Origin of the sequence: Bacillus infantis (genome assembly GCF_020171945.1) — a bacterium.
Lineage (GTDB): Bacteria > Bacillota > Bacilli > Bacillales > Cytobacillaceae > Bacillus_AB > Bacillus_AB infantis_A.
On the sequence record NZ_JAIVAP010000005.1, the window covers coordinates 1 to 57,008 of the forward strand.

Annotated in this window: 63 protein-coding genes and 1 riboswitch (1 of these 64 running past the window's edge); of the genes, 58 read left to right on the forward strand and 5 right to left on the reverse strand. The window is 46.2% G+C overall.

All coding sequences use genetic code 11. The annotated features are described in order from the left end of the window. Positions 1-606: 606 nt before the first annotated feature. Positions 607-1,116 (reverse strand): MerR family transcriptional regulator, encoded by a 510-nt coding sequence (locus tag LCM00_RS09660; RefSeq protein ID WP_224900798.1) that lies wholly within the window; start codon positions 1,114-1,116, stop codon positions 607-609. Positions 1,117-1,308: 192 nt separating this feature from the next. On the opposite strand from LCM00_RS09660, the gene LCM00_RS09665 reads away from it, so the two are divergent. Next, positions 1,309-1,833 carry a type 1 glutamine amidotransferase domain-containing protein gene (locus tag LCM00_RS09665; protein ID WP_224900802.1) on the forward strand — a complete coding sequence of 175 codons (525 nt, stop codon included), beginning with the start codon at positions 1,309-1,311 and terminating at the stop codon, positions 1,831-1,833. Between the two features lie 135 nt (positions 1,834-1,968). Next, positions 1,969-2,107, forward strand: a riboswitch (FMN riboswitch). Positions 2,108-2,277: 170 nt separating this feature from the next. Beyond that, complete coding sequence (locus LCM00_RS09670) at positions 2,278-2,862, forward strand: ECF transporter S component (RefSeq protein WP_022544148.1); 585 nt, start codon at positions 2,278-2,280, stop codon at positions 2,860-2,862. A 228-nt stretch (positions 2,863-3,090) separates the two neighbouring features. Here LCM00_RS09670 and LCM00_RS09675 read toward each other — a convergent pair whose 3' ends face one another. After that, complete coding sequence (locus LCM00_RS09675; RefSeq protein WP_009794805.1) at positions 3,091-3,339, reverse strand: ferredoxin; 249 nt, start codon at positions 3,337-3,339, stop codon at positions 3,091-3,093. A gap of 309 nt (positions 3,340-3,648) precedes the next feature. On the opposite strand from LCM00_RS09675, the gene LCM00_RS09680 reads away from it, so the two are divergent. The 12 genes from LCM00_RS09680 (at position 3,649) to LCM00_RS09735 (ending at position 14,707) form a co-directional block, all read left to right on the forward strand. After that, positions 3,649-4,713, forward strand: a complete 1,065-nt coding sequence (locus LCM00_RS09680; protein WP_224900805.1) for a helix-turn-helix domain-containing protein — start codon at positions 3,649-3,651, stop codon at positions 4,711-4,713. Further along, complete coding sequence (locus LCM00_RS09685) at positions 4,691-6,190, forward strand: RecQ family ATP-dependent DNA helicase (RefSeq protein WP_224900808.1); 1,500 nt, start codon at positions 4,691-4,693, stop codon at positions 6,188-6,190. The genes LCM00_RS09680 and LCM00_RS09685 overlap by 23 nt, the downstream gene beginning before the upstream one ends. A gap of 9 nt (positions 6,191-6,199) precedes the next feature. Next, entirely contained in the window at positions 6,200-6,826 is a 627-nt protein-coding gene (locus tag LCM00_RS09690) for a CPBP family intramembrane glutamic endopeptidase (protein WP_224900811.1), read from the forward strand. Continuing rightward, complete coding sequence (locus LCM00_RS09695) at positions 6,804-7,529, forward strand: LysM peptidoglycan-binding domain-containing protein (RefSeq protein ID WP_224900814.1); 726 nt, start codon at positions 6,804-6,806, stop codon at positions 7,527-7,529. The genes LCM00_RS09690 and LCM00_RS09695 overlap by 23 nt, the downstream gene beginning before the upstream one ends. 217 nt (positions 7,530-7,746) lie before the next feature. Then, positions 7,747-8,205: a YpbF family protein gene (locus tag LCM00_RS09700; RefSeq protein WP_224900818.1), complete on the forward strand. Its 459-nt coding sequence runs from the start codon at positions 7,747-7,749 to the stop codon at positions 8,203-8,205. Positions 8,206-8,327: 122 nt separating this feature from the next. Beyond that, positions 8,328-8,960, forward strand: coding sequence for a CBS domain-containing protein (locus tag LCM00_RS09705; protein ID WP_224900821.1), 633 nt, complete (start codon positions 8,328-8,330; stop codon positions 8,958-8,960). Between the two features lie 69 nt (positions 8,961-9,029). Further along, positions 9,030-9,395 carry a hypothetical protein gene (locus LCM00_RS09710; RefSeq protein ID WP_224900824.1) on the forward strand — a complete coding sequence of 122 codons (366 nt, stop codon included), beginning with the start codon at positions 9,030-9,032 and terminating at the stop codon, positions 9,393-9,395. 27 nt (positions 9,396-9,422) lie between these two features. Beyond that, entirely contained in the window at positions 9,423-10,205 is a 783-nt protein-coding gene (locus LCM00_RS09715; RefSeq protein WP_224900827.1) for a metallophosphoesterase, read from the forward strand. 100 nt (positions 10,206-10,305) lie between these two features. Further along, a complete protein-coding gene (locus LCM00_RS09720; protein ID WP_224900830.1) occupies positions 10,306-11,211 on the forward strand; it encodes a MerR family transcriptional regulator in 906 nt (301 codons plus the stop codon). 138 nt (positions 11,212-11,349) lie between these two features. After that, positions 11,350-11,937 (forward strand): genetic competence negative regulator, encoded by a 588-nt coding sequence (locus LCM00_RS09725; RefSeq protein WP_224900835.1) that lies wholly within the window; start codon positions 11,350-11,352, stop codon positions 11,935-11,937. A gap of 368 nt (positions 11,938-12,305) precedes the next feature. Beyond that, a complete protein-coding gene (locus LCM00_RS09730; protein ID WP_224900838.1) occupies positions 12,306-13,583 on the forward strand; it encodes a Glu/Leu/Phe/Val family dehydrogenase in 1,278 nt (425 codons plus the stop codon). 152 nt (positions 13,584-13,735) lie between these two features. Continuing rightward, the gene (locus LCM00_RS09735; protein ID WP_224900841.1) at positions 13,736-14,707 is read left to right on the forward strand and encodes a YpdA family putative bacillithiol disulfide reductase; all 972 of its coding nucleotides are present in this window, start codon (positions 13,736-13,738) and stop codon (positions 14,705-14,707) included. A gap of 36 nt (positions 14,708-14,743) precedes the next feature. Here the strand turns inward: LCM00_RS09735 and LCM00_RS09740 are convergent, their stop codons facing one another. Further along, positions 14,744-15,721: an asparaginase gene (locus tag LCM00_RS09740; RefSeq protein WP_224900845.1), complete on the reverse strand. Its 978-nt coding sequence runs from the start codon at positions 15,719-15,721 to the stop codon at positions 14,744-14,746. Between the two features lie 162 nt (positions 15,722-15,883). Between LCM00_RS09740 and prsW the strand changes: the two genes are divergently transcribed. The 9 genes from prsW to fni all read left to right on the forward strand — a co-directional run bounded on the left by prsW (position 15,884) and on the right by fni (position 23,820). Next, complete coding sequence (prsW, locus tag LCM00_RS09745; RefSeq protein WP_224900848.1) at positions 15,884-16,573, forward strand: glutamic-type intramembrane protease PrsW; 690 nt, start codon at positions 15,884-15,886, stop codon at positions 16,571-16,573. 141 nt (positions 16,574-16,714) lie between these two features. Continuing rightward, on the forward strand, positions 16,715-17,572 hold the full coding sequence (sleB, locus tag LCM00_RS09750; protein WP_224900851.1) for a spore cortex-lytic enzyme: 858 nt from the start codon (positions 16,715-16,717) through the stop codon (positions 17,570-17,572). 14 nt (positions 17,573-17,586) lie between these two features. Continuing rightward, a complete protein-coding gene (gene ypeB, locus LCM00_RS09755) occupies positions 17,587-18,936 on the forward strand; it encodes a germination protein YpeB (RefSeq protein ID WP_224900854.1) in 1,350 nt (449 codons plus the stop codon). A 185-nt stretch (positions 18,937-19,121) separates the two neighbouring features. After that, entirely contained in the window at positions 19,122-19,781 is a 660-nt protein-coding gene (locus tag LCM00_RS09760) for a flagellar brake protein (RefSeq protein WP_224900856.1), read from the forward strand. Positions 19,782-19,843: 62 nt separating this feature from the next. Next, entirely contained in the window at positions 19,844-20,023 is a 180-nt protein-coding gene (locus LCM00_RS09765; RefSeq protein ID WP_224900858.1) for a YpfB family protein, read from the forward strand. Positions 20,024-20,175: 152 nt separating this feature from the next. Then, positions 20,176-20,856, forward strand: coding sequence for a (d)CMP kinase (gene cmk / locus LCM00_RS09770; RefSeq protein WP_224900860.1), 681 nt, complete (start codon positions 20,176-20,178; stop codon positions 20,854-20,856). Next, entirely contained in the window at positions 20,853-21,434 is a 582-nt protein-coding gene (locus LCM00_RS09775) for a lysophospholipid acyltransferase family protein (protein ID WP_224900862.1), read from the forward strand. The genes cmk and LCM00_RS09775 overlap by 4 nt, the downstream gene beginning before the upstream one ends. 160 nt (positions 21,435-21,594) lie before the next feature. After that, on the forward strand, positions 21,595-22,752 hold the full coding sequence (rpsA, locus tag LCM00_RS09780) for a 30S ribosomal protein S1 (protein ID WP_224900864.1): 1,158 nt from the start codon (positions 21,595-21,597) through the stop codon (positions 22,750-22,752). Between the two features lie 12 nt (positions 22,753-22,764). After that, on the forward strand, positions 22,765-23,820 hold the full coding sequence (gene fni, locus LCM00_RS09785; protein WP_224900866.1) for a type 2 isopentenyl-diphosphate Delta-isomerase: 1,056 nt from the start codon (positions 22,765-22,767) through the stop codon (positions 23,818-23,820). A 1,072-nt stretch (positions 23,821-24,892) separates the two neighbouring features. Here fni and LCM00_RS09790 read toward each other — a convergent pair. Then, entirely contained in the window at positions 24,893-25,036 is a 144-nt protein-coding gene (locus LCM00_RS09790) for a YpzI family protein (RefSeq protein WP_224900868.1), read from the reverse strand. Between the two features lie 107 nt (positions 25,037-25,143). On the opposite strand from LCM00_RS09790, the gene LCM00_RS09795 reads away from it, so the two are divergent. The 32 genes from LCM00_RS09795 to LCM00_RS09950 all read left to right on the forward strand — a co-directional run bounded on the left by LCM00_RS09795 (position 25,144) and on the right by LCM00_RS09950 (position 54,349). Then, positions 25,144-25,752, forward strand: a complete 609-nt coding sequence (locus tag LCM00_RS09795; protein WP_224900870.1) for a YphA family membrane protein — start codon at positions 25,144-25,146, stop codon at positions 25,750-25,752. Then, positions 25,749-26,639: a YIEGIA family protein gene (locus tag LCM00_RS09800; protein ID WP_224900873.1), complete on the forward strand. Its 891-nt coding sequence runs from the start codon at positions 25,749-25,751 to the stop codon at positions 26,637-26,639. The genes LCM00_RS09795 and LCM00_RS09800 overlap by 4 nt, the downstream gene beginning before the upstream one ends. Then, the gene (locus LCM00_RS09805; protein ID WP_009794832.1) at positions 26,629-26,814 is read left to right on the forward strand and encodes a capping complex subunit for YIEGIA; all 186 of its coding nucleotides are present in this window, start codon (positions 26,629-26,631) and stop codon (positions 26,812-26,814) included. Before LCM00_RS09800 ends, LCM00_RS09805 begins: the two co-directional genes overlap by 11 nt. A gap of 191 nt (positions 26,815-27,005) precedes the next feature. Then, entirely contained in the window at positions 27,006-28,316 is a 1,311-nt protein-coding gene (gene der / locus LCM00_RS09810) for a ribosome biogenesis GTPase Der (RefSeq protein WP_009794834.1), read from the forward strand. A 15-nt stretch (positions 28,317-28,331) separates the two neighbouring features. Then, positions 28,332-29,384 (forward strand): NAD(P)H-dependent glycerol-3-phosphate dehydrogenase, encoded by a 1,053-nt coding sequence (locus tag LCM00_RS09815; protein WP_224900877.1) that lies wholly within the window; start codon positions 28,332-28,334, stop codon positions 29,382-29,384. 303 nt (positions 29,385-29,687) lie between these two features. Beyond that, complete coding sequence (locus tag LCM00_RS09820; RefSeq protein ID WP_224900880.1) at positions 29,688-29,891, forward strand: DUF2768 domain-containing protein; 204 nt, start codon at positions 29,688-29,690, stop codon at positions 29,889-29,891. A gap of 30 nt (positions 29,892-29,921) precedes the next feature. Continuing rightward, on the forward strand, positions 29,922-30,635 hold the full coding sequence (locus tag LCM00_RS09825) for a hypothetical protein (RefSeq protein ID WP_224900883.1): 714 nt from the start codon (positions 29,922-29,924) through the stop codon (positions 30,633-30,635). A 229-nt stretch (positions 30,636-30,864) separates the two neighbouring features. Beyond that, on the forward strand, positions 30,865-32,343 hold the full coding sequence (spoIVA, locus tag LCM00_RS09830; RefSeq protein WP_009794839.1) for a stage IV sporulation protein A: 1,479 nt from the start codon (positions 30,865-30,867) through the stop codon (positions 32,341-32,343). 1,010 nt (positions 32,344-33,353) lie between these two features. Further along, entirely contained in the window at positions 33,354-33,626 is a 273-nt protein-coding gene (locus LCM00_RS09835; RefSeq protein ID WP_009794840.1) for an HU family DNA-binding protein, read from the forward strand. A 239-nt stretch (positions 33,627-33,865) separates the two neighbouring features. After that, a complete protein-coding gene (gene folE, locus LCM00_RS09840) occupies positions 33,866-34,432 on the forward strand; it encodes a GTP cyclohydrolase I FolE (RefSeq protein ID WP_224900886.1) in 567 nt (188 codons plus the stop codon). A 75-nt stretch (positions 34,433-34,507) separates the two neighbouring features. Next, the gene (gene mtrB, locus LCM00_RS09845; RefSeq protein WP_022544139.1) at positions 34,508-34,744 is read left to right on the forward strand and encodes a trp RNA-binding attenuation protein MtrB; all 237 of its coding nucleotides are present in this window, start codon (positions 34,508-34,510) and stop codon (positions 34,742-34,744) included. A 250-nt stretch (positions 34,745-34,994) separates the two neighbouring features. After that, positions 34,995-35,825, forward strand: a complete 831-nt coding sequence (locus LCM00_RS09850) for a heptaprenyl diphosphate synthase component 1 (RefSeq protein ID WP_224900890.1) — start codon at positions 34,995-34,997, stop codon at positions 35,823-35,825. A 5-nt stretch (positions 35,826-35,830) separates the two neighbouring features. After that, positions 35,831-36,535, forward strand: a complete 705-nt coding sequence (locus LCM00_RS09855) for a demethylmenaquinone methyltransferase (protein WP_224900893.1) — start codon at positions 35,831-35,833, stop codon at positions 36,533-36,535. A gap of 127 nt (positions 36,536-36,662) precedes the next feature. Next, positions 36,663-37,625, forward strand: a complete 963-nt coding sequence (gene hepT, locus LCM00_RS09860) for a heptaprenyl diphosphate synthase component II (RefSeq protein ID WP_224900896.1) — start codon at positions 36,663-36,665, stop codon at positions 37,623-37,625. 92 nt (positions 37,626-37,717) lie between these two features. Then, a complete protein-coding gene (gene ndk, locus LCM00_RS09865; RefSeq protein ID WP_094767149.1) occupies positions 37,718-38,164 on the forward strand; it encodes a nucleoside-diphosphate kinase in 447 nt (148 codons plus the stop codon). A 139-nt stretch (positions 38,165-38,303) separates the two neighbouring features. Then, positions 38,304-39,077, forward strand: a complete 774-nt coding sequence (locus LCM00_RS09870; RefSeq protein ID WP_224900900.1) for a CheR family methyltransferase — start codon at positions 38,304-38,306, stop codon at positions 39,075-39,077. 259 nt (positions 39,078-39,336) lie between these two features. Beyond that, the gene (gene aroC / locus LCM00_RS09875) at positions 39,337-40,509 is read left to right on the forward strand and encodes a chorismate synthase (RefSeq protein ID WP_224900903.1); all 1,173 of its coding nucleotides are present in this window, start codon (positions 39,337-39,339) and stop codon (positions 40,507-40,509) included. Continuing rightward, positions 40,509-41,600 carry a 3-dehydroquinate synthase gene (gene aroB / locus LCM00_RS09880; protein ID WP_224900906.1) on the forward strand — a complete coding sequence of 364 codons (1,092 nt, stop codon included), beginning with the start codon at positions 40,509-40,511 and terminating at the stop codon, positions 41,598-41,600. Before aroC ends, aroB begins: the two co-directional genes overlap by 1 nt. Next, positions 41,597-41,962 carry a chorismate mutase gene (aroH, locus tag LCM00_RS09885; RefSeq protein ID WP_224900909.1) on the forward strand — a complete coding sequence of 122 codons (366 nt, stop codon included), beginning with the start codon at positions 41,597-41,599 and terminating at the stop codon, positions 41,960-41,962. The genes aroB and aroH overlap by 4 nt, the downstream gene beginning before the upstream one ends. A 102-nt stretch (positions 41,963-42,064) precedes the next feature. Next, positions 42,065-43,165, forward strand: coding sequence for a histidinol-phosphate transaminase (gene hisC, locus LCM00_RS09890; protein WP_224900910.1), 1,101 nt, complete (start codon positions 42,065-42,067; stop codon positions 43,163-43,165). Positions 43,166-43,220: 55 nt separating this feature from the next. Continuing rightward, entirely contained in the window at positions 43,221-44,327 is a 1,107-nt protein-coding gene (locus tag LCM00_RS09895; RefSeq protein WP_224900913.1) for a prephenate dehydrogenase, read from the forward strand. Positions 44,328-44,354: 27 nt separating this feature from the next. Beyond that, positions 44,355-45,644 carry a 3-phosphoshikimate 1-carboxyvinyltransferase gene (gene aroA, locus LCM00_RS09900; RefSeq protein ID WP_224900914.1) on the forward strand — a complete coding sequence of 430 codons (1,290 nt, stop codon included), beginning with the start codon at positions 44,355-44,357 and terminating at the stop codon, positions 45,642-45,644. A 445-nt stretch (positions 45,645-46,089) separates the two neighbouring features. Beyond that, a complete protein-coding gene (locus LCM00_RS09905) occupies positions 46,090-46,989 on the forward strand; it encodes a hypothetical protein (RefSeq protein ID WP_224900916.1) in 900 nt (299 codons plus the stop codon). 123 nt (positions 46,990-47,112) lie between these two features. After that, positions 47,113-48,378, forward strand: a complete 1,266-nt coding sequence (locus LCM00_RS09910) for a tetratricopeptide repeat protein (protein WP_224900919.1) — start codon at positions 47,113-47,115, stop codon at positions 48,376-48,378. Positions 48,379-48,426: 48 nt separating this feature from the next. Then, complete coding sequence (locus tag LCM00_RS09915) at positions 48,427-48,975, forward strand: ReoY family proteolytic degradation factor (RefSeq protein WP_224901498.1); 549 nt, start codon at positions 48,427-48,429, stop codon at positions 48,973-48,975. 120 nt (positions 48,976-49,095) lie between these two features. Beyond that, on the forward strand, positions 49,096-49,563 hold the full coding sequence (locus LCM00_RS09920; protein ID WP_224900922.1) for a YpiF family protein: 468 nt from the start codon (positions 49,096-49,098) through the stop codon (positions 49,561-49,563). A 147-nt stretch (positions 49,564-49,710) separates the two neighbouring features. Next, complete coding sequence (locus tag LCM00_RS09925) at positions 49,711-50,217, forward strand: ubiquinol-cytochrome c reductase iron-sulfur subunit (protein ID WP_224900925.1); 507 nt, start codon at positions 49,711-49,713, stop codon at positions 50,215-50,217. A gap of 3 nt (positions 50,218-50,220) precedes the next feature. Beyond that, positions 50,221-50,895, forward strand: a complete 675-nt coding sequence (gene qcrB, locus LCM00_RS09930; protein WP_224900928.1) for a menaquinol-cytochrome c reductase cytochrome b subunit — start codon at positions 50,221-50,223, stop codon at positions 50,893-50,895. Between the two features lie 45 nt (positions 50,896-50,940). After that, complete coding sequence (locus LCM00_RS09935; protein WP_224900931.1) at positions 50,941-51,708, forward strand: menaquinol-cytochrome c reductase cytochrome b/c subunit; 768 nt, start codon at positions 50,941-50,943, stop codon at positions 51,706-51,708. A gap of 257 nt (positions 51,709-51,965) precedes the next feature. Beyond that, positions 51,966-52,559, forward strand: a complete 594-nt coding sequence (locus tag LCM00_RS09940; protein WP_224900934.1) for a lipoprotein heptaprenylglyceryl N-acetyltransferase LhaT — start codon at positions 51,966-51,968, stop codon at positions 52,557-52,559. Positions 52,560-52,803: 244 nt separating this feature from the next. Then, a complete protein-coding gene (gene ypjB / locus LCM00_RS09945; protein ID WP_224900937.1) occupies positions 52,804-53,607 on the forward strand; it encodes a sporulation protein YpjB in 804 nt (267 codons plus the stop codon). A gap of 64 nt (positions 53,608-53,671) precedes the next feature. Beyond that, entirely contained in the window at positions 53,672-54,349 is a 678-nt protein-coding gene (locus LCM00_RS09950) for a zinc metallopeptidase (protein ID WP_224900939.1), read from the forward strand. 65 nt (positions 54,350-54,414) lie between these two features. Here LCM00_RS09950 and LCM00_RS09955 read toward each other — a convergent pair whose 3' ends face one another. Then, positions 54,415-55,287 carry a YitT family protein gene (locus LCM00_RS09955; protein ID WP_224900941.1) on the reverse strand — a complete coding sequence of 291 codons (873 nt, stop codon included), beginning with the start codon at positions 55,285-55,287 and terminating at the stop codon, positions 54,415-54,417. Positions 55,288-55,520: 233 nt separating this feature from the next. On the opposite strand from LCM00_RS09955, the gene LCM00_RS09960 reads away from it, so the two are divergent. The 3 genes in view from LCM00_RS09960 to mgsA are tightly spaced (at most 14 nt apart) and all read left to right on the forward strand, a layout consistent with a single transcriptional unit that may run on beyond the window. Next, a complete protein-coding gene (locus LCM00_RS09960) occupies positions 55,521-55,856 on the forward strand; it encodes a nucleotide pyrophosphohydrolase (protein ID WP_224900943.1) in 336 nt (111 codons plus the stop codon). Positions 55,857-55,867: 11 nt separating this feature from the next. Continuing rightward, positions 55,868-56,668, forward strand: coding sequence for a 4-hydroxy-tetrahydrodipicolinate reductase (dapB, locus tag LCM00_RS09965; protein ID WP_224900945.1), 801 nt, complete (start codon positions 55,868-55,870; stop codon positions 56,666-56,668). Between the two features lie 14 nt (positions 56,669-56,682). Beyond that, positions 56,683-57,008, forward strand: partial view of a methylglyoxal synthase gene (mgsA, locus tag LCM00_RS09970; RefSeq protein WP_224900949.1) — the 5' portion only. The gene runs 91 nt beyond the window's last position; only the first 326 of its 417 coding nucleotides appear in the window; its start codon is at positions 56,683-56,685; its stop codon lies beyond the right edge, outside the window.

The following is a 57,008-nucleotide window of genomic DNA, read 5'->3' on the forward strand; positions in this document are numbered from 1 at the left end:
CAGGAGCCCGATGGAGTACATGACTGCTCAATTTTGGTGGCGGTCATGTATCCCGGGAGTCCGATGGAGTACATGACTGCTCATTTTGTGGAGCGGTCATGTATCCCAGGAGCCCGATGGAGTACATGACTGCTCAATTTTGGTGGTGGTCATGTATCCCGGGAGTCCGATGGAGTACATGACTGCTCAATACTGGTGGCAGTCATGTTTCCCAGGAGCCCGATGGAGTACATGACTGCTCAATTTTGGTGGCGGTCATGTATCCCGGGAGTCCGATGGAGTACATGACTGCTCATTTTGTGGAGCGGTCATGTATCCCAGGAGCCCGATGGAGTGCATGACTGCCCAATTTTTAGAGTAGTCATGTATCCCAGGAGTCAAATGGAGTACAAGACTGTCACTTTGCTGGGGAGTCATGCATCCCAAGATCCGGCAGAGTACCTGATTCCTTACTTCAAGCACAAAAAGGGGCGCCTTGTTCTCTGGCATTAGCGGCAAGATCCGAGTCCTGGACTTCAAGATTTTTTCCTAAAGACTTCAGCAGCCGCAGCTTGACGGGAAAGGTCTGCCACTTTGAAAATAAAAAAGCACTGCCCCATGGCGTGCTTAAAAACCGAAAAGCAGGCTGATTATATTCTTTTTCTTCCAGCTTCTTTTGATGGAAGGATGGTCAAAAACAGGGGGCTGATCAGAAGCAGCAGTTTGTGGTGATGCTTCGAGCTGAGCTATCTTTTCAGCCATCTGGAGCAGCTGGGTCTTCAGATCTTCAATTTCGCGGCGGTGCTGGAGCAGCTGGTAGGAAACAACGTCATCAGCCTTGGAATCAAGCCGGGAGTCCAGCAGGCTGACCTTATCTGCCAATTCCTTTATTTGAACAGAGTGATCCTCATGCTGCTGCCTCACTTCCGGTGATTTTTGGACCGAAAGCTTTACTTCATGGACAAGGGCACCGTTCTGGATCTGGAATTGTATATCTTTCAAGATTTCTAATTGATCTTCCTCAAAATGATAATGGCCAAGTTCATTCCTTCCGACTTCAAGACCGAACTGTTTAACCCAGCGCTGGATCGTGCTCGGCGATACTCCCAAAGAGCTGGCAGCTTTATTTGTATTCATTTTCATCACTCCTTTCTCTTACAAATACTGCAAATAGGAAGAGATTCCTCCCCTCATGACAAAACAAGTTGGGATTCGGCAAAAAAAGCCAGGAAAGGCCTTGATTTGCCCGGGGGACCAGGGCTGTAGGGGAGACATGCAGGCAGAAAAGGGTTAGAATGGCTGTAACCATGAAAAAAGGAGTGCTTATTTATGAGATTGGAAGGCAAAAAAATTATCAGTCTGGTACACCATGAGTTTGAAGACCTGGAGCTATGGTATCCTATTCTGCGGCTTCGGGAAGAAGGCGCAATTGTAGATCTGGCAGGTGAAACAGCAAAGGAAACGTATCTCGGGAAGTACGGGGTCCAGGCGGAATCCGATTATGCCTATTCAGAGATTTCTGCTGAAGATTATGACGCCATCCTGGTGCCGGGCGGATGGGCGCCGGATAAAATCAGGAGGTTTCCGGAAGTTATTTCACTCATCAGGGAAATGGATGAAGCGAAGAAGCCGATCGGACAGATATGCCATGCAGGGTGGGTGCTTATATCTGCAAAGATCCTTGAAGGCCGCACAGTCACCAGTACCCCGGGAATCAAGGATGACATGGAGAATGCAGGAGCAATCTGGGTTGATGAGCCTGCTGTAACGGACGGCCATATTGTATCAAGCAGGAGGCCGCCTGATCTTCCGGATTATATGCGGGAGTTTATCCGGGCGCTTGAGAAGAAGTAGTTAGTGCAAAACGGCCATCTGAGTGGGAACTAAGGGGCTCCTGCAAAAAGTTAGAGCATTATTCTTCACAAGAAGGTTTTTTTTCAGTATAATAAATTCAGAATTCCAATTAGGGGTTCAAAATAATTTAATACGGTCTATCTTCGGGGCAGGGTGAAATTCCCGACCGGCGGTGATGAGGCAAGTCAGCTCTAAGCCCGCGAGCCTGTTTTATTGGGCAGGATTTGGTGAGATTCCAAAGCCGACAGTACAGTCTGGATGGGAGAAGATGGAGGTTCTGCAAACGTTCAAAAGATGCAGGAATTGAACGTTTATTAAGCTTGCCTTTGTATATTCTCCCTCAAGCAGTTTGCTTGGGGGATTTTTAATTCAATGGCATTAGCTTTTTTTGCCGAACCTTTCTTCTTTAGGTGAGATGGATCCTAAAAAGGAGAGAGGAACAACATGAAGAAATTTTCAATTAAAGCTTTAGTTTCAATTGCTATGCTGAGCAGCATATCGTACGTGCTGATGCTGCTGAATTTCCCAATACCGCCGTTTCCGAAATTCTTAATGATTGACTTCAGCGACATACCTGCATTGATTGCTGCGTTGATCTTTGGTCCGGCTGCAGGGATACTTGTTGAATTATTTAAAAATGTACTTGATTATTTTATGACAGGAAGCGCCACCGGTGTACCGGTAGGGCATCTGGCGAACTTTGCTGCCGGAATACTCTTCGTGCTTCCAACCTATTATATCTACAATAAACTGAGGACGAATAAAGGCATGACAGCTGCCCTGGTCATTTCAACCTTCATCATGGCAGTGCTGATGAGCATCCTGAATTATTTCATCATTCTGCCTGCCTATACGCTGTTCCTGAACATGCCTGCCATGTCAGCGCCTGAAACGCGCACAATGGTTGTGACAGCCATTCTGCCGTTCAACATCGTAAAAGGCCTGATCATCACCGGAATCTTCATGCTTCTGTTTGCCAAAATGAATCCATGGATCAATAAGCAGTCTGCGTACCGCAGTGCTGCCTAAATAAAAAAAACTGCAGCCTGCACTGCAGTTTTTTTGTGTGTAAATTTAAAGTCAGGAAGAGCGAAAAGCGCCTGAACCTAAGGAATGCTGACTGTGGACGGAGGGTCCATAGGATTCAGGAGCGAGACCCCCAGCCTTTATGCGGGCGCATCTCTTGTTCGAGGGAGGGAATTTACCACAAGACATAAGAAAAACAGCCTCGGAAGGGAGGCTGTTTTTCAGTGTATGCTATTCAAATTTAAGGGCGTCGCCCTCAAACGGCTCATCCGCAACTTTGATGGAATCAGTCGGGCAGCCTTCAAAAGCATCCATCATATCGTCTATTAATACATCAGGAATTTCAACGATGCCTTCGTTTTCATCAAGTGTAACGAATGCAATGCCTTCATCATCATAATCATAAATATCTGGAGCTGCAGCTCCGCATGCGCCGCATGCAATACATGTTTCTTTGTCAACAATTGTATACTTTGCCATGTAAAAACCTCCCAATCAATTAACCGAAATAGTCGCGGTTCCCGCTTTCTGGCGGACGGAAACTCTTTCCTCATACACCTATTGTAAGTGTGCTTTCTTTACTTTTCAATAGAAAATGTATTGAGAATGCTTATCACATCAGGGTTTGCAACATTTAATACCCTGTGTGCGTGTTTTAAAACAGCCTGGTTTTTTCTAAACATGTTAAAATATATAAAGGAACAGGCTGCTTAAAAATGTAATATATATTGCCGCTTTAAAGTGTTATATTAGCAAAAAGGCTAAAAATATACAAGCAAGGTGAATTTTATGCCTATTAACTATCTGCAAATGATTATTTTATATTGTCTGGATAAGCTGAACGGCGAGAGGACCATCTATTCCATCTATCATCTGCTGAATGGAAAAAAGTCATCGCAGACAATCCAGGATGCCCATTTATTCCAGCTGGGCTCTTTATTTCAGACATGCCCTTCACTGGAGAGGGCTGATCTTGATGAGAAGATAAAGCATCTGGAAAAACAAGGCTTGATCCAACAGAAGGAAGAGCTTCATTACATGGTCACGGACGAGGGAGCTTCAGCCCTTGGTGCCCAGCTGCAGAAGACTCCGGTTCCATCATCATTGAATGGGTGGAAGCTTCATGACAAGTCTGCCCTTTTTTGGGAGAGGCTGTCGCTGCTCGTTCAGGTGGTTTCCCAGCTAAACCATAATAATTCACATTATATTCCGATCCAAAGAAGAAGGGCCGCCCATATTTGGCTGAAAAAAGCCCTGCGCGAAGCGAAGATGGATAAAAAGGCCCTCGCTGCCGGACTGTACGGTGAACTGGAGGCTGCACTGGAATCATACAGCGGGGCCGATCCGTCAATCCTGATCCTGAGGCTTACAGGTGCCGGCCATATCGGCCTGACATCTGAACAGGCAGCCGAGGCTATGAATTTGGACTTCGATCATTATCGGTTCTGCTTCCTGTCTATCCTGCACTATCTGATTGTTCACATCATGGAAGACCGCAGCAGCTTTCCTGTCCTGCGGTTATTATTTACCGGCGAAGAGTCATCCATTCCGCTGACGCAGTCCGCCCAGAAGACGTATATGATGCTGAAGCAGGGTGTTGGCCTGGAAAAGATCATTCAGGCAAGGGGACTTAAAAGGAGCACAATAGAAGACCATATTGTAGAGCTGGCACTGAATGTAGAGGGGTTCAGCATCGACCCTTATGTAAAGGCCGAAAGACAGGAGCTTATCAGGAGCGCAGCCATGAATGCCGAGTCACGGCAGCTTAAGCATATCAGGAGGCTGGCAGATGGTGCGGAGTATTTTGAAATAAGGCTGGTGATGGCCAAGTATGGCGACGGAAATGATGCTTGAAGAAGAGCTCAATAGATATTTCGGCTTCTCATCCTTTAGAAAAGGGCAAAGGGAGGCCATTTCCTCCATCCTGGATGGACGGCATACACTGGCAATGCTTCCGACCGGCACAGGGAAATCCATTTGCTACCAGCTTCCGGGCTACTTGCTTGAGGGCACCGTTCTCATTGTTTCGCCGCTCCTTTCCTTGATGCAGGACCAGGTCGAACAGATGAAGATGAACGGGGAGAAAAGGGTCGTTGCACTCAATTCATTTTTAAGCTTTGAGGAAAAACGCTGGGCTTTTGACAGCCTTCAGAGCTTTAAATTCATCTTCATTTCTCCTGAAATGCTTAATACAGCTTCTGTGCTCAATATGATCAGGAAGCTGAGGATTGCTTTATTTGTAGTCGATGAAGCCCATTGCATTTCACAGTGGGGATATGACTTCAGACCGGATTATCTTCGCCTTGGCGATATTAGAAAACAGCTTGGAAATCCGCTGACGCTGGCACTGACAGCTACTGCAACACCCGAGACAGTCAGGGACATCATTGCCCGGCTTGAGGTGGAAAACTGCGAGCAGGTTATTTCTTCTGTGGACAGGCCAAATATCAGCCTGACTGTCGAGAAACACAGCGGCTACCAGGCAAAGGCATCAAGGCTGAGGGAACTTGTTCAGCGATTCAGCGGACCGGGGATCATTTATTTTTCCAGCAAGAAAATGGCCGAGCAGGCAGCTCTATCTCTGAAAGAGAAAGGCTCAAAAAAGGTGATGGCCTACCATGGCGGGATGGATCAGGAAAGCCGTATCCTGATCCAGCAGCAATTTGTGAATGGCCAGATTGACATCGTTTGTGCCACAAGTGCTTTTGGCATGGGGATCAACAAAAGCGATATCCGTTTTGTTGTCCACTTCCATATGCCTCTCCAGCTGGAGTCCTATCTGCAGGAAATCGGCCGGGCCGGGAGAGATGGCAAGGCAAGCGCAGCCGTCCTTCTTTGGGCGCCGGGTGATGAGCAGCTGCCCCTGCAGCTTGCTGAAGCTGAGCTTCCTTCTGAGCACCAGGTTGATTATGTCTTCTCCTTGCTTGAAACGCAGGGGCTTGGCGCTTCAGAGCTTTCAGAGAATGAAAAAGAAATCCGCTTGCCTGCAGGCCTGACAGATATTCAGTGGCGGGTGCTGACCGAGCTTTCTGACAGGCTGCTGGATGAGGAAGCGGACAATCTTCCTGGCAGGATCAATGAGTTTCTCCGCAAAAGGGTCCTTATAAAAAACGGGCAAATTGCAGAAGTGGGCCGCTGGATTCACTCCAAATCATGCCGGAGGGAAAAAATCACAGAATATTTTCAGGAAGGCAAAAAGCCTGAAATTATTTCCTGCTGTGATATATGCGGTCTGGATTTAGAAAAATATTTTGGACAGGCAGAGGAGCCTGCCGGACAGGCCAGGCCTGGCTGGAAAGAACTCCTTGCCGGAATGCTAATCAATAAGTGAGCGATCATAATGAAAAAAAAGCATATGGAAATAATCAAGGAATTATCCGATAAAGACCTCTTGTTCCACTTGTATGCAACACAGCTGCTGCTCCTTGTCATATCCGCGATTCTTGGCTTTATATTATTTAATGATTTTTCTTCCTTTTTCGACTTGTTTTTTTGGGGAGATTTAAATATTTTATATATAGGGGCAGTTGCCGGGATTGCGGTTGTTCTGGCAGACCTGCTGTTAATGAAAGTCGTTCCTGCTTCGTATTATGATGATGGCGGACTCAATGAGAGGATATTCCGGAACCGGAACCCTTTGCATATTGCTGTGATTGCAGCTTTTGTCGCTTTTTGTGAAGAGCTGCTGTTCAGGGGGATCATTCAGACTCATTTCGGGCTGCTGGTTTCAAGTATTATCTTTGCAGCTGTCCATTACCGGTATTTATTTAATTGGTTCCTGTTTATCAATATTATCGTGTTGAGCTTTTTAATCGGGATCATTTATTTAGAGACAGGCAATCTTGCTGTCACGATCGTTATGCATTTTCTGATAGATTTTTTACTGGGCATCTCCATCAGATATCGGAAGCAGGACAATATAGAGGAAACAGGAAGGGATTTGGATGAACAGAGAGGATCCTTATAGAGACCAGGCCGAACGCCTGCGCAAGAAAATAGACGGCGGTACAGAACAAAAGGACAGGAAAAAAGAAGCGCTCCCCCCGAGGAGCAGCCTTCACCATAATAAGAAAAAGAAAAAGACTAAATGGAAGCTGAAATATCCGGTTATGAGCCTGCTGGCCATCTTCTTTATTCTGCTGCCGATTGCGATTTTCAGTATATACACCTCTATTGGCAATGAGCCTGGCGGGGAGGCTGCAGAAGCAAGCAAGACGAGCTATGAGACGGTGGACTTTGGCGAGACAGCTGATGAACCGGCGGCAGCAGAGGAGCAGAAGGCAGAAGAAGAGAAAAAAGCTTCAGCTGGCGAAGAGCAGGCAAAAGAATCAGATAAAGATGCCAAACAAGAAGGAAAACAGGATACAGGCGCTTCAGAGCCGGAAAAATCATCTGATGCAGAGGCGGTTGAAACAGGTGCCAAAGAACCGGAAAAAACAGCAGATAAAGAAAAAGCTGCCGGAGAGGACCAGGACAAGCCAGCAACTGAACAGAAGGAAACCTCTGGACGGTTTGTAACGCACACCGTACAGCCAGGCGAAACCATGTTCAGGATTTCAATGAAGTACTTTAAGTCACAGGACGGGATAGAAATCATCAGGCAGGCAAACGGGCTGTCCGGCAATGAAATCCACGTGGGACAAGTATTGAAAATACCGCAAAACCAGTAATGCCGGTACCTTTGAGTACCGGTTTTTTTGTTGTTTGAAGCGAATTGGAACCTTCTGTGCAGGAAAAAGAGAAACAGAAGGTCTTAGTGAAGCGGACTAGCACCCTCAGGTAATTTTCAATGCGTCTTATGCTTGCTGGAGCTGGGCAAGCCGCCTCCGCCTTTCGATAGAATATCCCCCCGGACAAACTCATATAATGGCAGGGGAGGGGGATTGTATGGAAACAACAATTCAAATGCTGGATGAGCGGACAGATCAGGCTGCAAGGCAGATGCTGCAGAAGGTAGTAGAGCGGAAACGCAAGTTTGATAGATACAAAGCCAGGCACCTGGCAGTGATGTGGGCTGGGGTTTTTGTGTCCTTTTTTTATCTGATTTACTTATATTATACGGTTATGGAACCCTATTCGTATTCGTTTGCAAGCATGTTTTCCGCCTTTGCCTCTAACAGCGCCAATTTATACCTGCTGTTTTTGGCAGGAGGGCTGTACGGAACTATGAATCTCTTTAAGGAAAAGAAGGACAAGGCTGAAAAGGAATATCATGCACTGCGCTGCGAAATCGTTGACAGAAGCAAGGATCTCTGGAAAAAGGAAGAGGAATGGAAAAACCGTCATATCGTATTCGAAATGATGAAAAAAAACTATGATATTAATCTTTACCATGAAAATAAATAGCTGGTCAGAGATCAGCAGCACGAATTGTCCTTAATTAAAAATAAACACACTCCAAAATGAAGGAATCTGGCGGAAAACAGGGAATATATATGGATGTCAGTTACTTTTTTGGGGGGATGGCCATGTTTGTTAAAAGCGTTATGATTCCTAAACACTCGTGCTACACGATAGGCTGCGGGGAGACGCTGCAAAGTGCTCTTGAGCAGCTTGAAAAGCATCAGATAGACGGTCTGCCGGTTCTGGATGGAGAGAAATATGCCGGCATCATCACAAGGTACGGGATTTATGAAAGCTATTTTAATTCCAGTCAGGAAAAAGAGACCTATTTAGAAGGAACTAAGGTCAGGGACATTGCGGATCATAAGGAAGCGGTCCTCCGCGGCAATGAGATTTTTGAAAGGCTGCTCCTTGATCTTAAAGACTTCCCTCTGCTTGCAGTTGTGGATGCAGCTGGCAAGTTCCTCGGCGTTGTGACCCGCTTCGATGTTATGGTCCAGTTTCAGTCGGCATTCGGAACTAATCGTCCCGGGGTGAGGATTGCTTTTACATCAGTCGAAACCGAGGGAAGGATTGCCCGGCTTTCCGAAATTGCCCGGCATTTTCATGAACATATCATTTCTCTGGTTACATTCGACGAAACAGATAAGCTGGTCCGCAGGATCGTCATGAAAATAGAAAAGAAAGATAATATTGATAAATTCATCAAGAAGCTGGAGGAATCCGGATTCCGGGTTTTGGATATTTATGAAGATTAGATAAGTGAAGCACAAACACTGCCCTCTTTCATACATTGGTGTGGGAGGGATTTTTTTGTGCTTTTCTTTATGATCAGGCTGCTGTCCGGGTTTTCCAGCGGCTGCCTATTTATGATTTGGCTGCCTGTTTCGCTCCCTGCTGAACCTGGCGCGGCACTGGCACAGCTGCTTTTAAGCCCCGGGGAATTCCTGGCCGCTGCTTTTGCCTTCAGCATCAGCTTTATGAGCTTTGCCTCATGCCTGAATGCGATACTGGAAAGCGGGAGGCGGTTTGAGGGCAGTTCAGCCTCAGGGTTTGCGGCCGTTTGCGGAATCGGAGCTTTGCTGGTCTGCTTTCTGGCTTTATTCTTTATGGGTTTTTGGAAGGGATTCCTGCTTTTCATTTTTTCCTTTTTATATGGTATTATTTCTATAGACTTTTACCGGAAGCGGTAAAAAGAGATTGTTCTTTGGGGAGCGGGTATGGACATTTATATAATTGCAATTATAATAATCCTCATGATATTTGGAGCCTGCCTTCTTGGCTATATGGTAAGAGAAGCCTTTCAGGACAGGGTCATACATAATGAACTGGAGTTTGAAGATTTCCCTGCAGGGTTTGGGAGCGTCACAATATTCTTCATTTCCGATATCCACCGCCGCAAAGTTTCAGATAAGCTGCTGGAAAAGGTCGAAGAGAAAGCTGACTTGGTTATAATAGGCGGAGATCTGGCTGAAAAAGGAGTGCCCTTCTCCTTAGTGAAGGAGAATATCGAAAAACTAAAAACGGTCGGTCCGGCTTACTTTGTCTGGGGCAATAATGACTATGAGGTAGATCATAGGGAGCTGGACGCGCTCCTTCTGGAAAGCGGTGTTAAAATACTTGATAACACAGCTGTATCTTTCGAAGCGGAAAATGGGGATTCAATGATTCTCATGGGTGTGGATGATGTCGGGAAAGGGAGGGACCGGCTGGACCTGGCCCTTCAGGATGCCGGGCCATCAGGTTTCAGGATTCTGGCCTGCCATAACCCTGCCATCATTGGCAAACTTGAAAAAGAAGATAGAATCCGGCTGGTATTGAGCGGACATACCCATGGAGGGCAAATACACATTCTAGGTTACAGCCCTTATGAAAAAGGGAAGGTAAAAATAATGGATGCGGCAACTCTGCTCATCAGCAATGGATATGGAACTACTGCGCTTCCTTTGAGGCTCGGTGCCAGGGCGGAAACCCACTTAGTCCGTCTAAGGCGCAAAGGCTGATTTAACAAAGGATGTCCATAGCCTATACAAAGTTTACACACATCCCGAGGATACCTATAATGGATGTATGGAACTGTACGCTGTAAACGGAGGATAATAAATGGCCAATCAAGAAGGAAAATATAACATCAAAGCTGTCTCTAAGATGCTCGGCATCCAGCCGGGCACCTTAAGAGCCTGGGAAAGGCGCTATCAGATGGTTGCACCTAAGCGGAACGAATCCGGCCATCGCCTTTACACAGAAGAACATGTCAAGACGCTGAGATGGCTGCTCAGTAAAATCGACCAGGGATTTACAATCAGCCAGGCAGTATCCCTGCTGGAAAATAATGTCCTTGAATCAGATCCTGAAGAGCCTGCGGATGGAGGGAACCATGCTGAAATCCTGGGGGACAGGCTCCTGGATGCATTATTGCAATTCGATGAATCCAAAGCACATGATCTGATCAACCAGGCATTCAGTTTATATACAATTGATAAGGTTTTGGTGGATATACTGGGCTCTTTATTGGTCAAGATAGGGGACTTATGGGAAAGAGGCGAGATCACCACTGCCCATGAGCATTTTGCTTCTTCTATCCTGCGGTCAAGGATCGGCATCATCCTCCATTCTTTTCCCCATAATTCAATCCTGCCAAAGGCAGTGGCTGTGTGCGGTCCAAATGAGTGGCATGAACTGGGCTTGCTCATTTTCACGCTGTTCCTGAGGAGGAAGGGATTTGAAGTTGTGTATCTTGGTGCCAGCATTGCCGAGAAAGACATTGATGTGGTCATTGAAACTGTAAATCCCAAATTCCTGTTCTTTTCCTGTACAATGAAGGAAAATCTTCAAGGCACTCTTGAATTAGCGGAGAAACTGTATTCAGAGCATTCCGGTCTGAGCATCGGGCTCGGAGGTTTTGCAGTAGGGCGGATGCCGCGGGAAAAGAAAGACAAATATGCCTCCTATATTTTAGGGAATAGTAAAAGTGAGTGGGAACGCTGGATAAAGGAACAAATGTCCTGAACAAAATACGAACCGGGCTGGACCTGCAGGAACCTCATTCTTCTGCTGAAATTGGCTGAATAAATAGTAAGACGACTCACCATCTTTTATAACCTTCATACACTAAATTAAGAGTTGGTCACGGCAGGGGGCATTGTCATGCGCTTGGAAAGGTTAAACTACAATAAAATCAAGATTTTCCTGACTTTAGATGACTTAACAGAACGGGGCCTGACAAAGGAAGATATTTGGAAGGACTCCTTGAAATGGCATCAGCTTTTTCATGAGATGCTCGAAGAAGCCAGTGATGAATTTGGTGTAGACATTCAGGGGTCTGTCGCGGTGGAGATATTCTCCATGCAGGCCCAGGGCATGGTTATGATTGTGACTATGCAGGAGCAGGATGAAGAAGAAGAAGAAGACTTTCTTCTCTCTGAAGGCTTTATTGACATGCAGGTTGTAATTGATGACAACGAAGATCTCCTTTTTGTTTTTAAGGATGTGGAGGATGTCATCCAGCTTTCAGGAAGGCTGGCCGGTATGGGATTGAATGGCGGAAGCCTCTATCATATGGAGGGACGCTATTACTTATTGTTCGATGACATCCTGGCAGAAGATGCAGAAAAGCTCGCCAGTATGCTCGCGGAATATGGGAGCACATCCCTTGTCACCCGCTGGAGGCTCCTTGAATATGGCAAGGAAATCATTGCAGATAGTGCAATTGAAACACTGAGCCGCTATTTCTGAGAGTCCATCGGCAGGAAAGCACTGTTTGTTTAAATGGAACCATTAACCCGGGAGAATACAATAGAAGAAGACAGGTTGGGATTTTTCGATGACAGCCTGTCTTTTTGTGTTTCCATAAACTTTTTTGCTATAGTTTTAAGCCCATTTTTCAGATATCGTAAATAAGGTGTTTTTTTTACGCGAATAAGGGAAAAGTGTTAATGTAAAAATAACTGAAAATTCCCATTATAACAGCGTTGGCAGCGTTTTCAACAAGTAATCAAAAAATGCCGAAAAGTGCATTTTTCTTCTTGCATAAATCAAACAAAGGTGTATACTATGTCATGAATACGGACAAAATGCAAAGTGATTTTTTAGGAGGTTTACAAATGGTAGCCGAGAACGGTACTGGAAACACAAATAAAGAAGACAAACATGACGTTTTAAAGTCAACTCAAACTGTTATTCATAAGGCTCTCGAAAAGCTTGGATATCCTGAAGAGGTATATGAACTGCTGAAAGAGCCGATCCGCATGATGACAGTTAAAATACCTGTCAGAATGGATGATGGGTCTGTTAAAGTCTTTACTGGCTACCGGGCGCAGCATAATGATGCTGTTGGGCCGACTAAGGGCGGCATCCGCTTCCATCCGGGCGTAACGGAAAAAGAGGTGAAAGCCCTTTCTATATGGATGAGCCTTAAGTGCGGCATCGTCGATTTGCCATATGGCGGCGGAAAAGGCGGGATTGTCTGTGATCCAAGAGATATGTCCTTCCGTGAGCTGGAAAGGCTCAGCCGAGGCTATGTCCGTGCAATCAGCCAGATTGTGGGTCCTACTAAAGATATTCCGGCTCCAGATGTATTTACCAACTCTCAAATCATGGCTTGGATGATGGACGAATACAGCCGAATAGATGAATTCAACTCTCCTGGCTTTATTACAGGAAAGCCGCTCGTTCTCGGGGGCTCACATGGAAGGGAATCGGCAACTGCTAAAGGCGTCACGATCTGCATCAGGGAAGCTGCCAGAAAAAAGGGCATCAACCTGCAGGGGGCGCGCGTCGTCGTACAGGGCTTCGGAAATGCCGGAAGCTTCCTTTCCAAATTCATGCATGATGCCGGTGCAAAGGTTGTGGGAATATCTGATGCCTATGGCGGCCTGCATGATCCCGAGGGGCTTGACATTGACTATCTGCTTGACCGCCGTGACAGCTTTGGGACGGTAACCAAGCTTTTCAATAATACAATCACCAACAAAGAGCTATTGGAACTTGATTGCGATATCCTTGTTCCTGCTGCCATCGAAAATCAAATTACTGAAGAAAATGCCCATAATATCAGGGCAAGCATCGTAGTTGAGGCTGCTAACGGGCCTACTACCCTCGAAGCAACCCAGATACTCACAGAAAGGGGCATCCTGCTCGTGCCGGATGTTCTGGCCTCTGCCGGGGGAGTAACTGTTTCTTACTTCGAATGGGTTCAGAATAACCAGGGCTATTACTGGACTGAAGAAGAAGTGGAAGAAAAACTTGAGAAGATTATGTGCAAATCGTTCAATAATATTTACGATACGGCCCAGACTAGAAGAGTGGATATGAGGCTTGCTGCATATATGGTTGGCGTCCGCAAAACAGCTGAAGCCTCCAGATTCCGCGGCTGGGTGTAAGAAGAAGCGCATATCATTGAATGTTTCATAAAAATCTCCTATCATAAATTGATGGGAGATTTTTTATTTTCCGATGTGAAGGATAAATATTAAAGAGACCCTGCCTGTCGGCGGGGCAAAAAAGAGAATGCTTAAGTAAGGAGCGCTGACATATGAAATCGGAAGATGCGATAATAATAGGAGGAGGCCCCTGCGGACTTGCAGCAGCCATTGCGTTAAAGGAAGCGGGTAAGGAACCGCTTGTTATTGAAAAAGGAAATATTGTCAATGCCATCTATCATTATCCGACCCATCAGACTTTTTTCAGTACGGCTGAAAAACTTGAAATCGGCGGGGTGGCTTTTGTTACTGAAAATTATAAGCCGCAGAGGAACCAGGCTCTTGTCTACTACAGGGAAGTGGCAAAAAGGAAACAGCTTAATATCCATGCGTATGAAAAGGTCCTTGGAGTAACGAAGGACCTGGAAGGCTTTATCGTCCAGACGGATAAAGGACAATATACTGCTCCATATGTAATTATTGCGACAGGCTATTATGACAACCCGAATTATCTTGATATACCAGGGGAAGACCTTCCGAAGGTTTTTCACTATTTCAAGGAAGCCCACCCATATTTCAACAAAGATGTCGTGGTAATTGGCGGAAAGAACTCAAGTGTGGATGCAGCCATAGAGCTTAACAAAGCGGGCGCACGGGTAACGGTTTTGTACAGGGGAAGCGAATATTCCCAAAGCATCAAACCGTGGATTTTGCCGGAGTTTGAATCACTTGCAAGGTCAGGTCAAGTAAAAATGGAATTTGAGGCCGAAGTAAGAGAGATCACCGAGAGCGAGGTCATTTATGAGAAAAAGGGCAGGCAGGAAGCGATAAAAAATGATTTTGTTTTTGCTATGACAGGCTACCATCCTGATCACACCTTCCTCCAAAAGATGGGAATCGCTATCGACCCTGCATCTGGACGCCCGCATTATAGTGAAGAAACGATGGAAACAAATATTGAAGGCATCTTTATTGCAGGCGTGATTGCAGCCGGGAATAATGCAAATGAAATTTTCATTGAAAATGGCCGTTTCCATGGCGGGATAATTGCAGAAGCTATAAAGAAGCGTGAATCGGACAGCTAAATATGAAAGGGGCACCGCCAGCGGATGCCCCTTTTTTTATACTTGGAAAAGCCTTTCAATATGCTCCATTTCATCAGTGAGGGTCAGGGCAATCAAGAGTTTCAGGCGTGCTTTCTGACCGTTCAGGCCGTTTGAAAAAATAACCCCAAGCTCTTTCAGCTGTTTGCCGCCGCCCTCATAGCCGTATATATCCTGGGCAATCCCGTTGAAGCATCTGGACACAAGGACAACGGGTATATTGGCTTCTATCAGGCTTTTGACCCCAATAGCAGCGGCAGGCGGCAGATTGCCCTGTCCAAGTGCTTCAATTACCACTCCATCCATTTTCAGGTCTTTAATGGCCATCAGCAATGAGGAATCCATCCCGGCATGCGCTTTTACGAGCACGACTTTTTTGGATACATCGGAGATCTGGTAGCTTTCTTTGGTGAGTGGCGAGTGGTGGAAGAGCACTCCCCTTTTAGTGACGATTCCGATTGGTCCATATTGGGGACTTTGGAAAGTTGAGACGTTGCTGGTATGGGTTTTAGTGCAATTCTCCGCTGTGTGGATCTCATCATTCAAAACAACCAGGACCCCTTTATTCATTGCTTCGCTGCTTACAGCCACCCGCAGCGAGGCAATCAGATTGTACAGGCCGTCTGATCCTATCTCATTGCTTGACCGCATGGCACCGGTAACAATCACAGGGATAGGCGCCTGGAGGGTGAGATCGAGGAAATAAGCTGTTTCCTCCAGTGTATCAGTTCCATGGGTGATAACTGCTCCATCTATTTTCCCAAGCTGGTAGTACTTGTCTATCAAATCCCTCAGTACAAGCATTTCAACTGGTGTAATATGCGGGGAAGGCAGATGAAAAGGCTCTTCTACGATGATATCGGCCAGTTCAAACAGCTCATTCGTTTTATCTGTCATAGGATTCTTTTCAGTAGGAACGACGGCACCGGTTGAAGCATCTTCACTCATTGAAATCGTGCCGCCAGTATGGATGATGAGTATTTTTTTCTTTGTCATTTCTATAGCCTCCAGGATGGTTTGCAGGAAAAGGGCAGAATCCATAGGAATCCTGTACCGCTGCCTTTTCCTTATAAAATAAGCTTGATCTATGATTAATCCATTTTCATTATCATAATATCATGATACGATTAAGAAAACAGATTGAAAAGAGGACAGCTCATGCTGGGAATATTATCTGCCGGAATAGCTCCTGGTCTGGCTTTGCTTAGCTACTTTTATTTAAAGGACGAATACGATTCCGAGCCAGTTTCAATGGTGTTCAGGACTTTTCTTTTTGGTGCCCTGCTGGTGTTCCCGATCATGTTCATCCAGTATGTCCTTGAAACCGAGCAGATTGTCCAATCTGATATTGTCAGTGCATTCTTTTCCGCAAGTATGCTCGAAGAATTTTTTAAATGGTTTATTTTATTCTACACAGTTTACCAGCATATAAGCTTTGATGAGCCGTATGATGGCATTGTTTATGGTGCAAGTGTATCCCTGGGCTTTGCCACAGCGGAAAATATTCTCTATTTGATTGCCAATGGGCTGGAATATGCGATTGGCCGTGCCCTGCTGCCGGTATCAAGCCATGCTTTATTCGGTGTCATAATGGGCTACTATATTGGAAAAGGCAAGTTTACGGCTGAATCAAGGAAGAAATGGATCAGCCTCTCGCTCTTTTTGCCTTTTATCCTCCATGGAACCTATGACTTTATTCTCGTATCCCAGGAACATTGGAAGTTTATTATGGTTCCCTTCATGATTTTCCTCTGGTGGTATGGCCTCAGAAAGGTCAAGATGGCCAGGGCAATGAGCATGAAACGGATCGACGAGAGTTTTGACTATCAGAAAACCCTTTACCCCTAGGTGAGGGTTTTTTTTGTTGGGAAACTATAGTGGCATTCCATATATTTACTATCGTCAAATTGCTCTCATTTGCATAAAAACCCAGCATCTGAAAAAAATAGGGTTAATGTTAATTAGATTATCATCTGGGGGTTGCTAACCATGAAAAACAAATTATTGGTGATTAAGCTGGTTCTGCTCATTCCGCTATTTGCAGCTGCACTCCCGCTGCTGGGCCCTTCGGATAAAGCAGATGCTTTTTCAGCCCAGGTCATCCAGCATGGAGCTGTGGGCGATGATGTAATTGAACTTCAGTCAAGGCTTCAGTACCTCGGTTTTTATAACGGAAAAATCGACGGGGTATTTGGATGGGGAACTTACTGGGCCCTCCGTAATTTCCAATACGAATTCGGGCTGCCGATTGATGGGCTGGCAGGCCAGGGAACAAAGGCCAAGCTCGCAAAAGCTTCCAAGTACAACGAACAGTTTGTAAAAGAACAAGTCAACAAAGGCAATAAATTTACCCACTATGGCGGTGTTGATCTGGACAAGCAGAAAAAGCCGTCCGGCGGTGCTGGACAGGGCGGAGGCGGAGGCGGTGGCCAAAGTGCCCCGGTAAAACCTGAAGCCAAACAGCCTTCTGCTGCCAATATCCCATCAGGATTCTCGCAGAATGACATCCAGCTGATGGCAAACGCAGTTTATGGAGAAGCAAGGGGAGAGCCCTACACAGGCCAGGTGGCTGTGGCAGCAGTCATCCTGAACCGGGTCCAAAGTGCAACCTTCCCCAATACAGTTTCAGGCGTGATTTTCGAGCCGCGTGCTTTTACAGCTGTTGCAGACGGCCAGATATGGCTGACGCCGAATGAAACTGCCAAAGAAGCAGTGATGGACGCTATGAACGGCTGGGATCCAACCGGCAATGCGCTCTATTATTTTAATCCTGATACGGCGACAAGCGGATGGATTTGGACGCGGCCGCAGATCAAAAAGATCGGAAAACATATTTTCTGTGAATAGAGAGGTGGTTTACAGTGATTAGAGGGATACTTATTGCGGTACTCGCCCTTGGAGCTGCTGGGGCAGGTTTTTGGGGATACCAGGAGCACAAGGAAAAGAATGCGATACTTATCAATGCAGAAAACAGCTATCAAAGGGCCTTTCATGACCTGACATACCAAACCGACCTGCTGCATGACAAAATAGGGACTACATTGGCCATGAATTCCAGGGAATCCCTTTCACCGGCGCTTGCTGATGTCTGGAAAATAACATCGACTGCCCATAGTGATGTTGGTCAGCTGCCGCTTACCCTTATGCCATTCAATAAGACAGAGGATTTCCTTGCGAAAATCGGGGATTTCAGCTACCGCACAGCAGTCAGGGACCTGGACAAAGAACCTTTGTCAGATAAAGAGTATAAGGCGCTTCAAGGGCTCTATAAAGAATCGGCTGATATTCAGCAGGAGCTCCGCAAGGTCCAGCATATGGTCCTGAAGAATAATCTCAGATGGATGGACGTTGAAATGGCGCTGGCGTCCAATAAACAGCCAATGGACAACACAATCATCGACGGGTTCAAAACGGTGGAAAAGACGGTTGAAAGTTATGGAGAGACTGATTTTGGCCCTGCCATGGTCAATATGCAGAAAGAAGATTCTAATTATAAATATTTAGAGGGAGAGGCTATTTCAAAAAATAAAGCCCGCTCCATTGCTGTGAAATATGCGGGAATGGGGAAAAAGGCAGAAGTAAAAGTGACGGAGAATGGAAAAGGCTCTGACTTCGGCTTCTACAGTGTCTCTGTCCAGGACCCTAAGACCGGCAGGGAAGCCAATATGGATATAACAAAAAAAGGCGGGTATCCAATCTGGTATATTTTAAGCCGGGATGTAAACGATCAGGCTGTCAGTTTAAATGAAGCGGGGAATAAAGCCATTAAATTCCTCAGTGACAATGGATTTAAGGATATGGACATGTTTGAAAGTACACAATACGATAATGTCGGAGTATTTACTTTTGTATCCAAACAGGATGATATAAGGGTCTATCCTGATTCGATAAAAGTAAAGGTAGCTCTTGATAATGGGCAAATGATCGGCTTTTCAGCTGAAGATTATCTTAAGTCCCACCACACAAGGGAACTGCCCAAGGCAGATTTAAGCAAGGAAGAGGCCAGGGACAAGATCAATCCTAATCTGAAGATCCAGGAATCTAGACTTGCCGTCATCGTCAATGATCTTAATCAGGAAGTATTATGCCATGAATTCCTTGGTACTATGGGTGACGACACATACCGCATTTATATAAATGCAGATTCAGGCATCGAAGAAAAAGTAGATAAGCTGCAAAATGCAGAGCCCGTTTACGAAGAGGTTGTTTAATAAAGCGCTGCAGGGCCCGGGGAAAATCCCGGGCTTTTTCTTCATTAGAAAACAGGTATTTAGAACTATATAAGTTCTTGATTCATCCATGGGTCCCGTGTCATAATTAAATGACAGGATTATCCTTTTGTCTTTATGTATGGGGAACGTTTTTATTAAGAGAGAGCAAGAGAGAGTGGGTCAGCATGATAAATATTGGAGATTCAATAACACTTGAAACAGTGAATGGACATAAAGAAGAAAAATATAGATGCAAGCTGGCTGAAATGAATGAAAATTCCCTGTTCATTGATTACCCGGTCAATGTAAATTCAGGTAAAACAGCCTTCCTGCTGGATGGCACACAGCTTAAAGCTACATTCGTCTCAGATGACGGGTCCGTATTCTTATTTACTACAGAAGTAAAAGGGAGGGTCAAGCAGAATATTCCGCTGATGGTGCTATCCTATCCGGGCCCGAAGCAGCTTATCAAAATCCAGAGGCGGCAGTACGTGAGGATCGAAGCATCCATTGATGCAGCAGTCCAGCCGATTGGCGGGGAATTCCCGCCGTTTAAGGCTGTGACAGAAGACATCAGTGCCGGCGGGGCGAGTCTGCTGGTGGATAAAGACATACCGCTTGACGCCGGCATATCTATTAAAGTATTGCTGGTTCTGGCCCTTCAGAATGGAGACTATCATTATCTGAAAGCAGATGCGAAAATTGTGAGAATCATAGAACACAATGAACTGAAAAATAAGGCGTCGATTGAATTTGCAGATCTGGGCCCATCCGACAGGCAGATTCTTCTCCGCTTCTGTTTTGACAGGCAGCTTGCCCTAAAGAAAAAAGGCCTGGAGGCTTAACGAATAATTGCCTGACTGGATGCCAATAATGATATTAATATTGTCAACAGGCGGGGATGAAAATGAAGATGCTAGAACGGCTGATCGTGAAAGCAGTTATTATTCAGCTGCTCTTTTTGCTCGCAGCCCAGGTGCTGCTCCATAAATATGATATCATGCCTGAGCTGAAGCAGCTTGCCCAGTACGAAGGTGTGGCAAAGAATAGCTTTGAGGAGCTGCTGGAAACTTTCAGCGGAAAATGAGCGGGCATAAGAGGCCTGCTTTTTTTGTATGCTTAAACCCCTTCAGAAGCAGGTCAAGGAACAAAATATTGATAAAAAACAAGCGAATAATATGTTAAAATGGTTCTTGTAAGTTTTAGAGAAACCCAACTGGAAGCGTAACAGGAGGAAATATGATCAAAAAAATTTCAATTGCCATTGATGGCCCTGCAGCAGCAGGTAAAAGCACAGTGGCGAAAATTGCAGCTGAGAAGCTATCATATATTTATATAGACACAGGGGCCATGTACAGGGCACTGACATATAAAGCCATTGAAGCAGGCGCCGACCTTGAAAATGAAGATAAGCTCATGGATATCCTCACAGGCATCCAGATCGACTTGCTTCCAGGTGATCAGGGGCAAATTATCCTGGTCAACGGTGATAATGTTACAGAAGTGATAAGGACAGCAGCTGTCACCAACTCTGTATCCATTGTTGCGAAGCACCGGAAGGTCCGTGAAGAGATGGTAAGAAGGCAAAAAGCATTCTCGATGGGCGGCGGTGTAGTGATGGACGGCCGGGATATCGGTACTCATGTCCTTCCCCATGCAGAGGTAAAAGTCTTCCTGCTTGCATCAGTTGGAGAGAGGGCCATGCGGAGGCATCAGGAGAATATTAAGAAAGGCTACCCGTCTGACCTTGAACAGCTGAAAACCGATATTGCTTACCGGGACAAGCTGGATTCTGAAAGGGAAGTGGCGCCGCTGAAGAAAGCTGATGATGCAGTGGTAATCGATACTACCTCGCTTGCTATTCCGGAAGTGGTAGAGAAAATCATGCTGCTTGCTGAAGAAAGGATCGGATTGACTTGACATTCTATTCTTTTGTAAGATCAGCCGTTTACGGTGCGCTGAAACCGATATACCGGTTCGAGGTGATCGGGAGGGAGAACTTTCCCGCTGAAGGCGGCGTGCTGCTGTGCAGCAACCATATCGACAATCTGGATCCCCCCGTTGTGGGGATTACTGCTCCGAGGCCGGTTCATTTCATGGCCAAGGAAGAACTTTTTAACCTGCCGGTACTTGGTAATATAGTCAGGAATCTGAACGCCTTTCCGGTAAAAAGGGGCATGAGCGACAGGGAAGCTTTAAGGAAAGGGATCGCCCTTTTGAAGGAAGGAAATGTTTTAGGGCTCTTTCCTGAGGGTACAAGAAGTAAAACAGGGGAATTGGGAAAAGGCCTTGCAGGGGCAGGCTTCTTTGCCTTAAGGGCACCGGCCCATGTAGTACCCTGTGCAATCATTGGCCCATACAAGCCATTTAAAAGATTGAAGGTAGTGTACGGAAAGCCTCTGGACATGGAAGAAGCACGGAAAAACAGGGCGTCCGCTGACGAAGTGACGGAGATGATAATGCAAGAAATCCGCCAGCTTATTGAGCAGCACAGATAAGTCTTCTTGCTTGACAAATAAAGCTATTTGTAAGAAGTTAGAGGAAAGGCATCTTTTTAGAATATTCTATGTCTTTAATTTAGGACCTTGTTTTCCGCTGTGAAAATATCACATCTATTATAAAAATTGGAAGCAGTCATTGGATTAAGGAGGATTACATATGTCAGAAGAGATGAATCAATCAGAAGAAATGAATTCAATTGAAGTGAAAAGCTTTGAGGTGGGCGACCGCGTAACCGCGAAAGTCACCAAAGTGGAAGAAAAGCAGGTTGTCGTGGATATCCAGGACAGCAAGCTTGACGGGATCATCCCGATCAGCGAGCTCTCAAGCCTTCATATTGAAAAAGCTGAGGATGCTGTGGCTGAAGGAGATGAACTTGACCTGGAAGTACTCAAGGTGGAAGAAGAGGCACTCATCCTCTCAAAGCGCAAAGTGGATGCAGTAAAGGCCTGGGACACACTTGAAGAGAAATTCAACAGCGGCGAGGTTTTTGACGCTGAAATTAAAGACGTAGTCAAAGGCGGCCTGGTAGTGGACCTTGGCGTTCGCGGCTTTGTACCGGCTTCGCTTGTTGAAGCACATTTTGTCGAAGACTTTTCTGATTACAAGGGAAGGACCCTTTCCTTCAAAATTGTTGAGCTGGATAAGGAGAAAAACCGCCTGATCCTTTCACACAGAGCTGTTGTCGAGGAAGAAAAGGGCAGGCAGAAGCAGGATATCCTTGCTAACCTGCAGGCAGGCCAGGTTCTTGACGGCACTGTCCAGCGCATCACTGACTTCGGCGCGTTTGTAGATATCGGAGGAATTGACGGACTTGTCCATATTTCCCAGCTTTCATATGAGCATGTTGAAAAGCCTTCCGATGTAGTGGAAGAAGGACAGAAGGTACAGGTTAAAGTGCTGAGCGTAGACAGGGATAATGAGCGCATTTCCCTATCCATCAAGGAAACATTGCCTGGGCCATGGTCTGATATTGCAGAAAAGGCTCCGAAAGGCAGCACTCTTGACGGAGTTGTGAGACGCCTTGTATCTTATGGAGCGTTTGTTGAAGTATTCCCTGGGGTTGAGGGCCTTGTACACATCTCCCAGATTTCACACAAGCATATTGGGACTCCGCATGAGGTCCTTGAAGAAGGCCAGCAGATACAGGTAAAGGTCCTGGATGTAAATGAAAACGATCAGCGCCTGTCTCTGAGCATCAAAGATCTCGAAGAAAAAGAAGCTGAGTATGATACGAGTTATGAGATGCCTGAAGAAACAAAAGGCTTCCAGCTCGGCGAAATGATCGGCGATCAGTTAAAGAATCTAAAAAAATAATGGTGATATAATTTGTCAAGATCAAAACGGAAATGGGATCATATTGAATTTGCCCTTTCAACAGGACAAAAGCGCATTGCCGGATTTGACGATATTGATTTTATTCACCAAAGCTTGCCTGATTCTGCTGTGGATCAAGTGAAAATAGAAACTGAAATTGGCGGACTTACTCTAAGTTCGCCTATTTTAATAAATGCGATGACAGGCGGCGGCGGTGAAAGAACACTTAAAATCAATCAGGAGCTTGCCTTGGCTGCGGCCGAAACAGGCCTTGCTATGGCTGTAGGCTCGCAAATGGCAGCTTTGAAGGATCCTGCTGAACGAGAGTCATACAGGATTGTGCGTCGGGAAAATCCGAAAGGGATTGTCATCGGCAACCTCGGAAGTGAAGCAGATGCCGAACAGGCTAACAGGGCCATCGACATGATTGAGGCTGATGCCCTGCAGATACATCTGAATGTGGTGCAGGAACTGACGATGCCAGAAGGAGACCGGGACTTCAGGGATGCCCTGAAAAGGATCGAGTCTATTTGTAAAAACGTCCATGTGCCTGTTATTGTAAAAGAGGTTGGATTCGGAACCAGCAGGGAAAGTGCTGCAAAGCTTGCAGCTGCCGGGGTTTCAGCGATTGATGTCGGCGGCTTTGGCGGCACTAACTTTGCCAGGATTGAAAATGAAAGAAGAGAAAGGCTCCTTTCGTTTTTTAATGGCTGGGGAATACCTACTGCCTCCTCTATCTTTGAGGTAAACGCAGAAGGTGCTGGCGTCAGTATCATCGGTTCCGGCGGCGTCCAGACAGCTTTTGATGCAGCAAAAGCCATTGCCTGCGGTGCAGATGCTGTTGCGATGGCCGGATACCTTCTGAAGATTCTTGTGAGCGAAGGTCCTGAACAGCTTATAAATGAAATACATACACTCCATGAGGAGCTTGCCTTTATTATGGCTGCGCTCGGCGCTGTAACGATAAAGGATCTCCGGAGAGCCCCAATTATCATATCAGGCAAAACCCATCATTGGCTGTCTGAACGGGGGATAGACACAAAGGCTTTCAGTCAAAGAAGTATATAAGAAGAGGCTCCTGCTCATTGTGGCGGGAGCTTTTTTGCATTGCACATAGGTAAATCATAGAGGACTACTATTCTGGCAAAAGAGAAAACAGTGGTCTCAGTCAGCGGAGCTGGAACCAGTATTATGTAAAAATAGAAAATAGTGGTTCCAGTGAACAGAGCTAGGACCACTATTTTGGCAAAAAGAGAAAATAGTGGTTCCAGCGAACAGAGCTAGGACCACTATTTTGGCAAAAAGAGAAGATAATGGTTCCAGTGAACAGAGCTAGGACCACTATTTTGGCAAAAAGAGAAAATAGTGGTTCCAGTGAACAGAGCTAGGACCACTATTTTGGCAAAAAGAGAAAATAGTGGTTCCAGCGAACAGAGCTAGGACCACTATTTTAGCAAAAAGAGAAAATAGTGGTTCCAGCGAACAGAGCTAGGACCACTATTTTAGCAAAAAGAGAAAATAGTGGTTCCAGTGAACAGAGCTAGGACCACTATTTTAGCAAAAAGAGAAAATAGTGGTTCCGGTGAACAGAGCTAGGACCACTATTTTAGCAAAAAGAGAAAATAGTGGTTCCAGTGAACAGAGCTAGGACCACTATTATGGCAAAAAGAGAAAATAGTGGTTCCAGTGAACAGAGCTAGGACCACTATTATGGCAAAAAGAGAAAATAGTGGTTCCAGTGAACAGAGCTAGGACCACTATTTTGGCAAAAAGAGAAGATAATGGTTCCAGCCAACGAAGCTAGGGCCACTATTATGGCAAAAGAAAAAAATAGTGGTTCCAGCGAACGGAGCTAGGACCACTATTCTGTCAAAAGAAAAAAATAATGGTTTCAGCCATCCTGAAATTCTCAAGACTGGGAAGAACATAGCCCAAAGGATGCGGGTCATGCAGACGGAGCAGGACGTGGCGTACTTAGTCTGCGTTCCTATATTGAACAAGGCTTTTCCGCTTTTCTATTTGTCCAGCTCCAAAGCCTAGCCCCTCGAGTCATAAGCCACTCCTGGATTAAAGGCAAAGAACGCCTTTTATCCAGGAGCGTCTTATGCTTGTCGGGGCTGAAGAAGGCTTTTCCGCTTTTCTAGCTATATTTAGAGTCGTTCATGCTCCTGGCTTCTTCCGGGCTTTGAAGCTTGGTCGCCCCTGGATAGTGAAGGGCCTGGTCGCGGTCAGATTCGACTCTTCCGCCAGCTTTTAATTTTTTCTCCTGTCTGTCTTTTCCCATGATTAACACCCCCCTTTTATTTAAGATGAAACAAGGGCAAAAGTTTATGTAAAAAAGATTAAAGTACATAACTATTACCCATAATGGAAATGATAGGTGGTGGTGGTGTGGAAGGCTTTTACTTTTATTTGGGCGCCTGGTGCTGCTGGATTGCAGCGGCATTTTTTATGAAAAGACAGCAGAAGGAAAGGACGGCTTTGTCGGCTTGCCTTTTGATTGCCATTATTGTTTCGCCTTATACAATTTCTCTGGGCAGTATCCATATTTCAGCAGCAGGGCTTTTCATTTTGATTTGCTGCTATGCTGAGGCTGCCAGCATAACAGGACTTAAAGCAGTTTATTTTTTTGTCTCTGTTTTTATGATCATGCTTGCTTATGCAAGCTTTCAGCTTTTTGCTCTTTTTGATCCTGTATGGGTGGTTTTCAAAAAAGAATGGATGCTGGCAGCCATCATGTTTGCTTTGTCTGCCGTGCTTTTTGCCGGATGCAGGAAAAGGATTGCAGCCATGCTGACAGGTGCCATTCAGGGCGATCTAATCTTTTCGCTGGTACTGGAGAAATTGTCCCTTGCCTATGAGGCTTGGTCTTTTTCTTTTCTCGATATGGCAGCTATATCAGCATGTGCATTGCTTCTGTGGGAGGGTTTTGTCAAACTCGCAGCATATTTAGAGCGGCAGGCAGCCAATCTGGAAAAGGAGAAACAAAAGATATTATGAGTGATTATACATACCCGATTGTATTTGGCCTGATTATTGGAACGGCTACGAGGATGTACATGCTGCGGACGGATTACCGGCAGTACCCGACATATCTGCATGGTAAAATCATACACCTGGCCCTCGGGTTCATAGCCGCGGCTCTCGGGACGGTTGCTGTCCCTTCTATTCTGGAGCAGGATTTTACAGCGGTGACCTTCTTGACTCTTGCTGCAAGCCAGTTCCGTGAGGTCAGGAACATGGAAAGGAACACCCTGGCAGAACTGGATTCCTATGAATTGGTTTCCAGGGGCAAAACCTATATTGAGGGAATTGCCGTTGCTTTTGAAAGCCGGAATTATCTTGTGATTTTCACATCCTTGATAAGCACCCTTTGCTATATTGTCATTAATATATGGGCCGGCATCATTGCGGCCATTCTGTCAGTGCTTATATCCAAAAAGCTCATGGCAGGGGGGAGGCTCGGGGATATAGTGGAAATTGAATATGTGGAACCGCGCTTTGATGGGGCTGGCCTTTATGTAGACAATATCTATATCATGAATATCGGGCTTCCCGCGAGGCAGGAGGAAGTGCTGAGGTATGGGATGGGATTCATTCTAAAGCCAAAATCCTTTGACGCTCGTTCAACCATCGCCAACCTTGGACAAAGGCAGGCGATCCTTCACGATGTCTCAATCGCGATGGGTGTGTACAGGGATTCCGGCACACCTGCGCTCGTCCCTCTCGCCAAGCGCGACTTGGATGATGGAAGAGTGGGGGTTTTTCTGCTGCCCCAGGAGAAGGACATTGAAAGGGCCATCAAAGTGATCGGCAGTGTACCGACGCTTGAAAATGCCATAAGGATGCCGTCCGAACGGGAAAGGAAGAGCGGAAATGGTCATTGAGAAATTTATATTGGCAGTTATTACGACGAACCCAAAAAAGGCACCTTCAGGGGCAGCTGTGTTCCATTGTGACGACAAAAAAGAGATGGAGCATGTGGCTGCCAATCTTGAAGCCATTTTAGACGGAATTGCCCATGCTCTGACAGATGAAATGTATGTAATTGTCAAGCATTGATGGTTCTTCCAATGTTTTCGTTGCGGGGATTCTGCCTCTTTGATAAAATGATTAGGTTAGGCCCTTCTGCAAACAGGAAGGGTTTATTTTATACACGGGCCATCCTGAAGAAATCAGGATGATGATGAAAGCAATTCATTTGACTCTTTCGAGCAGTGTTTAAAGTATATAAAAGTGAAAGGGTGATGTTCATGGCAAAACCGGTTATCGCCATTGTAGGACGTCCAAACGTCGGAAAATCAACGATTTTCAACAGAATAGTAGGAGAAAGGATCTCCATTGTCGAAGATATACCTGGTGTGACCAGAGATAGAATCTACAGTTCAGCGGAATGGCTGAATCTCGATTTCAATATCATCGACACCGGCGGGATTGATATAGGAGACGAGCCTTTCCTGGAGCAGATCAGGCAGCAGGCTGAAATCGCCATCGAAGAAGCTGATGTCATCCTGTTCTTGACCAATGGGCGGGAAGGCGTTACATCAGCTGATGAAGCGGTCGCTAAAATACTGTATAAATCAAAGAAACCTGTAGTGCTTGGGGTCAACAAAATTGACAACCCGGATATGCGCGACCAGATCTATGATTTCTATGCCCTTGGATTTGGTGAGCCAATCCCGATCTCAGGTTCCCACGGGCTGGGGCTTGGGGACCTGCTTGATGAAGCAGCAAAGCATTTTCCTGATACAAAGGACAAGGACTATGGCGATGATGTCATTAAGTTCTCCCTGATTGGGCGCCCTAATGTCGGGAAATCTTCCCTCGTCAATGCTATTCTCGGGGAAGAAAGGGTCATTGTTTCCAATATTGCCGGCACGACGCGCGATGCTGTCGATTCCCTGCTCACTTACAATGGGGATCAGTATGTGATCATTGATACAGCTGGAATGCGGAAAAAAGGCAAGGTGTACGAAAGCACTGAAAAATACAGTGTCCTGAGAGCTTTAAGGGCCATCGAGCGCTCAGATGTCGTCCTTGTTGTCATTGATGCTGATGAAGGCATTCTGGAGCAGGATAAAAAGATTGCGGGCTATGCGCATGAAGCCGGCCGCGCTGTTGTAATTGTCGTCAATAAATGGGATGCTGTCGAGAAGGACGAAAAAACAATGAAGGCGTTTGAAACGAATATCAGGGAGCATTTCCAATTCCTTGACTATGCTCCGATCGTCTTCTTGTCTGCCTTAACAAAGAAGCGGATCCATACATTGATTCCGCAGATCAACCAGGCAAGCGAAAACCACAGCATGCGTGTGGAAACGAGCGTCCTGAATGATGTTGTCATGGATGCCGTGGCGATGAATCCAACGCCTACCGATAAAGGAAAGCGCCTGCGGATTTACTATACGACTCAAGTGGCTGTCAAGCCGCCTGTATTTGTGGTATTTGTCAATGATCCTGAGCTTATGCATTTCTCCTACGAGCGTTTCCTGGAAAACCGCATAAGAGATGCTTTTGGATTTGAAGGTACTCCAATTAAAATATTTGCACGGGAAAGAAAATAAAAAGGGTGTGATTGTATGCTGGATCAATCGAGCAAGATAACCGTTGCCGGTGCAGGCAGCTGGGGCACGGCACTCGCCATGGTGCTGGCTGACAATGGCCTCCAAGTCAGGCTCTGGGGGCATAACCCTGTACAGATCAAGGAAATCAATGAACAGCACACCAATCAAAAGTATTTGCCTGATATAAAACTGCCTTCAGGCATTCAAGGCTTCAGCTCACTGGAAGAGGCTCTTGAAGGTGTTGACACGCTGATTTTGGCGGTGCCGACAAAAGCCATCAGGGAAGTCGCCGGCAGGATTAACGAATTTCAGCGTGAGCCCCTCACTATCGTACATGTCAGCAAAGGCATCGAACCGGATACATTGCTGAGGATATCAGAAATGATCGAGGAAGAATTCACGAGTGAAGCCCTCGGCAGCGTGGTGGTCCTTTCCGGCCCAAGCCATGCAGAGGAAGTCAGCCTCCGCCATCCGACAACTGTCACTGTATCTTCAAAGAATATTGAGGCTGCAGAGCATGTGCAGGACCTTTTTATAAACCATAACTTCAGGGTATACACGAATCCGGATATCATTGGCGTGGAAATCGGCGGAGCGCTGAAGAATATCATAGCATTGGCAGCAGGGATCACCGATGGCCTAGGCTATGGAGATAATGCCAAAGCGGCCCTTATTACAAGGGGGCTTGCCGAAATTGCCAGGCTTGGCACTAAAATGGGCGCAAGCCCGCTGACTTTCTCGGGATTGACCGGAATCGGCGACCTGATTGTGACTTGTACGAGTGTCCATTCCCGCAACTGGAGAGCAGGAAACCTTCTCGGGAAGGGGCATAGCCTGCAGGAAGTCCTTGATAATATGGGAATGGTTGTAGAAGGCGTCAGAACCACGAAAGCTGCATACCAGCTGGCTGAAAAGTATAATGTAAAGATGCCTATCACGGAAGCGCTGTATGAAGTGCTGTTTAATGGGGCCGACCCGAAAGAATCCGTCGACAAGCTGATGGCTAGAGGGAAAACGCATGAAATGGAAGACCTTGCAAACGTGCTTGAAGACAGGGCAGACAAGTGAATGCTATGATTTGCTGCAAGGAAAGATAATTATTTTTGCGGCAGCAGCAAAATTTAGGCATTCGAGGATGCGGGAAAGGAACTTCCTGCATACAATGCAACGAAGCAAACTGGTGATATGAACAGGGTGCATGGGTTATTTAGTCGCATAAGGCCAAAGCAGAGATTGCCCCATCTTTGCTTTGGCTCTTTTTTTTGGGGTTCACAGCGAAATTCCATGCTGGCGCCAGCATTTTAAGCGAAATGCTTTTGATTCATTTTCAGCCTGTATGATATAATACATTTCGGAAAAGGGAGTGAGACAATGTCGCCTGCTTTAATGAAGATGTGGGTATCTTTAGCTTCAATGGGGTTCATGTTCATATCAATATTATTGATTTATCTGAGCCGGTATAAATTAAACAATAAACCGCTTAAATTCATATCTGCCCTAATTGCGTATCTGTTAATGATTGTTTCCGGGCTCATCATCCTGTTTGTCGTTTTGAGCGGACCTACCAATGAATAACAAATTTAAAAACCTGAAGGATTGGAATCTATGAAAAAGAAGCTAGCCATGCTGTCTATGACAGCGGTTTTATCCTTTCTGCTTGCCGGATGCATGTATCCGGAGGACAAGCTTTCGCAGAATCAGACACCATATCAGGACCAGGTCAATTCTGTCCAGTCGGCTGTTGATCAGTTTCAGGAAGACAATGGGGGCATCCTTCCAATAAAGACGAGGGAGGAGAATACACCCATTTACCAGAAGTATCCGATAGATTTTAAAAAGATCACTCCAAAATATATGGCAGAGCCGCCAGGCAATAGCTTTGAATCCGGAGGCATCTTCCAGTACGTGATCATGGATGCGGAGGAAGATCCGAAAGTCAAGCTCTTCGACCTCAGGATGGCTGAGTCTATCAGGGATATTAAAGTACGCATTAAGCTGCAGGGCTATCCGCCATATAAAGAAAAGATCGCCGATAATGTTTATACACTCGATTATGCAGCCCTCGGCTTTAAAGAGGAGCCGCTGGCTGTAAGTCCGTATACCAGCCGCAATCTTCACTTTGTTGTTTCCGTAAATGGAGACGTTTACGTAGACTATCTGCCTGACCTCTATGAAGCGTTGGAAAATCACAAGGATCACGGATATAAGGAAGGCGATGACATACGCGCACTCCTTGGGAAAGAATCCCTTTTTGTCCCTGCCTATTCGCTTCCCTATACAATCAATGCCAAAGGAGAACCAATCTTTTTGGCGAAATAGTCATAACCCTTCTTCTGCAAAATATATTGTAGGAGAAGGGTTTTTCTTTTTAAAAAGCAAATTCAAGCGTATAGAGAGAAAGGGCTTTTTCAAAGCGGGAGAGTAAGGGGATAAAAATAAAAAAACTGTCATAAAGAAATAGGACAACATCATAAATATATAATGTCCAAAAATAATTGAATGATAGGATAATATTATCCCACTAACTCAAGATTCAGGAGGGGATCACTTGGAAAAGGTAGATATTTTTAAAGATATTGCCGAAAGAACAGGCGGTGATATTTATTTCGGAGTCGTTGGTGCCGTCCGCACCGGTAAATCCACGTTTATCAAAAAGTTCATGGAGCTGGTGGTGCTTCCGAATATGAGCAATGAGGCAGACCGGGCGCGCACACAGGACGAACTTCCACAAAGCGCGGCAGGCAAAACCATCATGACAACAGAGCCCAAATTCGTCCCAAATCAGGCAGCTGCCGTCCAGGTTGCAGAGGGGCTGGATGTCAACATCAGGCTTGTGGACTGTGTCGGCTATACAGTGCCGGGCGCCAAAGGCTATGAAGATGAAAATGGTCCAAGAATGATTACCACGCCTTGGTATGAAGAACCGATCCCCTTCCATGAAGCTGCGGAGATCGGGACAAGGAAAGTCATCCAGGAGCATTCGACGATTGGCGTCGTTATTACAACAGACGGTACAATCGGAGAAATACCGCGCACCAATTATCTGGAGGCCGAGGAAAGAGTCATTGAGGAGCTGAAAGAGGTCGGCAAGCCTTTCATCATGGTTGTCAACAGCGTCCAGCCTCATCACCCGAACACTGAAGCACTGAGAGTCCAGCTGTCTGAGAAGTATGACATACCTGTGCTGGCAATGAGCGTGGAAAGTATGAGGGAAACTGATGTATTGAGCGTAATGCGTGAAGCACTGTACGAATTCCCGGTGCTCGAGGTGAATGTCAACCTGCCGAGCTGGGTGATGGTTCTGCGGGAGAATCACTGGCTTCGCGAAAGCTACCAGGAAGCTGTAAAGGAAACAGTCAAGGATATCAAACGGCTGCGGGATGTAGACCGTGTTGTCCACCTTTTCAGTGACTATGAATTCATAGACAGGGCGGGCCTTGCCGGAATAGAAATGGGCCAGGGAGTTGCAGAAATCGACCTGTTTGCCCCGGATGACCTTTATGATGAGATTTTAAAAGAAATTGTGGGGGTTGAAATCCGCGGCAAGGATCATCTGCTTGAACTGATGCAGGACTTTGCCCATGCAAAAGCTGAGTATGACCAGATTTCGGATGCGCTGAAAATGGTGAAGCAGACCGGCTACGGCATAGCGGCGCCGTCGCTTGCTGATATGAGCCTTGATGAGCCGGAAATCATCCGCCAGGGAGCGCGTTTCGGGGTACGCCTGAAGGCGGTTGCGCCTTCCATCCATATGATCAAGGTGGATGTCGAATCCGAGTTTGCGCCGATCATAGGAACTGAAAAGCAAAGCGAGGAGCTTGTCCGCTATCTGATGCAGGATTTTGAAGACGATCCTCTATCCATCTGGAATTCTGATATATTTGGCCGCTCCCTCAGTTCCATCGTAAGAGAAGGAATTCAGGCAAAGCTTTCTCTCATGCCTGAAAACGCCAGATACAAGCTGAAGGAAACGCTGGAAAGAATCATCAATGAAGGATCCGGCGGCCTGATTGCCATCATCCTATAATGAAAATCTGAAGGGCAGCGGAAGCTGCCCTTTTTAGCGTTTATTTTTTGGCGTGGTATACTGGGAACCGTTTTGGAACTTAATCAAGGGCTCTTACCGTAAAGATTGTTACTTCAAATTATTATAAAGAATGATTTACATTCTTCGGTATCGCGGGAAGAAAGGTTTTTTCAGCTAACAGGGCAGGAGTAGTTTTAAAAAACCAGGAAGTCTTATTCTTATTTGTGTGACCAGCAAGCCTTAAAATAAGCGGAGAATTTCCGGTTAAGCTGCTAAATATGGCCTGGGCGATTGTAAATAAGCAGAAAATTTCCGGTTATGGGGAGCGAAATTGACCATTTTCCTGTTTTTTGAGTCGATAGAAGGAATTTCTCCGTCTATTTGAGCTATTTTTAGAGTTTTTTCAAACTTAGGGGGAAATTCTCCGCTTATTTTTCAGCATGTCGCTTTGGCAAGCACTAGCAGCATCTGCATCCTGAAGGTGTAATTTATCACCTCTTATAAGGAAGGCACAATAGCATCAATCTATGCGAAAGGGGCCTTATGAATTGGCTGTGTTACACATTGCTGTTAATCTGTAATCAGCCGTATGAAACTTTGCTTGATTCCTTAGAGCAGTGCTGAATACCAGACTGAAAGCTTCCGTTTCAACAAGGAGCCCTAGGTAAGCCAATTGATAAAATATGTTATATGTTTTGAAAAATAGTGGATTGGGTAACAAAAAAGGGTGTCTTATTACAAGTTTGTTTCAAATAAGAAAAGATTACCATTAATTAATGAATATTTCTTGATAAGCCCAGATGATTATGATAATCTTTTAACAGAATTACCGTCGTGGCCGCGAAAACCCTTATATATTAAGGTTTTTTAGCAAAAAAGATTGAAATCTTCATGCCGTTCATTTAATATAAGGTATGCCAATCATCACGACGTATAGAATTCCGTAAATTTGTTTACAAATGATGATAAGATCCTTATCAGGGCAAGATTTTTGGGAGGAGGTGAAAGGCATGAACAAGACAGAACTAATTAACGCAGTTGCTGAAGCTGGCGAGCTTTCTAAGAAGGACGCTACTAAAGCAGTTGACGCTGTATTTGATACTATTCTTAACGCACTTAAAAATGGTGATAAAGTACAATTGATCGGTTTCGGAAACTTTGAAGTCCGCGAGCGTGCTGCACGTAAGGGCCGCAACCCGCAGACTGGTGATGAAATCGAAATCGCTGCAAGCAAAGTTCCTGCTTTTAAACCAGGTAAAGCGCTTAAAGACGCTGTTAAATAAGTACATACCGTGCTTTAAGCTTATGCTTGAGCAAAAGGCCGCGAAATTCTTCGCGGCCTTTTATTTTTGCTTGGGAATTCATAAATGGTAAGTTGCAGGCCATGAGCAATTCTTGATCATCATCCAGCAGCTGCACCGAGGTCACAAGCCTCGCACCTTGTATTTTGCCTGTTTGGAAATGGATGTGCTAATATGTAGGGGTAAAGGCACTAGAGAGATATGGTTTAGGAGGATGAATCATGGCAAATGTCAACCGCGCCCAAATTGAAGAAGCGGTGCGTTCTATATTAGAAGCAATCGGAGAAGACCCTAACCGCGAAGGCCTGCTAGATACACCGAAGCGTGTGGCCAAGATGTATGAAGAGGTTTTTATGGGGATCGGGCAGGATCCCAAAGAATACTTTGAAACTATTTTTGGAGAAGAGCATGAGGAGCTTGTTCTTGTAAAGGACATCCCATTCTACAGCATGTGTGAGCACCATCTGGTTCCTTTCTTTGGGAAGGCCCATGTTGCCTATATCCCCAGGAATGGCAGGGTGACAGGGCTCAGCAAGCTTGCAAGGGCAGTCGAGGCCGTGGCAAAAAGGCCGCAGCTGCAAGAGCGGATCACCTCAACTGTAGCGAATGCTATTATGGAAAAATTGGAGCCCCACGGTGTAATGGTCATTGTAGAGGCCGAGCATATGTGCATGACGATGAGAGGCGTTAAAAAGCCTGGTTCCAAGACTGTCACTTCTGCAGTAAGAGGTGTGCTGGCAGAGGATGCCAGGGCGAGAGCTGAAGTCCTTTCATTAATCAAAGATTAATCTGCATCCCTGAGGCTGAAAGTACTGCTTTTAGCCTTTTATCTTGGCCGATGGCGGCTTGAAGGAGTGAAGGATATGGAAACGAGAAACAACCCGGCAGGAGACTATGTGGTAATTAAAGCAAAGGAAGACGGCGTGAATGTGATCGGGCTGACCAGAGGCTCAGACACACGCTTTCACCATTCTGAAAAACTTGATAAAGGGGAAGTCATGATCGCCCAATTCACCGAGCATACTTCAGCTATAAAAATCAGGGGCAATGCCTCCATCATGACATGCTATGGAGAAGTGGAAAGCGAAGCTAAAAAATAGGAGCAGGGCACCGTAAATTTCCAGAGGTCTTTAAGCCTGGCATTTTTGCTTCCGGCGGAACATAACTTTCAATATAATCTGCCACGGCTACCCCTTTTATGATATAATTGTCTCTGTTTCATTGTGGACAATATTAAAATGGCCCCTAATGGCGAATGCTATATGGGTAGCGCCCAGACCAGCACCGCCTTTTATAAAAAGAATGCACAGGCATCATAGGAAATACATAAATGACCTTCGGGGAACAAGGGTGATCAGATTGCAGGATATTAAAATAAATATGGAATATGTCCGGAAGCAGATTGAGGGAAAGGTTCTCCACCCCTACCTGCTTAAATATATTGATGAGCCGGTTATCGATCAGGATAAGCTGCTCCTTCTTGTCTCCATGCTCAATGAAGCTGAATTGACTCAGAAGCAGAAGAATGACTACTCAGTGACAGCCATGCTTATACAAGTCGCCCTTGATACCCATGAACAGGTCAGCAATACACAAATTGCCGGCGAAAAGCAAAAAAACAGGCAGCTTACTGTCCTGGCCGGCATTTACTACAGCAGCTTATATTATAAGATTCTCTCGGAATCAAAGGATATCGGAATGATCCGGCTGCTGTCGGACGGCATCAAAGAAGTGAACGAGCATAAAATCTCTGTCTACCAGCATGAAACAGAAAATGTAGAAGGACTGATGGAAAGCGTCAGGCTGATAGAGTCCTCTCTGTTCTCAAAAATCGCAGGATGCTTTAACAAGCCGGCCTGGATCGAGCTGTCATCCCACCTTCTGCTGATGAAGAGGCTCATGGAAGAAAGGGGACGCTATCTGGATCACGGAACATCCTTTCTGTTTGAGCGGCTTAAACGCCTTGTATTCCCTAAAAAGGAACAAGAGCTTGCCGACCTGTCTGCTGAGCAGAAAAGATATCTTCTTCTGATAGCCAACCGCTATATCGATCACTCTAAAGATATGATTGACAAAGGCATGAAAGCTGTCCCTTTCCTTAATAGCCTGCTGGAGGAGCGGATCCATTCCATTCTTGACCAGCATCAGCCCATGACAAAATCCATTGCAGAAGAAGGGTGACTTTTATGGAACAACAATCTAAAGCAGAGCGCGTACACGGCGTATTCGAGAAGATATACGGAAACTATGACCAGATGAATTCTGTCATCAGCTTCCAGCAGCATAAAAGATGGCGCAAAGATACCATGAAAAAGATGAACGTCCAGAAAGGGCAGAAAGCTCTGGATCTCTGCTGCGGGACTGCAGACTGGACCATTGCACTCGCAGAAGCAGTCGGTGCTGATGGTGAAGTCAAAGGGCTGGATTTCAGCAAGAATATGCTGAAGATCGGCGAGGAAAAGGTGAAAAGCAGGAATTTGTCCCAGGTGGAGCTCATTCATGGCAATGCGATGGAGCTGCCGTTTGAAGACAATTCTTTTGATTATGTCACCATAGGCTTCGGACTGAGGAATGTCCCTGATTATATGCAGGTCCTGAGGGAAATGAACAGGGTCCTTAAGCCGGGCGGGATGGCAGTATGCCTGGAAACTTCGCAGCCGACCATGTTCGGCTACAAGCAGCTCTATTATGCTTATTTCCGCTACATCATGCCGCTGTTCGGAAGGGTGTTCGCGAAAAGCTATAAAGAATATTCCTGGCTCCAGGAATCGGCAAGGGATTTTCCAGGCATGAAGGAGCTTGCTGCAATGTTTGAGAGCGCAGGCTTCAAAAATGTAGCCTTCAAGCCTTACAGCGGGGGAGTTGCTGCTGTCCATACAGGCTTGAAGTAAGTTCTGCATCTGTTTGCAGCCGGAGAAAGATGGGGCTTTCCGTGACTGGCGGGCCCCGAGAAAATAAGTACTTGTTGCTCGTCGATTAACAGGCTTGCAAACATGATTAAAGCTGGGTGGATACAAGATGAAATTAAAGATGATGTATTCATTTTTAGATTCTGACATTAATATTATTGAACAGTCATTAGAGGAGACCGTGCAGGCAGAGTCTCCTTTATTGCGAAATGCATCTATGCATTTGCTGCAGGCAGGAGGAAAAAGAATCCGTCCTGTTTTTGTTTTGCTGTCTGCGAAATTCGGCTCATATGATATCAGCGAGATCAAAAAAGTGGCTGTAGCCCTTGAACTGATCCATATGGCATCCCTGGTGCATGATGATGTCATTGATGATGCAGAGCTGCGAAGGGGCAAACCTACCATCAAAGCGAAATGGGACAATCGCACGGCCATGTATACAGGCGATTATATTTTTGCCAAATCCCTTGAAGTGATGACACAGATCGAGCGCCCGGAGGCACATGAAATCCTGTCAAAGACGATTGTGGAAGTCTGTGTGGGGGAAATAGAGCAGATCAAGGATAAATACCGCTTTGATCAGAACCTGAGGGACTACCTTTTGAGGATTAAAAGAAAGACGGCGCTTCTGATTGCGGCAAGCTGCCAGCTTGGGGCAGTTGCAGCAGGAGTTGATGAAAATATCCATAAGAAGCTGTATAGATTTGGCTATTATGTGGGCATGTCCTTTCAGATTACCGATGATATTCTTGATTTCACGGGCACGGAGAAAGAGCTTGGAAAGCCTGCAGGGGGAGACCTGCTCCAGGGGAATATTACGCTGCCTGTCCTGTTTGCCATGGAGGACGAAGAAATCCGCAGAGAAATCGTTAAAGTGGATGAAACAATGGATAGAAAAGAAATTGAAAAAGTGATATCACTGATTAAAAATTCGGGCGCAATTGAGCGGTCCTTTGCTGTCAGCAACCAATATTTATCCAAGGCGCTTGCAGTCCTTGATACCCTCCCGCAAAACAAGGCCAAAAAATCGCTCCGGGATATTGCTAAATTTATCGGCAAGAGAAAGTTTTAAGCGGTTGCAGAATTGTCGAAAAAATGATACTATTCTCCATGGATGTCTCTATTATAGAGCTGTTCATACATAAGATTTTAGGAGTGGAGACAATGGAGAAAACTTTTTTAATGGTCAAGCCTGACGGCGTCCAGCGCAATCTTGTCGGTGAAATTGTCAGCCGTTTTGAAAAAAAAGGCTTTCAGCTTGCCGGCGGTAAATTGATGGTTATTTCAAAGGAACTGGCTGAGCAGCATTATGGAGAGCATAAAGAGCGCCCATTCTTTGGTGAACTAGTTGATTTCATTACTTCCGGACCGGTATTTGCAATGGTTTGGGAAGGAGAAAATGTTATTGCGACAGCCCGCCAGATGATGGGATCCACAAATCCTAAGGATGCTGCCCCAGGGACAATCCGCGGAGATTTTGCCGTAACTGTAGGCAAGAATATTATTCACGGTTCAGACTCCCCAGAGAGTGCAGAGCGTGAAATCGGCCTTTTCTTCAATGAATCCGAGCTTGCCGGATATTCCAAACTGATTAATGACTGGGTTAATTAATCCATTAAAGACACTTGCCTGCAAGTGTCTTTTTTTGTAACCGCATACACATATTTTGGCGAAATATAGCAAAAAAACCACTCTCCCTTCCCTTTTTTCAGCTATACTAGTGTTAAATAAGCAATAGGGGAGAACAGAAATGTCGGGGGAATATCAGGAGTTTATCAGACAGATTAAAGCAAAGACAGGAATCGACCTTTCACTTTATAAAGAAGCGCAGATGAAAAGGCGCCTTATATCTTTATACGAAAAAAAAGGATATCATTCTTTTTCGGATTTCTACCAGGGTTTAAGCAGGAATAAAGAATTGCTGGATGAGTTTCTTGATCGCATGACTATTAATGTATCAGAGTTTTACAGAAATGCGAAAAGGTGGGACATACTTGAAACTCAGCTGCTGCCTGCTATGTCTGCCAGGGGGGGAAGGCTGAAGGTATGGAGTGCGGCTTGCTCTACAGGCGAAGAGCCGTATACGATTGCCATGATCCTGGCAAAATTCTTGCCGCTCTCCCAAATCCAGGTGCTTGCTACAGATATAGACGAAAAGGTGCTGGCAAGAGCGCAGGCAGGCATTTATCAGGAGAGATCCCTGAATGAGATGCCTCTTGAAATGAAAAAGAAGTACTTTACGCAAGAAGGAAGCCTTTACAAAATATCAGACGAGATAAAAAAGACTGTTGTCTTCAAAAAACAGAACCTGCTGTCTGATCCCTTCGGAGGACCGTATGATTTAATCGTCTGCCGGAATGTCCTTATTTATTTTACAGAAGAAGCAAAGGATGGGCTCTACCACAAGTTCAGCGGAGCCTTAAAACCTGGAGGACTGTTCTTTGTAGGCAGTACAGAGCAGATTTTTAATCCTGGCTTGTATGGACTGGCTACGGAGGATACTTTTTTTTACAGAAAAAAATAGCAGGAAGTAAAACTGTGAAGAAGTCTTCATGGTTTTTTTCTATTATAAGAAGGATGTGCTTATTGCACTTGCTTTTGTGGTGCTGGCGGAGGCATGCTAAAATGGCATCAACGGCAAAACTGGACGGGGTATTGCCGGGAGAGGCCAAAGTGTTTTTTTCGGCAGCTGTCTGAAAAATTCTTAATTTTTGCTATGCTAATGATAGTGCTTGTGATATATTGGTACATAATCCTTTAATGAGTTGAAGGGGGAAAGAGTTTTGAGATACTTAACAGCAGGTGAATCACACGGTCCTCAGCTGACCGTTATTATTGAAGGGCTGCCGGCAGGAATGCCGCTGCTCGAAGAAGATATTAATGCAGAACTGGCCAGAAGGCAGAAAGGCCACGGCCGCGGAAGGCGGATGCAGATTGAAAAGGATACCGTGCAAATTGCCGGGGGTATCCGCCATGGCTACACTTTAGGTTCACCGGTCGCACTTGAAGTAGAGAATAATGACTGGAAGCACTGGACAAAAGTTATGGGCCAGGAGCCTGTTTCTCCTGAAGAAGAAAGCGAAATAAAGAGGAAAATCTCAAGGCCGCGACCAGGTCATGCTGATTTGAACGGTGCCATCAAGTACGGGCACCGCGACATGCGCAATGTATTGGAGCGTTCCTCTGCCAGGGAAACGACCGTCAGGGTGGCAGCCGGAGCTGCAGCTAAGAAGCTGCTTAGTCTCCTGGGAATTGAAATCGCCTCACATGTAGTTGAAATCGGCGGCGTTCAATCTGCCGCTGCTTCATATGAAAACTTAGCCGAAGTGAAAGAAAAAACAGAAAACTCTCCAGTCCGCTGCCTTGATCCGGCAGCAGAGCCAAGGATGATGCAGGCCATCGACGATGCAAAGGCCAATGGCGATTCCATCGGCGGTATTGTCGAGGTAATCGTTGAAGGAATGCCTGCCGGCGTTGGATCATATGTCCATTATGACCGGAAGCTGGATGCAAAGCTGGCTGCTGCCATCGTTAGCATCAATGCATTCAAAGGAGTCGAATTCGGACTGGGCTTTGAAGCGGCGCGCAAGCCTGGAAGCGAGGTCCATGACGAGATAGCCTGGAATAGTGAAGATGGCTATACCAGGAAAACCAATCGCCTTGGAGGATTTGAAGGCGGTATGACTACAGGGATGCCGATTGTAGTAAGAGGTGTAATGAAGCCGATTCCTACCCTGTATAAGCCGCTCCAGAGTGTAGATATCGAAACGAAAGAGCCATTCACTGCAAGCATTGAGCGCTCTGACAGCTGTGCTGTCCCTGCTGCTGCAGTTGTCGCTGAAAATGTTGTTGCCTGGGAGCTGGCCTCCGCTATATGCGGCCAGTTTTATGCAGACAGAATGGATGCTCTGATTGAGAGTGTGAATGCACAGCGGAAATATGCGAGGGAATTTTAATGGAGACCATCACCATTAAAACACATTCGAAAGAATATCCTGTCCTGATCGGCGCCGGGGCTGTGAGAAAACTGGGCGGCTTGCTGCGAGAGAAGCTTCCCGGCCTGACCAGCCTGCTGATTATAACGGATGAGACAGTAGCATCCCTGCATCTTGGCAGGGTGAAAGAAGCCCTTGCTGAATTTAATCCTTCTATACATATTGTTCCAAGCGGGGAAAAAGCAAAAACGTTTGACGTCTATTATGCAGCTTTAACTTCTGCTCTTGAAAAGAAACTCGATAGGAAGTCGGCTGTCATCGCTCTGGGGGGAGGAGCAGTCGGAGATCTCGCCGGCTTTGCTGCAGCTACCTTCATGAGGGGTATCCCGTTCATCCAGGTGCCGACTACCATACTCGCGCATGACAGTGCAGTGGGAGGCAAGGTAGGTATCAACCATCCTGAAGGCAAAAATATGATTGGTGCTTTCCATCAGCCTGAAGCTGTTGTCTATGACCTGGATTTTTTAAAGTCGCTGCCCGATAAGGAAATAAGGTCAGGGTTTGGTGAAGCGGTTAAGCACGCACTTATTAAGGACCATTCTTTTTACAGCTGGCTGTTAGACAATATCCATTCGCTTAAGGATATTAAGGATGAGGAATGGCTGTTCATTCTTTCGAAAGGCATACAGGTGAAAAATGCTTTTGTCTCCGAGGATGAAAAGGAAGCAGGGGTCAGGGCCTTCTTGAATTTTGGCCACACACTCGGGCACGCGATCGAAGCAGAATCAGGATATGGCAATATGACACACGGCGAAGCAGTGGTCATCGGGATGCTGTATGCCCTGGAACTCAGCATGGAAAAATGCGGACTCGATTTTGAACTCGGGCAATTCCGAGACTGGCTGATGGGCCTGGGCTATACCATTTCATTGCCAGCCGGACTTCTTCCTGCAGACCTTTTGTCTCGGATGAAGCAGGATAAGAAGGCAATCGGGCAAGCGGTGAACTTTGTTCTTCTTGATAGTATCGGCCATCCGGTTCTCTCAGAAATCCCTGACGGGGAGCTTATGGGAGCGCTGGAGCAGTTTGCCGTTAAGGGGGCTGAAAAATGATCAGAGGTGTCAGGGGAGCTATTACAGTGCAATCGAACACAGAAGAAGAGATTGCAGCATCAGCAGAGCTCCTGTTAAAGAAAATGATAGATGAAAACAGCATAGCCCCGGAAGATGTTGCTTCTGTTTTCATTTCAGCGACAGATGATATAGACCAGGGGTTCCCTGCCAAAGCAATGCGGACACTTGAGGGCTGGAAGCACGTACCGGTAATGTGCATGCGTGAAATGGCTGTACAGGATGCCCTGCCGCTCTGTATCCGCGTTATGATCCATACAAATACAGAAAAGAGCCAGCAGGAGATCAGCCATGTTTATCTTGGGGGAGCCGTTGTCCTAAGGCCCGACCTGGAAAAGAAATGATTCTGCCTCTCACCAGACAGGCGCGCTTATGATAAAATAAAAGAAAATCTTTATTACTTTAATTAGGTAGCGAAAAGAAGAGTTGGAGGGGCGGTTTATACAATGAAGTGGAAAAAACAATTGCTGGATTTAACACCATACCAGCCAGGCAAATCTATTGAAGATGTAAAAAAACAATATGGGCTTGAAAAGATTGTAAAGCTTGCATCAAATGAGAACCCTTTCGGATGCTCTGAAGAAGCAGCAAAAGCCCTTCAGAAAAGCTCAGGCATTTTTGCAAAATATCCAGATGGATATGCAGGCGAGCTGAGAAGCACTTTGGCTTCCCACCTTGGAACTGAACCAGGACAGCTTATATTCGGCAATGGTTCGGATGAAGTGATCCAGATCATTTCGCGTGCCCTGCTGGGGCCTGGCAGGAGTACGATCATGGCTGCACCGACTTTTCCGCAGTACAAGCACAATGCGGTGATTGAAGGGGCTGAAGTGAAGGAGATCCCCCTGTTAGACGGTGCCCATGATTTAGAGGCGATGCTTGAAGCCATTGATGAAAATACCTCTGTAGTATGGCTCTGCAGCCCGAATAATCCGACCGGGATCTATATAAACGAGAGCAGGCTTGTTTCATTCCTGGAAAAGGTGCCGGAAGATATACTTGTGGTACTTGACGAGGCCTATTGCGAGTATGCAGTCGCTGATGATTACTACCATGCAGTGAGCCTGCTTGAAAAATTCAGCAATCTGATTGTGCTCAGGACCTTCTCAAAGATTTACGGTCTTGCCAGCCTCAGGATCGGGTATGGCATCGCTGGAGAGGATGTCATCAGGGCGCTGGAGCCTGCGAGGGAGCCGTTCAATGTGAATACTTTTGCACAGATGGCTGCGGCTGAAGCGGTTAAGGATCAGAAATATGTTGAAGAATGCCGGAACAGGAACAGAGAGGGGCTGGAACAGTTCTATTCATTTTGCGACCGGGCCGGCCTTAGTTATTATCCGTCCCAGGGCAATTTCATCCTGATTGATTTCAAGCGGGATGCCAATGAAGTTTTTCAATATCTGCTGGAAAAAGGCTATATCGTCCGCTCGGGCGCGGGCCTGGGCTGCCCGCAGTCCATAAGGGTCACGATAGGCTCAAAGGAGCAGAATGAAGAAATCATGGAACTGATCGGCCAATTTTTGGAGGAAACAGCGGCAGCCCTGTAAGGATCAGCACACAAAGGGATAAGAAAAGAGCAGCACGGCAAAGGCGGTGATTTTTATGAAAGGCCGCGTATTCATTATCGGCCTCGGGCTGATAGGCGGTTCACTGGCTCTCGGCATAAAGCGGCAGCATAAAGAAGCATCCATTGCCGGTTTTGATATTAATGCGGAGCAATGCAGGCTCGCAAGGATGCTGGGTGTAATTGATGAAACTGAGGACAGCATTGAAGAAGGGGCGGCAAAGGCGGATGTGATCCTGCTGGCTGCGCCTGTGAAGGTAACTGCCGATATACTTGCCAGACTGGGCAGAATGCAGCTGAAAAAAGGCGTGATTATTTCTGATGCAGGAAGTACAAAGGCAGAAGTCGTTAAAAGTGCTGCAGGCCTTAAAGAAAAGGGAATCGTCTTCATCGGAGGCCATCCTATGGCAGGCTCCCATAAAAGCGGTGTGATCGCAGCGAAGGAAATTTTATTCGAGAACGCATTTTATCTGCTTACGCCAGAGCCCCATGTTAAGGAAAAGGACATCATGGTGCTAAAAGAATGGCTTGCAGGGACAAAAGCAAAATTCATCCAGGTATCACCGGAAGAGCATGATTATCTGACCGGCATCATCAGCCATTTTCCCCATATCATAGCAGCCTCGCTCGTTCATCAGGCTGAAAAGGAAAGCCGCTCACATGAGCTGGTTCCCCGGCTTGCTGCAGGGGGATTCCGTGATATTACAAGGATTGCCTCAAGCAGCCCTGAAATGTGGAGGGATATCCTTCTTGCTAACAAGGAAGTACTCCTGAAGCTTTTGGAAAGCTGGCAGGCGGAAATGGAGCGGGTGGCAGTGATGCTGGAAAATCAAAGCTCTGAGGATATCCGGCAGTATTTTGAGGGCGCCAAGCAATTCAGGGATGACCTGCCCCAGAAGCAAAAGGGTGCAATTCCTGCGTTTTATGATTTATTCGTTGATGTCCCCGACTATCCCGGGGTCATTTCTGAAATCACCGGCTATCTGGCCAAAGCAGAGATCAGCATAACCAATATCAGAATCCTTGAGACAAGGGAGGAGATATACGGTGTGCTTGTGATCAGTTTTCAGACGGAAGAGGACAGGGACCGGGCGGCAGCATGCATTCATCATTATACCGCCTATGAAACCTCTGCCGGGCCGTAATAAGCAATTGACGAAAGGTGATGAAGAATGGAACCAGTTATATTGAAAACAAATACAGGCAGCCTCCGGGGCGAAATTGATATTCCGGGTGATAAATCCGTTTCCCATCGCTCCATCATGTTTGGCGCAATCGCAGAAGGCAGGACTGAAGTAACCAACTTCCTGATGGGGGAGGATTGCTTAAGCACTGTATCATGCTTCCGCAAGCTTGGTGTTTCAATCACAAACGAGGGAGACAAAATGATCATCGATGGAAAAGGCTTTGAAGGGCTTAAGGAGCCGAGTGAAGTTTTGGACGTCGGGAACTCAGGCACTACAATACGGCTTTTGCTTGGCATTCTTGCAGGTCTTCCCATCCATGCCGTTTTGGCTGGCGATGAGTCGATTGCCAAGAGGCCGATGACACGCGTCTCTATCCCTTTATCAGAAATGGGTGCGCAAATAAGAGGGAGAAAAGGCGGAGAATTTACTCCGCTTTCCATCCAGGGCGGCGAGGTGAAGGGCATCCGGTACGAGCTGCCTGTCGCCAGCGCCCAGGTGAAATCTTCCCTTTTGTTTGCCGGTCTCCAGGCAAGCGGGGAAACCATTCTTATAGAACCGGCAAAGACGCGCGACCATACTGAGAGGATGATCCGCCAATTCGGCGGAGAAGTTGTTTCAGAAGGGCGGGAAGTCCGTTTGCACGGCGGGCAGCATCTGAAAGCGGCAAAGGTGCATGTTCCCGGGGATATTTCTTCTGCAGCGTTTTTCCTGTCTGCTGGTGCAATCATTCCCGGCAGTGAAATAGTCCTCAGAAACGTCGGCCTGAATCCGACAAGGACGGGCATTATAGAAGTTCTCCAAAATATGGGGGCTGACATGGCCATTATTCCGTACAATAACGGGAGTGCAGAACCTGCAGGAGATATCACCATCCGATTCTCTCAATTAAAGGGAACGGTCATCGAAGGAGATATCATTCCTAGGCTGATCGACGAAATTCCTATAATCGCGCTTCTGGCAACGCAGGCAGAGGGGCAAACGGTCATTAAAGATGCTGAGGAATTGAAAGTCAAGGAAACCAATCGGATAGATACGGTTGTCAATGAGCTGAAAAAGCTGGGAGCGGATATTGAGGCAACATCTGACGGTATGGTCATCAACGGAAAGACTCCGCTGAAAGGCGGAAATGTTTCCAGCCATGGCGACCACAGAATCGGCATGATGCTCGCCATCGGTGCCGCTATCTGCAGCGGGGAAGTCTCTCTCTCTGGGGCTGAAGCCATTTCAGTTTCCTATCCGGCATTTTTTGACCATCTGGAGTCACTGATCGGATAAGGGGAGGAAGTTAAATACATGGGGGTTCGGGACGACCGGGCCCTTTTTTGCGTGATTTGGGAAATGGCTGGCTGTGGGGTTCCCGTGACAGGTCAGCATTGTGAGCGGGAAGATTGTGATTGGTAAGGTTTAATAATCAATGCATGAGCTGGTAAGTTAGAGGTGAATCATGCATCGAATAGGAGTTAATCAATGCATGAGCTGGTGAAATAGAGCGTAGCCATGGAAGTTAATCAATACATGCTAAAGCGGGTTGGAGGGAAGCCATGTTCTGTTGTTAGAGAAATATTGCTCCTTATTGCTGTAATCCTGGACTGATTTCCCGCAATCTTTCCAGCCTGTCAAAATTTCCTTCCCCATACACCCTCCCAGGCTCAAAATCTTTCAAACATAAATCTAAGATTATTTCATAGCTTGTCATAAGACCATTTAAAAGGGTGGTATTATGGCATATATTATTGAGAATGCCAATATTCTCAAGCAGCAAACACTTCAGAAGGCTTCACTTCTTGTGGAAAGAGGGAAAATAGCCAGCATCAGGGACTCTTTTCCCCGCTATTCGTTCATGAGAATGAATGCGGAAGATTATATTATGGCGCCTGCTCAAGTCATGTATGATCCTGCACCTCCGCTGGACATGCCCTTTTCAGAGCAGAAAAGCTATTTTATCAGCGAAATGCTTATGAAGGGGATCACATCTTTTTTAACTTTTGCGGAAGTGCAGCAGGAATCCCGGCTGTTTTCCCGAATAAAAACCGTAAAGTCAAGTTTGATCAGTTCTCCGGCCGATTATGTGATAGCTGTCAAAGTTCCTGCCAGGCTCTTGTCGCCTTCTTTCATCAGAAAATGCCGGACAGAAAAAATACCGGCCATCTTTGTGGAAGCTGAAAGCAAAGAAGAGCTGTCGGCGGTTCCCTGGGGATGGATAAGGGAAGCTGTTTTTCCATACAATTGCCCGCTTGTGCCTGTTTTCAAAACAGCGGATGCAAAAGGAAAGAAAGCGCTTCAAAACTTCTGGAAGCAGCTGATGCTAAAAGAAAAACTGGTGCACCTCGGGGAAGAACTGCAGGAAAAAATGCCAATCTCCAGAGAGCATCTGGCCCTGATGGGCATCTGCCCCCATAAAGGGGATATCAGGCAAGGAGGGGAAGTAAGCTACAATTTATACGTAAAGGATGGAGGAGACAGAAACATTGAAGAATCGGAGCTCTTTCATTATTATAATCATAGACTTGCCATAACGGCCCATAAGGGAATAATTATCAGGGCAGGCGGATATTTCAGATTCTGTCCGGGCTATGGAGAGCGTGTTATAATAAAGATTCCGGCTTTTTTTACAGTATAACGGACTGGGCAGTCATTTGACCTGAATGCACAAAAAGGCTTCATGCGGAACTTTCCGCCAGCTGAACCCAGCCTGTTTTCAAATGATATCTGCAACCATCTTTAGTCATGAAAGGAAATAACAATGGACAAAGTTAATAAAATAATTTCGCTATTAGAAAATGGACAGCATGAAGAGGCACTTAGGGACTATGCACAGATTCTGGACAGCGGTTCCCATGAGGAAAGATTTGTGCTGGGGGAGGAACTGTTCCAGCTTGGATTGCTTGAGGAATCAAAGGCACTGATTGAAAGGCTGCTTGAATCTTATCCGGATGAAGGCGAACTGCTTGTCCTCCTGGCTGAGCTTCATATTGATCTCGCGAATGAAGAGGAAGCCATGCTCGTCCTTGAGAGGATTTCTGAGAAAGACCCAAGCTATCCGCAGGCATTGCTCCTTTTAGCTGATCTGTACCAGATGGAGGGCTTATATGAAGTGAGCGAGCAGAAGCTTTTAAAGGCTAAGTCCATTCTGGATGAAGAGGTCATCATTGATTTTGCACTTGGTGAATTATATCTGGAGCAAGGGAAATTCATAGAAGCAATAAAGTCATATGAGAAAGTTCTTGAATCAAGCCAGGAAATTGCCGGAACAAATGTGAATCAGAGAATGGCCGAGGCACTCAGTGCCGGCGGGGCATTTGAGGAAGCGATCCCGTTTTATGAAAAGGCACTTGAAGCCAGGCTGGAGATCAATACCCTTTTCAGCTACGCATTCACCGCCCTGCAGGCTGGGAACCACAGGACTGCCATCGAGAAGTTCAGAGAAGTGAAGGAGCTTGATCCTGAATACCATTCCCTGTATCTTCATCTCGCACGGGCCTATGAGCGTGAAGAAGAGCTGGAAAACAGCTTTGAGGCAGTCCAGGAAGGAATCAAGCATGATGAATTCAATAAGGATCTGTTCTTCTATGGCGGCAGGCTTGCTTTGAAGCTTGCACGCGAAAACGAGGCAGAGGACATGCTGCGTATGGCACTCGTCCTGGATCCTGAGTTCACCGAAGCGGCTTTGACACTCAACAAGCTTTTCATCAAGCAGGAAAGGTACCGTGATGTTCTTGACATCGTGGACACGATGGAAGCACAGGAAGAGGAAGAGCCCCAGTTCCTTTGGGACGCAGCATCCGCCCTTCAGGAGCTTGAAGAATATTCCCTGGCATTAAACAAATACCAGCAAGCATATACTTATTTTAAAGAACAGTCAGACTTTCTGTCAGACTATGGATATTTTCTGATGGAGGAAGGAAAATGGGCAGAGGCTGCCGAAATTTTTAAGAAACTGCTTGAGCAGGATCCAAGCAACGAAGAATATCTCGATATTGTCCAGAGGCTTAGCGGCGATCTGATGTAAGAAAAGGCATAACAAAAATTCAGTTGCAAGCAGAGGAGGGAACAAATGGTGGCGACCCCTGTATCTGTCAGCGAGAAAAAAGATTTTATCCGCTGGTTCTTAAACCATTATCAATTGAAACGGCGCGAATGCGTTTGGATTTTAAATTATTTGATGAGCCATGACCAGCTTATGGAACGGGTGCATTTTGTGGAGCAGGCACAATATTGTCCAAGAGGCCTCGTGATGTCAACTCATTGCGTTGATGAAGTCCCTTTCCGTTTTTACAAAGAGAATGTCATGACAACAGATGCCGAGAAATCATTCCATGATATCAGGCTGAACAGGGAGGAAGATATCTTCATCCAGCTCAATTTTCATGCCTCCAACAAAGCCCATCAGTATGCGGCTGTACTTGAGGAAAATCCGTTCATGCCAAAGACCCTCCAGGTCAGCGAGAAGGACCGTTTGATCGCAGAACGCTTCCTTTCAGAAAGCCTGGCTAAGTTTCAAAGAGAAAAACTGATGCAGCTGATCGATGAATCACTGGATAAAGGCGATAAAGAAACATTTAAGCACCTTACTGAAAAACTGAAGATGATTATGGTGAAAGCATAAAAGAATAGTTGGACTGATCAAGGGGGCATCCGGGCGGGTGCCCCTTTAGCAATGCTTTCGGCAGCAGCAGGAAGTTATGGTAAAATAATGAGGCAAGCTATACGATTTGGAGTGGTGAAAATGAAGTGGATTCCGCAGGATATTGAAATGTATTTAAAATCAAAAGAGTATGTTGACACGGCTGTCATCCCGCTTTTGCCCGTGACATTCACAGAGGATATGAAGCAGGCTGCCTCGATGGCTGAATTTGTCACATTGCTTTCTTATCAGATGGAAAGGCAGTTTAAAGGAAGGCTTATGATGCTGCCGGGCTTTTCCTACCTTAAATCTGACTCTGGCCTTTATGAGCATCTCGGAGAGCTTAAGAAATGGGAGTCCGCTGTCCTGGAAAGCGGCTTCAAGCATGTGTTCTATCTGACCTCGGACAGCGGGTGGAAAATGGCTGAAGGGGAGCTTGGGGGATCTCTGCTCTGGCTGCCATCCCTGCCATTGGAGCATATGGACGATACCTACAGAAACTCTGTACTGGAAGACCAGGTCAAGCAGCTGATGAATTTATTAGTACAAAAATGGCAGGCTGGTGAATAATTCCTGAAAAACCGCCGCGACCAGCCGGTTTGCCTACAGATTTTATTGACCTTGTCTAAAGATTGATATATCATTGTTATGTCCTAGTTTTATATTGTGTAGAATTTTGTCCGTTGGACTTGATTTCATGATAGAGGGGGGAAATGTATGAGCAAACATCGTGTTTCAAGACGTCAATTCCTGAACTATACACTTACTGGTGTAGGCGGTTTCATGGCGGCCGGCATGCTGATGCCGATGGTCCGTTTTGCAGTGGATCCTATACTGCAGAAAAGCGAGGGAGGAGACTTCATTCCGACACCGCAAAAAGTAAGCGAAATCACTGCTGAACCTACTCGGGTCGACTTTAAATTCGAACAGCAGGATGCCTGGTATTCTTCTGAGGTATCGAATACAGCGTGGGTTTATAAGGATGAAAACGGGGAGATCGTTGCCTTATCTCCTATCTGTAAGCATTTGGGCTGCGTTGTTGACTGGAACAAAGACAAGGCGAATCCAGACCACTTCTACTGCCCATGCCATGGCGGGCTTTATACGAAGGATGGAACAAACGTGCCTGGAACACCGCCGGCAGCACCGCTGGACGTGTATCCTACAAAAGAAAAAGATGGTTTCCTATTATTAGGAAAAGCAGAACCGCGAAAGGGGGCGTAATAAGTGTTAAACAAAATTTATGACTGGGTCGATGAGCGTTTGGATATTACGCCTTTGTGGCGGGATATTGCAGACCATGAAGTACCTGAGCACGTAAACCCTGCCCATCATTTTTCGGCTTTCGTTTACTGCTTTGGAGGTTTGACCTTCTTCATCACAGTGATCCAGATTTTATCCGGTATGTTCCTGACCATGTATTATGTGCCGGATATTAAGAATGCCTGGGAATCTGTCTATTATCTGCAAAATCAGGTTGCTTTCGGGCAGATTGTCCGCGGCATGCACCACTGGGGTGCGAGCCTGGTCATCGTAATGATGTTCCTACATACGTTACGTGTTTTCTTCCAAGGGGCTTACAAGAAGCCTCGTGAGCTGAACTGGGTTGTCGGAGTGCTTATTTTCTTCGTCATGCTGGCGCTCGGCCTGACAGGCTATCTTCTTCCTTGGGATATGAAAGCGTTATTTGCAACCAAAGTTACACTTCAAATCGTTGAATCCACACCGCTTATCGGCGACCAGCTGAAAGCGCTGATGGCTGGCAGCACTGACATTGTCGGAGCCCAGACGATCACACGATTCTTTGCGATCCATGTATTCTTCCTGCCTGGAGCTCTCCTGGGATTGATGGGTGCCCACTTCCTGATGATCCGTAAGCAGGGTATTTCTGGACCGTTGTAAAAATTCAACTTCATTACTGCTAACTGAAAAGGAGGGGAATGCTCAATGCATCGTGGAAAAGGTATGAAGTTTGTAGGCGACTCCCGTGTCCCTGTAAACCGTAAACCGAATATTCCGAAAGACTACTCGGAGTACCCTGGCAAAACGGAAGCATTCTGGCCCAACTTCCTATTGAAGGAATGGATGGTCGGCGCCGTTTTCCTGATCGGATATCTATGTTTGACCATCGCTCACCCGTCTCCGCTTGAAAAAATAGCAGATCCGAGCGATACAGCATATATTCCGCTTCCAGACTGGTATTTCTTGTTCTTATACCAACTATTAAAGTACAGCTATGCTTCAGGACCATATAATGTCATCGGGGCATTTATCATTCCTGGATTGGCTTTCGGAGCGCTGATGCTTGCTCCATTCATCGACCGCGGCCCTGAGAGGCGCCCATCGAAGCGTCCTCTGGCAACAGGCTTCATGCTGCTTGCCATTGCCGGCATCTTCTATCTTACTTGGGAATCTGTGGCGAACCATGACTGGGAAGCTGCAGAGCAGCAAGGTAAGATCGTTGCTGAAGCGGAAATCGATAAAGAAGCAGAAGGCTATAAGATTTATGAAGCGCAAGGCTGCATCAGCTGCCATGGCGGTGAATTGGCAGGTGGAGCCGGTGCTCCGGCCCTGATCGATACTGGCCTTTCTCCTGAAGAAGTGGCGAAAATCGCTAAAGAAGGTAAAGGTGCCATGCCTGCGGGAATCTTTAAAGGAACTGACGAAGAGCTTCAGAAGCTTTCTGAGTTCATTTCAAGCATTGAAAGTAAATAATAGAAGAGAAGCCGGTATATTGCCGGCTTCTTTTTTCTTTTATTTATGCAATTTTAAACAGCCATTTAGATAATAATAGTCTTTGTCTATTATCCTGCTGCTGTTAAGGGGAAAATACATCTGCGGGCACACTTATCCGGCAGGTCACAATTAAGGCCAGTCTAAGACAGCTGCAGCACGTTATAGCGGAAAGTTCCCCCCTTTATTTTCCTCTGTGATAAAATATAGCCATAATGATAGAGAGAAGAGGGTATGGTATGAAGTGGATTTATCCTATTTTGGGGAACCGCTCGGTATTATGGCTGCTCCTTGTGGTCAATATTGCCGGAACGGTGTATGGGTATTACTGGTACGGATGGCAGCTGAAGGATACACCGCCGCATTTTTTGGCGTTTGTACCTGATAGTCCGACGGCCAGCTTGTTTTTTTGTTTTGTCCTTGCTGCCTTCCTGATGCGAAGGAACTGGCCCCTTTTAGAGGCTTTGGCAGCTGTGACGCTTTTTAAATACGGTGTCTGGGCAGTAGTTATGAATCTGCTTGTGTATAAAGTGACTGGGGAACTCGATCCTATTGCCTTGATGCTGATCGGATCCCACGCTGCGATGGCAATCCAGGGAATCTTGTATTCGCCCTTTTACCGCATCAAGTGGATTCATCTGATTATTGCTGCCGTATGGACGCTCCATAATGATGTCATTGACTATGTATTTTTTATGCTTCCGCGTTATCCTGTGCTGAACTTATATACACCGGAGATTGGCTATTTTACTTTTTGGCTGAGTATATTCTCCCTGTTCCTTGTGTACTGGTTCTCCATCAGGCCCGGCCGCACAAAATTGACGATTGAGTAGGCTTCCATTTTGGAAGCCTTCTTTCTTAGGTTTTGTTAGTGTTTCATGCTGATTTTGGGATCATGGGTGTAAAACTCCATTTTACACATCTTCAGCTGTTGGGATAAGCCAGCTGAATGACAAAACAACAGCAAAGCTTAACATGGCTATTCCTAAAATTGATCCCTGCCAAGCACGAACTTTTGGTCTAACCTTGTCCAACCTCTCATACATTTTTAATAGTAATTGCAGGGGGGGGACAATATTGAAAGCAAAAATTGCCGTATCCATGTTTTTGATCTATCTTTTAATGCCTTTTTCCATATATGCATATGCAGAGCAGCCTTCCTCTTCGATGGACAAACTTGACATGCTCTCTGATGAAGCTCTTCAGATGGTCAAAATCCAAAAATACGAAGAGGCAAAAAAGATACTGGATTATTTTTCGGACCAGTTTCTGTCCGGGAATGTACAGGCCAGGCCGTTCAATATGGATGAGCTTAGAATCGTTTCCAATGCTCATGATGAAGCAGTGGAAGCAGCGGCCAGCATTGATATGAACCATAAAGAGCGGATGAATAGAGTAACAAGGTTCAGGCTGGTTATTGATGCAATCGCCTCCAGCAGGCAGCCCTTATGGACGGAAATGGAGGATCCGATCATGGATGTGTTCGGGGGGATGAAGGAGGCTGCCCATGCAGGCGACAGCGAGGCTTTCCATTCAGGCCTGAATTCCTTTTTGACCTTATACAGCGTCATCTACCCTGCCCTTAAAGTCGACCTTGAGGCAGACAGGCTTCAGCAGCTGGATACCAGGGTCAATTTCATAGACCATTACCGGCCGCAGGTGGTGAGCCAGACCTCGAGCCAGCAGGAGTTGGATGCCCTTGAAGCAGATTTATCCTCGCTTTTTGATGAAATGACTGACGACGAGGCCGATCCTTCGCTCTGGTGGGTCATTATTTCTACAGGAAGCATCATCATCCTTACATTATCTTATGTCGGCTGGAGAAAATATAAGGGTGACCAGGACAAAGAGAAGAGCAGAAAAAGAGAGCTAAAAAATTGACACCATTCAGCAGAAAAAATACAATAGATTAAATTACAGCAGAGAGATGAATGGGAGGAATTACATGGATTTCCTGATATACTTTGCAATCATCATCCTCGTGCCGATCTGGGCGCAGTTCAAGGTAAAAGGCACCTATAACAAATATTCCAGGGTACCAGCTTCTTCACATATGAGGGGTGCCGAGGTTGCAAGAAGGATCCTGGATTCCAACGGATTGTATAATGTCAATGTTGAGGAAACGAGGGGACATCTGACAGACCATTATGATCCCCGGACCAAGACGGTGAGGCTTTCGTCGCAGAACTTCCATGGCCATTCTGTCGCTGCAGCTGCAATAGCTGCCCATGAGGTTGGCCATGCCATGCAGGACCAGCAGGATTACGCATTCCTCCGGGTCCGCCATTCGCTGGTGCCGATTGCGAGCATTGGTTCGAATTTTTCCTGGGTGCTGATCATGGTAGGTATTTTTGCTGAGCTGAGCGGCCTTCTCCTTTTGGGGATCATCTTCATGGCGGCGGCCGTCCTCTTCCAGGTGGTTACCCTCCCGGTTGAGTTCAATGCTTCGAACAGGGCAATGGATCAAGTCGTCTCACTCGGTGTCATCCGCAATGATGAGGAAAGGGAAACGAAGAAGGTCCTCAACGCTGCTGCCCTGACCTATGTGGCAGCCGCTGCAGTTGCGGTTCTGGAGCTATTGCGCTTGATCATGATCTTTACAGGCATGCAAAGGCAGGATTAAGAAATTAAGAAACCAGCCATTCAGGCTGGTTTTCTTTATTCTTGTGAGCAGCGCGCTCCGCTTTTCTAATGCTCAATCGGCTTCTTATTTTCGTCCAATGTAAATCCTTCGCCGAGGACATCGTGAACGACGCTGACTGTGACAAAGGCATGCGGATCGACGGAGGTGATCACGTTTTTCAGCCGCACGATTTCATTTTTGCCGACTACGCAGTAAAGGACTTCCCGGTCCTGTTTGGTGAAGGAGCCGTGCCCCTTCAGGACCGTCACCCCGCGATCCATTTCCTTCAAGATCCTGCTGGCGATGGCTTCGTTCTGATCCGATATGATCATTGCACCTCTTGCGGCGTAGGCGCCTTCCTGCATAAAATCGATCACCCGGGCACCTACGAATACAGCGACAAGTGTGTACATCGCTTCCTGGTACGTCAGATAGAAAATGAGCGATAATGTAATGACGCAGGCATCGAAAAGAAACATTGTTTTTCCCATGCTCCAGCCTATATATTTATGGGCCAGCCTTGCTATGATATCGACTCCGCCGGTTGTTCCGCCGAAACGGAAAATGATGCCGAGGCCAATGCCGATGAAAACACCGGCAAAAAGAGCAGCAAGAGTAAGGTCTTCTTTCAGCGGCATGTCAATCATATAGCGCTGAAAGATCCAAAGAAAAAGGGAAACACTGAACGTGCCGATCATGGTGTAATAAAAGGAATTCCTGCCGAGCAATTTCCAGCCTATAAAGAATAATGGTATATTTAACAATAAGTTCGTATAGGAGGGATCCCATTCAAATAGGAAAAAAAGGAGCAGGGTAATGCCGGTGAAACCGCCTTCGGCCAAGTTGTTCTGCATATTAAAATGAACAATTCCAAAAGAAAAGATTGCTGAACCCAGCAGGATGAATAATATATTCTTGATTTTTAATCCGTTTTGCACTTTTTTCCCTCTTTTCCTGTTTTTATCACCATAAGATTATATAAAATAAAAGATGACAGAGCAATAATGAACCGGAAAGAACAGCAGCTGCCTCACGGTCAAAAATATTTGTAAAAAGCTGTTCTGTTAGGCTAACATGATAGAGAAAAAGCATCTATTGTCTATAAGATAAGCCTAATTTGCTGCTTTATGCAAAAGGCTCAGGAAGGCGGAAGTTGAGGTGACTATTCCAGATGGAATCAAATCTTAAAACGATGAAAGATCTCCAGGCTGAGGTTGATGAATACATAAGCCAATTTAAAGAAGGATATTTCAGTCCGCTCGCCATGCTTGCACGGATGACGGAAGAGCTGGGTGAACTGTCCAGGGAAGTGAATCACCATTACGGGGAAAAGCCAAAGAAATCGACAGAAGAAGACAATACCATTGAAAATGAGCTGGGGGATATGCTGTTTGTCCTTATCTGCTTTGCCAATTCAATGAATATTGATCTGCAGGAAGCCCATGACAGGGTAATGAATAAATTTAATACGCGGGACAAAGACCGCTGGACAAGAATTGAAGAGTAGGAGAGATTCTGATGGATAAGATAAAAATTGTGATTGCGGGGCCGCGCGGCCGGATGGGAAGGGAAGCCGTTCAGCTTGTGCTGAATACCGGCCATTTCTCCCTTCAAGCGGTGGTAGACCATAAATTCGAAGGGAAAATGCTCAGTGACCTTGATGGATTCACTGGAACAGATGTACCGATTTATACAGACCTGGCCAATTGTCTGGGGCAGACAGAAGCTGATGTACTGATCGACCTTACAACCCCAGAGGCAGGCATGCACCATGCAAGGACTGCCCTTTCATTTGGAGTAAGGCCTGTGGTCGGGACGACCGGCTTCAGCAGGGAAGATCTGAAAGAACTGGAAGAAACATGCCGGGAAAAAGAATTGGGATGCATCATCGCCCCGAACTTCGCCCTGGGTGCTGTCTTAATGATGAAGTTTTCACAGATGGCAGCCCGCTATTTCAGTGATGTGGAGATCATTGAGCTGCATCATGACCAGAAGCTTGACGCTCCGTCAGGTACAGCTGTGAAAACAGCAGAAATGATGGCTGAAGCAAGGGATGCAAAAGGGCAGGGGCATCCAGACGAAAAAGAAACGCTGGCTGGGGCGAGGGGTGCTGATTACGAGGGGATGCGCATTCATTCAGTCCGCCTTCCTGGTCTGATTGCCCATCAGCAGGTGATGTTCGGGTCAGATGGCCAGACCCTGTCGATCAGGCATGACTCATATAACCGGGCCTCTTTCATGTCCGGTGTGAAGCTTGCTGTAGAGACTGTTATGAAAACAGACCTCTTTGTCTACGGACTTGAAAATATCATGGAATAAAGGGAGGGGCTATGATGAACATCGCTTTGATTGCACACGATAAAAAGAAAGATGATATCATCCGCTTTGCAACAGCCTACAAAGATATTCTGGCGGGACACTCCCTTTTTGCGACAGGGACGACCGGCTCAAGGATCATGGAATCAACAGGCCTTGCAATTACCCGCTTTCAATCAGGCCCGCTCGGCGGGGACCAGGAAATCGGGGCACTGATTGCCAATAAGAAAATGGATCTCGTATTCTTCTTCAGGGATCCGCTGACTGTACAGCCGCATGAGCCGGATGTTTCAGCATTGGTCCGCCTGTGTGATGTATATTCAATCCCGCTGGCCACCAATAT

Coding starts and splice junctions, on each gene's coding strand:
- LCM00_RS09660 (WP_224900798.1), bottom strand. CDS start 1,116: ATGAATACAAATAAAGCTGCCAGCTCTTTGGGAGTATCGCCGAGCACG.
- LCM00_RS09665 (WP_224900802.1), top strand. CDS start 1,309: ATGAGATTGGAAGGCAAAAAAATTATCAGTCTGGTACACCATGAGTTT.
- LCM00_RS09670 (WP_022544148.1), top strand. CDS start 2,278: ATGAAGAAATTTTCAATTAAAGCTTTAGTTTCAATTGCTATGCTGAGC.
- LCM00_RS09675 (WP_009794805.1), bottom strand. CDS start 3,339: ATGGCAAAGTATACAATTGTTGACAAAGAAACATGTATTGCATGCGGC.
- LCM00_RS09680 (WP_224900805.1), top strand. CDS start 3,649: ATGCCTATTAACTATCTGCAAATGATTATTTTATATTGTCTGGATAAG.
- LCM00_RS09685 (WP_224900808.1), top strand. CDS start 4,691: ATGGCGACGGAAATGATGCTTGAAGAAGAGCTCAATAGATATTTCGGC.
- LCM00_RS09690 (WP_224900811.1), top strand. CDS start 6,200: ATGAAAAAAAAGCATATGGAAATAATCAAGGAATTATCCGATAAAGAC.
- LCM00_RS09695 (WP_224900814.1), top strand. CDS start 6,804: ATGAACAGAGAGGATCCTTATAGAGACCAGGCCGAACGCCTGCGCAAG.
- LCM00_RS09700 (WP_224900818.1), top strand. CDS start 7,747: ATGGAAACAACAATTCAAATGCTGGATGAGCGGACAGATCAGGCTGCA.
- LCM00_RS09705 (WP_224900821.1), top strand. CDS start 8,328: ATGTTTGTTAAAAGCGTTATGATTCCTAAACACTCGTGCTACACGATA.
- LCM00_RS09710 (WP_224900824.1), top strand. CDS start 9,030: ATGATCAGGCTGCTGTCCGGGTTTTCCAGCGGCTGCCTATTTATGATT.
- LCM00_RS09715 (WP_224900827.1), top strand. CDS start 9,423: ATGGACATTTATATAATTGCAATTATAATAATCCTCATGATATTTGGA.
- LCM00_RS09720 (WP_224900830.1), top strand. CDS start 10,306: ATGGCCAATCAAGAAGGAAAATATAACATCAAAGCTGTCTCTAAGATG.
- LCM00_RS09725 (WP_224900835.1), top strand. CDS start 11,350: ATGCGCTTGGAAAGGTTAAACTACAATAAAATCAAGATTTTCCTGACT.
- LCM00_RS09730 (WP_224900838.1), top strand. CDS start 12,306: ATGGTAGCCGAGAACGGTACTGGAAACACAAATAAAGAAGACAAACAT.
- LCM00_RS09735 (WP_224900841.1), top strand. CDS start 13,736: ATGAAATCGGAAGATGCGATAATAATAGGAGGAGGCCCCTGCGGACTT.
- LCM00_RS09740 (WP_224900845.1), bottom strand. CDS start 15,721: ATGACAAAGAAAAAAATACTCATCATCCATACTGGCGGCACGATTTCA.
- prsW (WP_224900848.1), top strand. CDS start 15,884: ATGCTGGGAATATTATCTGCCGGAATAGCTCCTGGTCTGGCTTTGCTT.
- sleB (WP_224900851.1), top strand. CDS start 16,715: ATGAAAAACAAATTATTGGTGATTAAGCTGGTTCTGCTCATTCCGCTA.
- LCM00_RS09760 (WP_224900856.1), top strand. CDS start 19,122: ATGATAAATATTGGAGATTCAATAACACTTGAAACAGTGAATGGACAT.
- LCM00_RS09765 (WP_224900858.1), top strand. CDS start 19,844: ATGAAGATGCTAGAACGGCTGATCGTGAAAGCAGTTATTATTCAGCTG.
- cmk (WP_224900860.1), top strand. CDS start 20,176: ATGATCAAAAAAATTTCAATTGCCATTGATGGCCCTGCAGCAGCAGGT.
- rpsA (WP_224900864.1), top strand. CDS start 21,595: ATGTCAGAAGAGATGAATCAATCAGAAGAAATGAATTCAATTGAAGTG.
- LCM00_RS09790 (WP_224900868.1), bottom strand. CDS start 25,036: ATGGGAAAAGACAGACAGGAGAAAAAATTAAAAGCTGGCGGAAGAGTC.
- LCM00_RS09800 (WP_224900873.1), top strand. CDS start 25,749: ATGAGTGATTATACATACCCGATTGTATTTGGCCTGATTATTGGAACG.
- LCM00_RS09805 (WP_009794832.1), top strand. CDS start 26,629: ATGGTCATTGAGAAATTTATATTGGCAGTTATTACGACGAACCCAAAA.
- der (WP_009794834.1), top strand. CDS start 27,006: ATGGCAAAACCGGTTATCGCCATTGTAGGACGTCCAAACGTCGGAAAA.
- LCM00_RS09815 (WP_224900877.1), top strand. CDS start 28,332: ATGCTGGATCAATCGAGCAAGATAACCGTTGCCGGTGCAGGCAGCTGG.
- LCM00_RS09820 (WP_224900880.1), top strand. CDS start 29,688: ATGTCGCCTGCTTTAATGAAGATGTGGGTATCTTTAGCTTCAATGGGG.
- LCM00_RS09825 (WP_224900883.1), top strand. CDS start 29,922: ATGAAAAAGAAGCTAGCCATGCTGTCTATGACAGCGGTTTTATCCTTT.
- LCM00_RS09835 (WP_009794840.1), top strand. CDS start 33,354: ATGAACAAGACAGAACTAATTAACGCAGTTGCTGAAGCTGGCGAGCTT.
- folE (WP_224900886.1), top strand. CDS start 33,866: ATGGCAAATGTCAACCGCGCCCAAATTGAAGAAGCGGTGCGTTCTATA.
- mtrB (WP_022544139.1), top strand. CDS start 34,508: ATGGAAACGAGAAACAACCCGGCAGGAGACTATGTGGTAATTAAAGCA.
- LCM00_RS09855 (WP_224900893.1), top strand. CDS start 35,831: ATGGAACAACAATCTAAAGCAGAGCGCGTACACGGCGTATTCGAGAAG.
- hepT (WP_224900896.1), top strand. CDS start 36,663: ATGAAATTAAAGATGATGTATTCATTTTTAGATTCTGACATTAATATT.
- ndk (WP_094767149.1), top strand. CDS start 37,718: ATGGAGAAAACTTTTTTAATGGTCAAGCCTGACGGCGTCCAGCGCAAT.
- LCM00_RS09870 (WP_224900900.1), top strand. CDS start 38,304: ATGTCGGGGGAATATCAGGAGTTTATCAGACAGATTAAAGCAAAGACA.
- aroB (WP_224900906.1), top strand. CDS start 40,509: ATGGAGACCATCACCATTAAAACACATTCGAAAGAATATCCTGTCCTG.
- aroH (WP_224900909.1), top strand. CDS start 41,597: ATGATCAGAGGTGTCAGGGGAGCTATTACAGTGCAATCGAACACAGAA.
- hisC (WP_224900910.1), top strand. CDS start 42,065: ATGAAGTGGAAAAAACAATTGCTGGATTTAACACCATACCAGCCAGGC.
- LCM00_RS09895 (WP_224900913.1), top strand. CDS start 43,221: ATGAAAGGCCGCGTATTCATTATCGGCCTCGGGCTGATAGGCGGTTCA.
- aroA (WP_224900914.1), top strand. CDS start 44,355: ATGGAACCAGTTATATTGAAAACAAATACAGGCAGCCTCCGGGGCGAA.
- LCM00_RS09905 (WP_224900916.1), top strand. CDS start 46,090: ATGGCATATATTATTGAGAATGCCAATATTCTCAAGCAGCAAACACTT.
- LCM00_RS09910 (WP_224900919.1), top strand. CDS start 47,113: ATGGACAAAGTTAATAAAATAATTTCGCTATTAGAAAATGGACAGCAT.
- LCM00_RS09920 (WP_224900922.1), top strand. CDS start 49,096: ATGAAGTGGATTCCGCAGGATATTGAAATGTATTTAAAATCAAAAGAG.
- LCM00_RS09925 (WP_224900925.1), top strand. CDS start 49,711: ATGAGCAAACATCGTGTTTCAAGACGTCAATTCCTGAACTATACACTT.
- LCM00_RS09935 (WP_224900931.1), top strand. CDS start 50,941: ATGCATCGTGGAAAAGGTATGAAGTTTGTAGGCGACTCCCGTGTCCCT.
- LCM00_RS09940 (WP_224900934.1), top strand. CDS start 51,966: ATGAAGTGGATTTATCCTATTTTGGGGAACCGCTCGGTATTATGGCTG.
- LCM00_RS09950 (WP_224900939.1), top strand. CDS start 53,672: ATGGATTTCCTGATATACTTTGCAATCATCATCCTCGTGCCGATCTGG.
- LCM00_RS09960 (WP_224900943.1), top strand. CDS start 55,521: ATGGAATCAAATCTTAAAACGATGAAAGATCTCCAGGCTGAGGTTGAT.
- dapB (WP_224900945.1), top strand. CDS start 55,868: ATGGATAAGATAAAAATTGTGATTGCGGGGCCGCGCGGCCGGATGGGA.